Source organism: Lacticaseibacillus styriensis (genome assembly GCF_030770295.1).
Taxonomy (GTDB): domain Bacteria; phylum Bacillota; class Bacilli; order Lactobacillales; family Lactobacillaceae; genus Lacticaseibacillus; species Lacticaseibacillus casei.
In genome coordinates this window covers 115,344-173,014 of sequence record NZ_CP132483.1, presented here as the reverse complement: position 1 = coordinate 173,014, position 57,671 = coordinate 115,344, and the positions used below count along the sequence as shown (strand labels likewise).

Here is a 57,671-nt window from a genome sequence, read left to right as displayed (position 1 = left end):
ATTTCATCCCCATTTTCGCCGATACCGGCAGTGAAAATAAGTGCGTCTACGCCGTTCATCAAGGCTGCATAAGAGCCAACATACTTCACAACCCGATTGACAAAAATATCCAAGGCGAGTTTCGCCCGCGGATTCGTATCTTCGGCCGCTTCCAAGTCCCGCATATCGTTGCTTAAACCGGAGATGCCCAGTAACCCGGAATCGTTATTGAGAATATGGATCATCTGGCCAACATCCGGAATATCCAGTTTCTTCATCAGGTAAGCGACCAGTGATGGATCAATGTCCCCAGAACGCGTGCCCATGGTTACCCCAGCCAGAGGCGTAAAGCCCATGGAGGTATCAATGGACTGGCCATCTTTAACCGCGGTGATACTGGAACCAGAACCCAAGTGCATGACAATCATCCGTAAATCTTCCAATGGTTTGTTCAGCATTTCGGCAGCGCGCGCGCTCACGTAACGCACACTGGTTCCGTGCGCACCATACTTACGCGCGCCATACTTTTTGTAATAGTCGTAAGGAATGCTGTACAGGAAGTTCTCAGGCTGCATCGTTTGATGAAAAGCCGTATCAAAAACCGCCACTTCAGTCGCCCATGGCATCATTTTCATGAAAACCGCGATATAATCAGCTTCAACTGGATTATGCAATGGCGCATAGTCACGCAGGTTTTGAATCTGCAGCAACGTCTCATCGTCAACGACAACGGATTCAGCAAAAACTTCGCCACCGGCAACAACGCGGTGACCAACACCGATAATTTCATGCAAATGCTCGACTAAGCCCAAAGACTTGATATTGCCCATCAAACTGGCAACCGCTTCTTGGTAGTTGGCAATCGGCGTATCACTTTCGTATTTTTGACCGTCACCATATTTAATTTTAACTTTCGATTGCGGCTGGCCCAAACGATCAACCAAGCCCTCGGCCAATTGAACCTCAGCCGGCATATCAAAAAGTTTCCACTTCAGGGTAGAACTGCCTGCGTTGACTGCGAGAATCTTCGCCATTTTGTATTCCTCCTATAGGTAAGTGAGCGTGAGCCAGCCCGGTTAGAAACCGGAGTGTAAGCGGCCTTGGGCGTGATGGCCCGGACTTAGGCCATTGCGACCAAGGTCCTTACACGTAGGTTTCTGGGCTGGCGAACGCGTTATAGTGAGCGCGAACTGGCGCGATTAGAAGCCAGTGAGCGCGTTATGATGAGCGCGAACCAGAGCGCGCCAGTGTCGTCCCAATCACGACTTTTTCTTGGTATCCGGTGGTGTAGGGGTAGGGTGTTGCGCGTGCCATGCCTTAATCTGTTCGAGTCGTTCTTTGACTTTCTCTTCGCTACCTTGATCAGTAGGATGATAGTAAGTTCGCCCCACCAGATTATCCGGCATGGTTTGCATCGTTGTCAGCTTGTCTTTGGCATTGTGGGCATATTGGTAATCTTTCCCATAACCGAGATCCTGCATCAAGTCAGTTACCCCATTACGAATTTGAAGCGGGACCGGTTCAGCCAATGTTTCGGTTGCATCTTTTTTGGCGGCACCATAAGCCGTATAAAGCGCATTGGATTTGGGTGCCAGTGACAAATAAGTAACGGCATGGGTTAGGTGCACCGTGCACTCCGGCATACCGATAAACTGACATGCCTGATACACGGTGACGGCGATTTCCAAAGCTCGGGAATCGGCCATGCCAATGTCTTCACTGGCAAACCGAACTAGGCGGCGGGCAATGTACAATGGATCTTCGCCTGCCTCTAGCATGCGGGCCAACCAATAAATAGCCGCATCCACATCAGAATTGCGCATCGACTTGTGTAATGCCGATATCAGATTATAGTGCTCTTCCCCGTTCTTGTCATACAATAAGGCCTTTTTGGTCAATAATTGTGCGACATCGGCTTGCGTAACCGAGACAACATCCCCTTTGGTCTCGGCGTTCGTGACCGCCATTTCCAGCGTATTCAACGCGATCCTCGCATCGCCATTGGCAAAATCGGCAATTTGCCCCAACAGCTTTTTGCTGATCTTCACCTTCTGCAAGCCATAACCGCGTGGATCCTTCAGCGCCCGTTGCAACAAGTCAACCAGTTCTGCACTGGTCAGGCCATGCAAAACGAACACGCGCGTCCGCGACAGTAACGCAGCGTTCACTTCAAACGACGGATTCTCGGTGGTGGCACCAATCAGGATAATGCTGCCTCGTTCGACATACGGTAAAAAGGCGTCCTGTTGGGCTTTATTAAACCGGTGAATTTCGTCAACGAACACAATCGTTTTTTGACCCAGTTCGCGATTCTGCTCAGCCTCTTTCATCACCTGCTTAATCTCCTTGATCCCGCTGGTGACGGCAGAAAATGTCACAAACTGTGCTTTGGTTCTCCTGGCAATAATCCGCGCCAAGGTTGTTTTACCAACCCCCGGCGGACCCCAGAAGATCATCGAACTAATCTCATCATGTTCAATGAGATTGCTCAATACCTTATTCTTGCCTAACAGGTGGGTCTGGCCGACAAACTCATCGAGCGTTTGTGGCCGCATCCGACTCGCCAACGGCTGAAAGTTACCATTTTGAAACAGACTTTGATCCATATGCTCACCCCCGATCAACGTCCAGCCCTAATTTTAAGCGTTTTCAAGCTGCGACGCAATCATTCCATTGTTCTATTATTGTGTTAACATAATGATAAGTAAATTCATAACCACCCGACGTTGTCACAACAACGTACGCAGGCCTCAGGAGGGTTACAATGGCACAATCACCTTCATCGCTAGAAGGATTTCCAAAAGGCGAATTTGCGGCTTTTTCAACCGCTAAAATGACCCACTTCCTACCTTACTCGCAGGACACAACTACGAAAGATCTAAAGGGATTCTTCGGCACCAACTTCCAGTACCTCACCAAAACACCAATCGGTCGGCTCAAAATCGAAATTCCGAATACGGAACCGCTCATCGTTCAATATGGCGAAATCATCGCCCGTTTCACCAACGGCAAGTTCAAAGTCATCGACAGCACCTACTTCCACAAGAACTTCAACGATCCATTGGTTGATGAGGATTCAAAGGGTATTTATTGAGCCAGTCAATCTGTTGTGAAACAAATTAAAAAAGTGCCGCCATCTCAAATGAAGGTGAGCACTTTTTTGGTGCAAAATACGTTACTGTTGGTCTCCTAAGTTTTTAGGTGGTAAAGCAAGGATGACGATCTGCACAATGGCGAGAATCAATGGAATCAAGGTTAAGACAAAGTTTGGATTGCTTGCTTGAAGTGCCGAAACGAAATTTGAAACGACATAAAACGCAATAAACCACCATGGACTAACGCCTGCATCTCTGAACCGGCGCCAGATCACCGTCAACATTGGCAAAGCTAGCATGGACCATGCATAAACAATCGCCATAATAAGCATCACCAAAATGATCGCACCGGAACCTAACGAATTAAAAATGCGTACGGCATCTTGTGGCTCAAATTTTCCTAAAGTGGCTGCACCAATAAACGCAGCGACTAGCGAAAAAATAACAAATAAAAATGTCGGCACGATAATCAAACCGTCAAACAAAACGCTCCACCAGTACTGACTCCGACTAGATGTCCCGGTAAAATCGCCACCCCGAAGGAAGAGATCTTTAACAGCTGCCCCGAAACTCACACCGATTGTGCTGGGTGAGTGCGGCTGAACCGGAAAAGGCTTTACTTCCTGCTCTCGGCTAGGTAACACTAAGACAATAAGATCGGCCAATCCTGCAACAAGCGGTAAAACAATTATAGGCCAAATTCCCATGCCGCTAACCGTCAGTACTGGTCCCGCTAAAGCAACAATCACTAAGACCAGGTACCACCACGGGCTAACCTTGGCATCGCGAAACCGCCGAATCGTTAAACTTAATTGCGGATAACTTAAATATACAAAAATAAGCGGTAATGATGTCATAATTGTTGATATAAGGCTACCGCCAAATGATTTCGTTGCTTGGCCAATTGCCGGATCAGTAACCCGGAACAAACCGACAATCACGACGCCCAGCAAAAATTCGACTAAGAACACCCACCAATACTGTGCCCGTGAACTAACACCTTTGAAGTCGCCAGCACGAAAGAAGAAGTCCTTAATCGCTGGCCAAAAACCATTTTCTTGTTTCATAGTGCCTCGCCTCCTGTTGTGAATATCGTGAGTATAACATAAGAAATCTATAGATCAAAAAAAGATACGCTTGGATAAAAAAATAGTTGTGTGAAACACTCACGTTTAATCACTCTAGGTGCAGACTGCTACAGTAGTCGTTCAAACACCATTCGGCACTAAGCGAAACGCCAAAAGCTCGCTTATCAAATGCTCCCAATCTTCCGCTCGCGGTGGCGAAAGCCAGATCACTTTAGGAATATCGGTATGCCGGTACGCGTTAACCAAATCAGTAATGATCAGGCGCGTCTTCGGCTGCACCTCATTAGTGACTTTGACATTTAACATCGAGAATCGCTTGATCCCCCGTTCAATAATGGTGTTGTAAGCTTCCCCCAAAGTGAAATCAACGCAAACATACAGTGGTTCAAGCACACTACTCAGCGGCACATTCGCCACCAGTGTCAGTAAGCAACGATAAAAAATGAATTGGGCCTGCTGATCATCTAACGCAGCCTCTTGTTGCCGCACATAGGTCTGACAATATTCAAAAAACTCCGGAAACGTTCTGGCAAAATAAGCAATTTCGGTATGATATTCAAAGAAACCACTTCTAAGCGGAAAGGCAACAACATCGATCCAACATTTATCAACTTCGTAAGTGATATTTTGCTTCGCTTCCAACGTTAATGTAACACCAAACTGTTCTTCAAATCCACGAATAAAGTCGCTGCTTCTTTGCGTCACTTCATCCGGAAAAATTACTGCCGGAGCGGAAATGATTCCCACAATGGCAAGAAACGTACCTAAATAATCGCACTCATTGCTGATAGCTTGCTCATCCGCGGGAAAATGAGTCTGAAAAATCGCAATCACTTTGCTCCGTTCTTCAAGCGCCTGCTGCCGGATTTTGCTGATCAGTTTGGCAACTTCCGGTGAAGTCGCAACGAAATAGCCTTGTTGAAATCGCAATAGGCTAGCGAGCAAATAGGCTTTGGTTTCAATCAGCTGACTCATTGATGGCGCAATGACCGGGGTGTCAATCAGCTCAAGTAGTTCATGCAAGGCTGTCCGAATCTCGTCATCAAACGTTTCTTCACCAACATGGGTAATGATGATAAGTTCCGCCAATAATAAGCGAATGGCTAACTCATCACCGGTCAACTCGCTGTTATTGTTAAGGTTAATCCCCCATTTTTTCAGCGTTTGGCGCAGCGCCGTGAAACGTTTATACATAAATGTATAACTGACATAATGTGCTTCCGCAAAATCATAGAGATCAAAATTCTGTCGTTGCGTCACCAGTAACATCAGGATTTTGATTTGGTAGGAACGCTCAAGATAATGATTCAAAAAGACGAAAATGTTGGTGTTGTGATTTTTATGCAAAGTTGTCGTCGTGTCGGTCACTTCAATATCAAATAAACCGGACAGTTGAAACGTATCAATGTCATCGGCAATCTCTTTAGTCCGCCGTTTAAAGAGATAATACGAAATATCCAGTTTGTGTTGTAATTCACTATTCCTCAGTCTCTGGTTTGGATGTTGATCAAGATAATGCAGCAGCTGGAGTTTCTTTTGATCATTTTTTTCCATTAATTCAGATAATCTCATGAATACCACCCTCACCTTAAGACTAAAACCAACCCGCTTACCTGATGCCGTGCCTTCACCTAATGATCAAATACCCACATCATCAATGAAATCAAGCCTTCAATTTTGCTTTTACACAATTCAAATCACATACATGACTAAAAATTCGCACAATTAGGCTGTCAGCGTCCTCAGACGTTGGCAGCCTAATGTGCGGATTTTAAATCTGTTGTTCAAGTTGGGCGCCGCTTGAAAATGCTCATTTTTTAATAAGCGCGTTCATCATGAAACAAATAGATAGTTGGGTTGCAACTACTTTTAACCTAAGCCAATTCATTCATATCCTTAGGTACTGCCCGTTGAGCGCCGCGTGATCCGAAGTCAAAAGAAGTATCAATGTTTACCCTAAATTGTAACATGTTTAATCTACTCATTCACGTTCCGCGCTTTTTTGTGCTTGCGTTTTAGCAGCACAATCAACAATAGCACAATGACGATGAGCAAGATCGCGACCACCGCCAGCAATGCATAGACCCACCAATGATTAGTTGACTTCAAGGTCACATCTTTTTGATTCAGATTCTTGGCAGTATGGTCGGTAATGGTAAATTCTTTGGTCAATGTCCAGTGATTTTGATAGCGTTGTTTGGCACTGTTGGTTTGCCGCGTCACCTTGCCATCCGAACTTTGGTTACCATAGACCTCTAGTTGGGCAATGTAAGTGCCTGGTTCCAAGGCTTTCCCTGCCAAGGCGATCGGAAAATCGAAAGTCGTGTTAGGGGCTAACTGCATGCCTTCTTTTTTAACACGATAAAGCACCTTTTTGGCCCCTTTGGCATGCACATTCGCGTCAATGGCAACTTTGTTGATGAACGTCGGCGTGATGTTTTCCAAAGACGCGGAAATGACGTTGCGATAGTTCACCTGGCTCGGTTTAACAGTATTCAATTTCAGGTCGGGCGTAACCGGCTGGGTCGTCTGTTGAAGCACAAGGCCAATGACGTAGGAAAACCGGTTGTTGATCGACAATCCCTTGCCTTTTTCTTTGTTGGCCTGATCCTCCGTTTGATGCTCTTTGAGCGTGATCCCACCGGCCATCTGCCCTTTCAAGGCGGCATCAGGCATGGTGACATCTAAATTCAAAACCGTACTACCTTTAGCCGGAATCTTGATTTGACTAGGCGCTTTGACATGATCCTTGAGATTAAACGCAAGGCTTTTGGCCGGTTTAATGTCGTTAGGGCTATATTCGACCACGCCATTAATGTTGGTTGTCGCGCTGGCAATGCCGACATCGACTTCGACCTCATTTTCGGTATCATTACGTAGATCAACGTGAAGGGTTTGCTTAGCGCCGCGGTCCATTTTGATGTCAAAATAGCTAACATCTGTATGAACCTGATTGTCTGGCAGCTGAGCCTTTGCGGCAAAATTCAATTCTGAACCAAAAACATGCACGGCAGGGGTCAACAACATGGCAACAAACGCTGCTAAACAGAAAAGTATTTTCTTCACGGAAATCTCCTTTTTAAAAATGGTGTCTCGAGGCTATCGGCAAAATCATCCTAACGCTGGCTAAAATCCGGTTATTTTTGACTAAGGCTTAGGCGTTACGTTGGCTGGGGTTGATTCTAAGGTCCAAGTTAACGCGGTAACGTAAGCCTTGGCCATCTTCGGTGTCTTACCCGGAACTGACAATTCAACGGAACGGCCCATTTGCTTGTCGTCACCAAAGCGGTAGATCCATGTGCCCATCCCTTGGTCCTTGACCGCTTCAACCGGGGCAATTTGGGCGGTGCCCGGAATCAATTCAAATGATGCCAAACCGGTTGGGGCGTACTTCGAATCGGTGGCTGAAACCAGACTCGCATTCTTGAACTTCAGTTGCGCGCCGATCAATTCGCGGGTAGCATCATCTTTCACGGCGAACTGTTTGTCTTGTTTCACTTTCAAGGTCCAACCTTCAAAAGTTCCACGCTTATCGGAAACCTGCACATAATTAGGCCGGTCAACCGTCGTGCCATCTTGTTGGGTGAATACTTGTGGCTTCGCATAGTATTTGGCATCATCGCTACTGATCGCTGCTTCGCCGAACGTAAAGCTAGAAGCAAAGTCCAGTGACAGCGGGCCGCTTGTCCCCGGTGTCGGGTTGCCGCCTGGATTACTTGGATCGATCGGCTTGATTGGATTAGGATTGGTAGGATCAAGCGGATCTTTCGGACCGGTACTTGAGTTGTCGGCTTTAAACGTCACCTCACCGTTTGAAATCATGTCGTTTGCTGAGGCTGCATTGACTGCTGCCGGTGCTACAAGTCCTACCAAAGTTAATCCCAATAACGGTGCTGTCCAGATACTCTTCTTCATTTTTATTTTCCTTCTTCCTTATCTTCTTTAGGTTGTTTGATGATGAAAAACAGGAGCATGGTGACGATCAACAAGCTGCCGATTAAGCCGTATAGTAGTTCCGGCCGCTCCCCAAGTCGCGGAACGAGTCCGGACCTGGACGGCGGGGCTTGTGACGTCGCTGAGGGCTGTTGTTGCTGGTTATTCGACTCGTGAGTTGATGAGGCTGTCGATGTTTCTTCGGCAGTAGATGAGGCCGGCTCAACAAAAACAACCTCACCTGTCGACGTGTACTGACTATCTGCAATGGCAACGAGTCGTGGGTGGCAGGCGAGTCCCAGCAAAAGAACAGCCAGTGGCAACCATTTTTTCATTTGGCCTATCCTTTCTTAATTTCCCGGCACGTCTTGCAGTGACCAGTCCAGTTCTCCCGAAAAGCTGCCGATTTTTTGTTTTTCAATCGGCAGGGTTAATTTGAACCCGCGAGCTGAGCTGTCGATGGCAGTATTCCATTCACTGCTAACATCGCGTTCGGTGATACCCACATTGACTTCAGCAAGAATCGCCTGACTGGACAGAGTTTGTTCCTGCCCGGCCTGATTCGTATAGGTTAGGCACCGGGTCGCATCCACATTGCCGTTTTTAAACGGGCGCGCCATCCTAAGATAGAGCCGCGACTTTTGGGAGCCATTCGTGCGCGAATCTTCAATTTTCAAGCTGCCTTGAACGCGTGGTCGTAAGATTTGTGTCAATCCGGTAACCGTTTGATTCCCAAAATCCAAATCCGGCACACTGATGACGGCTAGCTTGCCCGCTGGTTTCGGAACCACTTGCCGCTTTAATTTAAAAACCGACGCATTGCCCACCCGGTTTGCAACGTCATTGGGAAGTGCTGTTGGTTGCCGACTTACATACTTACCGTTAAAAATCCAATCATCGTCACCGGTTTGCGTTGTCAGTAATTGACCGTCAGCATGCACCCCGTACCCTTTTGTTTCTTGGTTAAAAGGTTCAAGCCGCACATTGGCCTTACTGGAAACCAAACCGGTGGGACTCGTTCCCCCGCATTTTCCGGTTTCAAGTGTTAATTCATCGGCGTTATCAAGCGTAATGGTGCCTTTCCCTTTCTTGAAGAAATCACCATTGACGTTTTTTAAATTTGCTTTCGCCCCAGGCCCTAGATTGATACTGGAGTTACTATTGAAGTTAGTTGCACTAACCGTTTCAGCCAACAACTGGCCATTTTTTTGAACATCAATGGTCAGATCATGGTTATAGAACATTAAATTGCCAGCGTCCGTTCTATTCGTCTTGACATCCAGAACCGCCTCTTCGCCAATGACGATACGGTTGTTGTGGATTGCGCCGATGCCAGTGTAGACAAGCGCATTGGTGGTATCGACTTTCAACCGCGCTCGCTTCTTTAGTTCCAGATTCAACGGCCCGGTTGACGGCCAAAAGGTTCCCAGAACCTCGCCTTTGGCTAAGGTGATAGTGGTGTCCGAATCTTCTTCAAATAAAAAATTAGTGGCTTCGGCGAATTCCTGGATGAGGATTGACCCCGGGTTCTTCGTCGTATAAAAATTGTTTTTGCCTTTGAAAATAATCTGGTTACTTTTATCGCGAATATGAATCGGTTGCGCCCCATAATCTGAGTAATAGTCGACATTTTCAATGATGATCTGACTGTTTCTGATACTATTGTCTGCTGGTGCAATCCCGTAGTAGTTATTGGCAGAATGTTTAACGGACGCCTTGCCGATTTTAATATTTTTAAACGTAATCTGGATGCCACTGGCCGCGAAATAAATGCCGCGGTGCCAGTTTAGGCCGCCATTGTACATATAGGTGTATTTGTGATCGCCATCAATGGTGACCGACTGGCGAACCGGGATAGCGGCGGCGCCAATATTGATATCAGCCGTTAAGCGGATATGCGTTTCACCACGTTTAATGGCGGCTGCCAATTCTTGAGCAGTTCCTACTAGAAAAGGTGAGGATTGGCTGGAGCTTGTCGCGGGCGCTGCTCTTTTTTGCCGCCGCTTCGAGGTCGCTGCGTCGTCGGCTTGATCAGTTAGCGCTTCGTGAGTTGTATCGCTCGCGATCGGCTGACTGGCAGACGCCGCGCTGGTGCTGCTCGCGATCGCTTGATTCGAACTCGTCGATGCTTCGCTACTTGTCTCAAGCTTGCTTTCGGCGCTAGTAGATGGTGCCTGTTGATCCGGTTGTGAAACCGACGCTTCATTTAAGACTGGGCTAGGTGCTGATGAAGCTGCCTGTGAACCGACATTTAATGTAAGTGGTTGCAACAGCATGACACCTGACAAAAGCCAAAAAAAAACTGTTTCATTTGTTTCACCCCTTTCTCAATGTTATTGATTATATAAGGCGATTCTGACGTTTGTCATTTTCAGTTTTTATTTATAGGCTTAAAAAATAAAAAAATAACGGCTAATCCCGTTAATTTCCTTGGTATACAAGATTTTAAAAATCAGCTTGAAAACGGCGTCAATTTAATTCGGTTAGTCCGGTCAGCTGCGATCAATTTGTGAAATTGTTCTTTAATGGTTGCTAAAGAACATTTTCACAAATTACTCATAATCGTTAAAAACAAACCGCAAACCATTTCTTTTATAACGGTAGATAGGTGCGGTTCGTAAATCGGTTGGTAATGGTTCATGCCATTTACAATAAGCCCGTGTTGGGAGTGACGGCAAGGTGCCGGGGAGTTCTTTCTCCATAACGCGTTCGCCGGCGCAGGAGTCTGCGTGTAAGGACCTTGGGCGCAATGGTCAAAACCGGGCCATTGCGCCTGAGGACACTTACACTCCGGTTTCTAACTAAGCGTGTCTTGCCTCTCTCCATAACGCGTTCGCCAGCGCAGGGATCTGCGTGTAAGGACCTCAGGGACAATGGCCTAAGCCCGGGCCATTGTCCCTGAGGCCGCTTACACTCCGATCCCTAAACGCGCTGGCTCACGCTCACCCTCTTTTATGGTAAGCTTACGTCATCACCATGATCATGGAGGAAAGCTATGCAGAGTTTTGAAAAGTACCATCCGATTATGTCGGTTCATTACACGATGGACTGGCTGACGACCTTTAAGATTAAAGATGTTTTTCAGTTGCGAGCTGATCAGCAGATTGCTGCAGAGTCCGGGCGGCAGTTTGACCAGAAAATTACCGACACCGCGCGCTATGTTAACCGCTCGATGCGGCTGGTGATGAGTAATAATGCCTTGCTTTATGGCATTAAAGACCGGAGCACGAATGATTTTCTTGGCAGCTTCTGCATCTGGAACTTTAGCGAGAAGAAGACCGTTGCGCAGATTCGTTTTGAAACTTTAGCTGCTTATCAAGGGCAAGGCATTATGAGTGAAGTACTTAAGCGCATGATTGGGTTTGCCTTTTTCGAACTTGGCCTTAAGCGGGTGTATGTCATTTTGCCAGCAAGTAATGACCGCGCTGCGAAGTTGTTAACCGAAAACTTCTTCACGCAGGTTGGCGATTATCGCCATGAACGAACCTTACCCGATGGCAGTAAGGTGCCACTGGTTCGTTATGAACTCACTGCCGAAGCGGTGGCGGATAAAGAGGCCTTCCATTTTTAAGTGGCGCAGTAGGGGTTAGATCATACAAAGAACACTCAAAAAGCGATCCCCCATGGCGGAGATCGCTTTTTGAGTAGTCTTGTGCTTGATCAGTTGCAAGTCGTTGATACTTTCAATCCCGTTACGCTATGCCAATTGGGAAGCGGGCGATCATCACCGCCAAGTAGCCTGCCAATGCCGGGATCGCGACGGCTGTACCGATGAAGCGGCTGAATCCGCGCGATGCCCCTAACAGCCGCAACCCTTCGACAATCGCATCCATCAAGAAGAATGCGGCGGCGATGGTCGCAAACAAGGCCCCAGTCAGCACGCCAAAGTTGAAGAGCACGACACTGGCAGCCACGGCAACGACCGTGATCAATATTTCCATTTTCATCAACCGTTTATATTCATCTGGATTATCTAAAAAGTTAAACATGTTCGCCTCGGGCTCCTTTACCTGGATTTACGTTAATGAGGTGAGCATATCATGTCGTTAGGGCCAGATCGCGACCGAGTACAACATTTTGAAAAGAGCTTAATCAACTTAAGGAAAACGCAAGCCCTTGCAATATGTTGGGCAGCATGGTACCTTTCACTTACTAAATATAAGTAAAAGGAAGTGCCCATCATGCCTAATCAATTAACCGGTTTACATCATCTAACCGCTATTACGTCAAGCGCACCACGGATTTTTCACTTTATGAGTGGTATTCTAGGTCTCCATCTCATTAAGAAAACCGTTAATCAAGACGATGTGCGCACCTACCACCTGTATTTCACGGATGACATGGGCACCCCGGGAACGGACATCACGTTCTTCGACTTCCCCGGCATCCAAAAAGCCCAGCATGGCAACAACGAAATTGCCCGCACCAGTTTTCGCGTGCCATCCGATGATGCCCTCAATTATTGGGTCAAACGGTTTGACGAGCAACGTGTGCGCCATGACGCGATCACCGAACTATTCGGTGCCAAAATATTGCCGTTTCACGATTTTGATGGCCAACAATATCAGCTGATTAGCGATGAACATCACCACGGCATCCCGGCAGGTACCCCGTGGCGGCATTCACCCGTGCCGCCGGAGTTTGCGATCGGCGGCCTCGGTCCGGAGTACATCACCACCGATCACTATGACGAACTTGTCGGCATCATGACCAATCTGCTCGGCTTTGAAAAAGTTGCCACAGATGGCCAATATACCTTACTTGAGCTAAATCATGGCGGTCATGGCGCACAGGTGATTATTGATTATCAGCGTCTGATCCCCGCTGCCTACCAAGGCTTTGGCGGTGTTCACCACCTTGCATTTCGGACGGATGATCGCGACAGCTTGCAATACTGGATCAAAAAAATCGGCGGAGCCGGCTTGGATGCTTCCGGCTTCGTCGATCGATTCTACTTTGCGTCTGAATATTTCCGCCCGATTCCTGAGCTGCTTTTTGAAATTGCCACCGATGGCCCAGGCTTCTTGCTTGATGAAACCTACGAACAAGCTGGCGTTCACCTTGAATTGCCGCCGTTTTTGGAAGATCAGCGCGCCGCCATCGAACGCAATCTAGTCCCATTCAACACGGAACCACAATCAATGGAGAAACTTTAGGCTACTTTTACGGCTTAATATATGCATAGCCGGCTGCTTCCGCTTGCGCCAGCTTAACCACGCCAACCGGGACGATTGCTACGGTCGCCGGCAACTGCTTTTCATCCAAGTGGCGTTGCGCCAGCGAGTTGTGGCAGGCAAAAAACTTCACCTGCGGATGGGCAGCAATGAAATCGACAACCTCCTGATCAAAATAAACGGTAATGCCATCGCCGTTGACCAGTACTTCCAAATCGGCATCCGGCTCAGCCATCAGAAAATTAGTCAGATTCGAAGCCAGATGGGGCCAGCGCTCAGTTGTATCTAAATGAAAAATTGCTTTTAGAGCCATTGTCAATCACCTCGAGATGAGCATAGCATAGATTCGGCATTTCGCCGAGCGTTCAAAATAGCCCACGCTTTGGAACGCATTCACGCAAAAACCACTGCCGCCTGACAGTGGTTTTTGCATACTTTTATAATGCTGCGAGAATGACAAAGTTCAAGATAAAGCCGACGGTGACTACGGCCAGAACCGGATGGATTTCCTTGGCTTTACCGGTGATCAGTTTGATCAGGCAGTAGAAGATAAAGCCAGCCGCAATGCCGTATGAAATGTTATAAACAAAGCCCATGACAATTGATGCCATGAATGCCGGAATGGCTTGGGACAGGTCTTCCCATTCGATTTCCTTGAAGGTACTCATCATCATAATCCCGACCAGAATCAAAGCCGGTGCCAACGCCTGTGTCGGCACAATGGCGATAAATGGCGCAAAAATCGAGCTAATCAGGAACATCCCTGCAACAACGACCGAGGTCAAACCGGTTCGACCACCGGCACCGATACCAGCCGCACTTTCGACATAAGTGGTCACGTTGCTGGTTCCGAAAATGGAGCCCACACCCGTCGCAATTGAATCGGCGAACAATGCCCGATCCATTTTCGATGAAAAGCCCGAACCTTCTTCCAGAGCTTGTTCGTCTGCATCGGAGAAAATCCCGGTACGCCGGCCGGTTCCGATGAAGGTACCTAATGTGTCGAAAATATCCGAGAAACTAAACGCAAAAATCGTCATAATGGATAGCACAATTTTATCCGGACTTGTAAACAGTGACCCCATGCCCTTAGCCGAGAACGCAGCGCCAAAGGTTGTTTGAAGCGATGCAAAGGTACTACCAAAAGAATTTGCGGTGCTGAGATGCAAATCGGTCACGCCCATTGGAATCCCAATAATCGTTGTTAACAGAATCCCGATTAAAATAGCGCCTGGCACCTTTTTGACATTCAGGATGACCATGATGACCAACCCGATCAAAGCCAGCACAGCACCAGCCTGAGTGAAGTTAACCAGCGCCGGCACAATCCCGCCATTCGAAACAACCGATTCAACCCCGTGTTTGAGGGTCAATGCACCGGCCTTCAGCGGCTGGCCGTTAATCGTATTAATGCTTGATGCTTCAGAAGTGAACTGCAAGAAGCCGGCATTTTTAATCCCGATATAGGCAACGAAGACCCCGATACCACCACCAATCGCATGCTGAATGGATTCGGGAATCGCCACAATAATCAATTTTCGAATCTTGGTGACGGTGATCAAAATATTAATCACGCCGCAGATGAAAACAAGTGCTAAGCCTTCCTGCCAGCTGAAACCAAGGGCAAAGACAACGGTGTAAGTGAAGAAAGCGTTCAGGCCCATGCCCGGTGCCAAAGCATAAGGCACATTAGCGAACAGCCCCATAACCAACGTACCAACCGCACTCGCGATGATCGTCGCTAGGAAAACTGCCTGCGCTGGCATACCGGTTTGCGACAGCACTTGAGGGTTAACGAATAAAATATATGACATTGCAAAAAATGTAGTCAACCCCGCCATGACCTCGGTCATCGGCGTGGTTTTATTTTGCTTCAAATGAAAAAAGTTTTCCATGACACGCTCCCCTAAACTTTGAATATGAAAAGTTTACCGAAGAACACTGCAACTTGCAATAGAAAATACGTTTATTTTTCAAAAAGTTACCGTTAATGTTCGCGTTTTACTGGTAACGCCCAAATATCGTCCGTTTTTTCAGAAAAAGCGGTATAGTGTAACTAATACTTTTGCTGGTTTAAGGGGGGTTTTCGTTATGTGGCTTTGGCTACATCTTATTTCGTGGGCAGTGCTGGCAGTCGCAGCCGGAATCGCTATTTTCAGTCACACGCGGCAGTTTGTCATGTGGACGATGATCGCGCGCGTTTGTTACCTAGTTTCGATCGTAAGTGGTGTGGTGTTGATGCGTTTCGCATTCGCTCGCAACCCTTTGCTGACAGTCGTTAAGATTTTGTTGGCTATTGGTTTAATCGGGTTAATCGAAGTTGCTTTTGCAGGTAAAAAGCAACAGCACCTAAGTAAAGCCATCCTGTGGAGCGCGCTTGCTGCATTCGCACTGGTGACCGTTACGGGCTTTGTGTTGGCGCAGTTCCGCCCATTTGTCTGATCTAATGGTTGCTGCGATACCTAAGAAAGGAGTGACACAGTGTCACTTATCAGTGTTCTATTAGTCGGATTACTCGGGCTATTACATCTGACCATCATGGCATTAGAGATGTTCGGCAGTCCAGAGAGTCAAGCAAGGAATTTTGAGATGCCACTTGAATTTGTTAAGCAATCAAATGCTCAGATTGCCTTGAAAAACCAAGGCATCTATAACGGGGCGTTGGCCATTGTGATGTTATTAAGCTTGGTCGTTTTGACTGGCTCGAACCAGCTCATCACGCTGCGACTATTAACCGGTTTCGTGACAGTTGTCGGTTTATACGGTGGCGCGACGGTCAGCAAGAGAATCTACTTTATCCAGGCCATTCCCGGGGCAATCACGTGTCTGACACTGTTTTTCCCGAAGTAATGGCTGCTCGGCCTTTATCCATCATTCGATCGTGTCAGCTTTCGAGTCTCATGACGTCGGTACATTAAAACGCGCCGCTTCTTAATACACAGGAGGCAGCGCGTTTTGTCATACTTGAGAGTTGGAATTCTTCTTTTTGTCAAAGTGGTGACCGAGTATAGAGGCGATCAATGCTGCAACGGCAATGGCACTGATTTTGATCATCCATGCTAATGCAGAATTATCAACCAAGTTGGCTAACTGTTCCGCGAGCCAACCAATAAGAGAGCCAATGATCACACAAATCCAAATAAGTTTTGTTGTTGTCATCTTACATCTTATCTTAACCACTCTTTTCGTTTGGCTAGTATGACCTTTTGATCCTTACTTCGCCGAAACCGTTACTTTCGTATTCATCTCATCCTTCGTCAAAATGTTTGGCTGTTAGACCCGCAAACACTGAGCCGATAATAATGGTCACAATTGATAAACTAATCATCATTGTGTGATTAGAGATAATCTCCCTTATAATCATATTTATAGCTACGATTATGCCACTCGTGATGCCCGCTATCCATCCCACACGATGAGCTTTTTTCAACTTAAAGCCCCCTTACATGTATGCATGACGGCAATGCCCGTTAAAAGTATCTTTAAAAAATTGATGTTTAGTGTTCTCTTAACTTAGAGGGAGCATGCTCACAAAATTTCTTAAATTTATACACGCTTTGGCCATCCACCAAATAACTCAACAAAAAGTTATACCCTACCCACTTTTCCTGCTTTTATTTGATCAGGTATTTAATTTATTGCTGTCCCCAGCTGCTCAACAAAAGATTCCCTGCCCCTGAGCCAGAGTCATAGTTAGTAAAATGGAACCATACACCATGATCATTTGGAAGTAACGCCACTATACCTAATATTGCTGTTGAAATTGTTGCAGCAGGACCCGCACTAAGGCCAGCAGTCGCGAGGGCAGAGGCAGCTGCTCCCGCAATCGCTGCTGTTCCAAGAATTTTTGCCGCTTTTACAATTGCAGAATTGAGATAGATGGTAATACCATCGCTCGTTGTTTTAGCGTATGTCCCTCCCTGTCGAAGTAAATCATCATTTTGCATACTTTGAATAGTCGACTGAGGAAGCTTGTTATATGCCGCAGGATTAGTCTTTTTCAAAGCCTGAAGAAATTGATCGTTGTCAATATACACCGTCTTAGACTAATCTGGCAGTACCGGATTATTCGGATCAATTCCGGAATCACTTGTTGAGTTAGACGCCACGCTTGACTTGCCCGGCGTTGTCGCCGCTGCAACGTGATTCACCTCAATCTGACTGAAAGAAAAGCCTGCGATTGATGTAAGAGCAACGACAGCTGCTATTAATTATTTTGGTTTTGTCATAATATCCTCCTATATTTGCCCGACATTAACATGGTGTACAAAAGGTATATGCCGCTTTCGATGTTTCTTTTCTATTTGCATTTCAAAGCATTAATACGTTTTCATTCGAGTACTCTTGTTCTAGTCCTCATTCATTAACGAAAAGTCGCATACCCTCTTGACAAGAACCAAGTTATCACAAAAAGTTCACAGTTTTTATATATTTTCGTATTATAAAAGTATATATAAGATTACTGGAATATTTGCATATATGAAATTGGAGGCGCTTGCGCCATGACCGAATACACCAAAGGACAGCTTATCAAAAGCATTCGTGTTTCTAGAGGCTTGCGAATCTCAGACGTTGCTGACAATTTAAGCATCAGTACAATCTCAAAGTTTGAAAATGGTCAATCTGACATTTCCTTAGAGAACTTTTCCCAATTGCTTAAAAACCTGAAAGTAGACCCGGCAGAATTTTGCGAACTCCTAAGTGATTTACGGGAAAAGCAATTGCCGATGACTGACATTTCAAATGATTCTTTTGAAGACCGAATTTCCCGATTATCGTTAGAGCAAGATGTTGAGACATTGCGCTCATATCAGCTTCAGCTTGAAAGACAGTATGCAAAAACGGACGCACCTTTCTATAAATTAAGAGCAATCGTTGTGACCGCAACAATTATTAGAATTCAGCATCCCCATTCATTTCTTTCAAAACCGGATGCAGAATTCGTCAAAGCTTACCTTCTCCAGCAGGATACCTGGTATCGATTAGAATACATGGTCTACAATCACTGTGTGCCATTTATCCAGACAACCATTTTCGAGCAACTTTATCCCCGACTACTTTTAATGCACTTTTCGACTAAAAACATCAGAACAAACAAAATCTTTTTTCCGAGGCTCTTTATAAAACAGCCTCGTCGCTCTACCACCGACACAAGTATGCCGATGCGGTAACCGCGCTTGACCGGTTAAATGAACAACATTTGCCAGAAGCCTACTTCCTGATTCGTCTACAATCAAATCTTCTGAAGAAGCTTTGTCAGTTCAAGATAATGGGTTCTAAATTTGCCGAGGAAGATGTGAATTCGTTGTTAAAAGCAACGTCAAAAATCAGTCCGGCAATCGGTCAAAAGTGGCGAACCGCCTTTAATACAACACTCGAAATGAATATTGAAGAGCCTTAAAAATCAAAAAACGTGCACGACTGACTGGCAAATCCGCCAATGAGTCGTGCACGTTTTAACTTTGATCCTTACTTCGCCGGCGCCGTTACTTCCGTATTCGTCTCACCCTTGGTCAAAAAGTCAACCAGATTCTGCAGTGAGAAGTAAACCATGTTGTGCACCGCGGTTTCCGTGTAGTACGCGATATGTGGGCTGAGGACAACGTTTGGCATGCCGAGCAGTTCATCCCACAACGGATCCTCGAAGCTGCCGTGCTTGGCTAGGTTCAGCAGATCTTCGGTTTCATATTCATAAGTATCAATGCCAACACCGGCTAGCTTGCCGGATTTAAGGTTACTGAGCATAGCCTGCGTGTCGATCAGGTTTGGCCGAGCCGTGTTGATCACGATGGCGCCCGGTTTCATCAGATCAAACGCCGCTTCATCGATGATGTGGGTATTTTGCTCGATTCCGGGAACGTGAAGATCGATGATATCGCTTTGTTTGAAGAGCTCTTCCAAGCTGACATACTCGAAGTCCGGATGTTCGCCTTTCATCGGGTATGGGTCGTAGGCAATGACTTTGGCGCCAAAACCTTTAAAGAGTTTGATCGCAACCCGGCCAATGTGTCCGGTGCCCATCACGCCGACCGTTTGCTGGCCAAGTTCCTTACCGATAAAGGTGCCGGCCTTTTCATAATCGCCTGCGTGCAGCTGTGCCTGGACCTTGCCCATGTTACGCAACAGGTACAACGTATCGGTCAAGGCAAACTCGGCAATGGCCGCTGGTGAATAGGCCGGAACGTTACTTAACCGGATACCATATTGCTTCATGGCCGCCATGTCAATGTTATCGGTGCCGACGTTACGGATCGTCAGAAACTTGATGCCGTATTCATGCATTTTTTCAAAAACACCGGCTGCATAAGGTGTCGTTTGCAGCGAGTTGATCCCGTCAAAGCCTTTTGCCCATTCGACGGTGTTCTCATCTAAGAACTCGGTATGATACTCAAGCGTGTTGCCGGTTTCCTTGGCCCACTGCTTGAAATATTGGATCTCGTCCACCCGCGCACCGTAAGCGATAATCTTCATGTCTCACTATCCCCTTGTTTTTAGTTTGTCTAACCACCAGTATACAAGATCCTGAGATAAAAATAGAACCTTTCGCATCGCCTTTAAAAAATTATGGAAATTCCCGCTATGGTCAAAAGAGTGGCCGTTCCCCTTGTTCCAGCGTCAGCAGCTTGCGTTTCAACGCTAAGCCCCCGCGAAAACCGCCTAACCCGCCGTCTTTGCGCAAAATTCGATGACAAGGAATCGCCATCATAAGCGGATTCTGGCCAACCGCATGCCCGACTGCCTGAAATGCGCGGTCGTGCCCGACTGCTGCTGCGACCTGCGCATAGGTTCTGGTCGCGCCATAAGGAATCGTTAGCAAGTACTGCCAAACCGCTGTCTGCAAAGCGGTGCCATGAAAGGTTACCGGCACCGTCACTGTCTTCGTTTTTCCTGTGAGGTAAGCAGTCAGGGCGGTTTGAAATGGCTTCATCGCCTCGTCATTAAACTCAAACGGCCCGTCTACATAGTGCTTTGCTTCTTGCAAGTCAGCATCAGGCGACCCGACAAAAACAAGTTTTTCTTGATCAGCTACCAATAAGTAACGATGATGGGGCATTGTTAACCACGAATATTGCATGGCGACCTCCTTAGACTGCGCTCGTTAACATTGCTGCAGTCTTTTGCTCAAATTTAAGGCGATTCGAATTTTAGTAATCCCTTTCATTTCGGTTAATTTTACCGCAAATCCAAGCGCCGTTCTCGCCGGTTAGACCGGATTGTGCTAAACTGTAGTTTCTATCAAACTCGGATAATACGTGGAGGTACTATCAAATGAAAATTGTCGTTTTAGCAGGCGGCCGGAGCACGGAACGCAATGTGTCGATTTCAAGCGGCTACCGGATCACAAACGCCTTGCGACAAAAAGGGCAGCAGGCCACCTTTATTGACCTGTTTCTAGGCTACGACCTCGAAGGGAAGACGGTCGACCAGGTTTTTGACGACGCCAACACCAGTAAGGATCTGAAGATTTCGGATGCCATCCTGACTGACGCTGACATCAATAAGTTACGGACCGATGGCAGCACGCAGCTGTTTGGGCCGAATGTTTTGGCGATCTGCAAAGCCGCAGACATTGTCTTTTTGGCCTTGCACGGCGGGGACGGTGAGAACGGAAAGGTTCAGGCAACGCTGGATCTGAACAATGTCAAATATACCGGCTCCGGTCCGCTGGCTTCAGGGATGACCATGAACAAGGTCTTCAGTAAGGAGATCATGTTGTACCACGGTATCCAGACCGCTGCATTTAAGGAATTCAAACGGAATCAACCTGGCGAACATAAGGTGCCGTTTGATTTTCCGGTCGTTGTTAAGCCAACGTCTGGCGGTTCCAGCGTTGGCACGCACATCGCCCACAATCAGGAAGAATTGGAAAGTGGCATCGCCGACGTTTTCCGCTTCGATAACAGTGCGATTGTTGAAGAATTCACGCCTGGTCGCGAATTCTCGTTAGGCGTTGTCAACGGGCGCGCCTTCTCGGCCATCGAGATTAAAGTCCATTCTGGCTGGTATGACTTCAAGCACAAGTTCCAAGCCGGTTACACCGACTTCATCACCCCGCCAAAGGATTTAGATGAAGACGTCCATCAGGCGATGAAAGATGTGTCGCTGCAAACCATGGATGTTTTAGGCTTACAAAACTATGGCCGCATCGATTTCTTTGCTAACGATAAAGGCGTATGGGTCATCGAAGCCAATAACCTGCCTGGCATGACGCCGCTATCGCTTTTGCCACAAGAAGCCGAAGCAGACGGTGTTGAATATGGCGATCTTGTCATGGACATTATTAATGGCAAGCTGAAACTATACGCAGACGGGATGACTGAGGCTGGCATTATGACGGCCGCGTCAGCTGACTAGTTCATCTGCATTAAAAAATCGGTCTTAACCACAACAACTCGCCTAACGAGTCCTTGTGGGTTAAGACCGATTTTTTGCGTTGCGATTACTTTAAATGAATGTGGATGCCTGTTCACATTCATCAAATAATCGCGCCGCCCGCCAATCTGCTGGCGTCATGACTTGCGTGGTGATTGCGGAAACTCAATGGTGTCACCGGGTTTGACCGGAATCGTGATCACTAATCCGGTGCACGGCTTGTCGTTAACATGGTGCGGATGATTGGCTTTCTCAATCGCGCGCACTCTGCCAATCCTTTTGCCATTAAGCCGAATCGGATCACCTGGTCGAATCCGTTCAATCGGCGGTGCAATCGTGATCACCGTGCCCCTTGCCCCAACCGTTGCGGCAGTTTGAATGGTATACATGATTTATCCCCTCGTTCACGCATTCACTAGCTACCCTTCGATCTTACCAGCATGCCGGGTAGAAACACAACTTTAACGAATCGCGAAAATCAATCCTGCTTGCATGTGCCTAACCTATCATGAATAATAGACTCAATCATTGCCAAAGGAGGCATGTTAAATGATCAAACCACCGAAGTTGCATCAACATGATCAAGTTGCCATTGTCAGTCTGAGCGCGGGGACACTAGGGGAGGCCTTTGCCGCGCACCAACGGGAACTGGGAACCAAACGCCTTGAAGCAATGGGGCTGGTGCCGCGTTTTATGCCCAACGCTTTACGCGGACAGGCGTATTTAAAAGCCCATCCCGAAGCTCGGGCCGCGGATTTAAAAACGGCCATGACCGATCCGGATATCAAGGGCATTATTTGTGCGATCGGCGGCGATGATACTTATCGAATCGTGCCGTATCTACTTGATGACCCGGAATTTATTGAAGCGGTCAAAAATCACCCGAAAATTTTCACGGGATTTTCTGACACAACCATCGATCATCTCATGTTCTACCAACTGGGGATGACCACCTTTTATGGGCCAAACTTCCTGAACGATCTGGCCGAATTGGATAAGCAGTTATTGCCTTACACAGCAGCCAGTTTTCACCATTTCTTTGAAAACCCGGCGACCACGGCGATCACATCCAGTCCGACATGGTATGAAGAGCGCACCGATTTTTCTGCCGATCAGCTAGGGGTGCCGCGCAAGGCCCATCCGGAGCAGCACGGCTACTTAACCTTACGCGGTCAGGGCCGCATCACCGGTACCTTGCTCGGCGGGTGTCTTGATAGCCTTCACGATTTGCTATATCCTGTCCGCTACTCCGATGAGCCGCAAGTTGCCGAGAAGTATCACCTTTTCCCGCAATCCTGGGCAGACAAAATTCTCTTCATCGAAACCTCTGAGGAAAAAATCGATCCAACGACGTATCGTCAATTTCTACGGCATCTCGATGATCACGGTGTCCTGCAGCAAGTACGCGCCATTTTGGCTGGCAAGCCACAAAATGAAACTTATTTTACCGAGTACCAACAAGTGCTTTTGGACGTAACGGCTTCTTATCAAACGCCGATTCTATACAACCTCAACTTCGGTCACGCTTACCCGCGCACCATTTTACCTTACGGCTTACAGGCAACCGTCGACTTCGACCAACGGCAATTAACGATTGACGAACCCTACTTTGCCTGAGCCTCTGTAAATTTCGTATCGGTGACTTAAATGTTGCGTACAGGTCGCGTAAATCCCCCCATTTTCTGCAAACTCTGTGCTATTTTCAAAGTACAAGGGAGGTATAAAAATGGACCAAACGCAAAAGTTAAACGCTCCGATCCGTCAACATATTTTTCTGATTGTTGCTGGTATTTTACTTTTATTGTTAGCTGCAGCGGCCGGTTTTGACTGGCAGATTTCACAAACCCTTGGCGATATGAACGATCCGTTCGCCACGCTTTTTCAAGATGTCGGTCTGTGGACGGCACCGCTGATTATTATGATCAGCTGCAGTATTGTTTGTCACTATGCGCTGCGCTCCTCGCAACTTGCGTGGTACATTCGCACGCTGATGGTTATTGGTAGTGTTATTTACGCCGGTTGGGAATTATGGGCCGGTTATCTGAAATATGCGATGACGATGGTAATCACATCGCTCAACGACATCAACGCAGGCAAGCCGATGGGAATGGCCAATTCCGATGGCAGCAAGCTTGCCTTGCCTGGTGCGACCAGTCTCATTCTGTTCATTGTGCTTTACGTTGCGGTTTTTGCCGGCAGTCAATATTGGCTCTCGCACAAAAGCGACGAACAGCTGCGTTACTTATTGAAGGTCGCACTTGTGGCCACCTTAGTCTGCATCATGTCCGATCAGATTGTAAACGCGATGAAAACCTTCTGGGGCCGCTTCCGTCCGTACGAATTAAATGGCAACCCGGCGCACTTCACCAGTTGGTTCCATCCAAACGGGGCAAACGGCCACATGAGTTTCCCATCTGGTCATACGCAAACCGCCGCAACGATCCTCACCCTGACTTGGTTCGTAGACCGCGACAAGCCTAAGCGCCAACGTCTGGTTTTCTGGCTCACCTTTGCTTACGGCGCCATCATGGCCTACACCCGCGTCCGGATTCTTGCCCACTTTACCGGCGACGTCACCATGAGTCTGATCCTCACTTGGTCACTGATCTTAATCCTGGGTGCCGTGGCCCAACTGCCGCTGGTTAATTGGGAAGCATTAACGGCACACGCTAAGTCCAAAAAGTTAGACACTGAGACGGCATCCTGAAACTTGGGGTATCAGCGACGTCTTGCTCAGTTGAATTGTTTGTTTGGCCGCAGCCGATAGTGTGGGCTGCGGTTTTTGTTTTGGGGTGGTTGATGGAGACGGGGCACATTGGGGGTTGGTTCTATTTAGGGCAATTGTGGGGATCGTCTTTCGCGTTCTATAACGCGCTCGCCAGCCCAGAAACCTGCGTGTAAGGACCTTGGGCGCAATGGCAGATCCGCGTGACTGGGAAGGTTTTCTATTGGGGGCAAATACTCAGTGAGCTTTCGCGTTCTATAACGCGCTCGCAGTCGCAGAAATCTACGTGTAAGGACCTTGAAGCCTAAATGGCCAAAGCCCAGCCATTTAGGCTTCAAGGCCACTTACACTCCGATTTCTAAGCGCTCCTGCTCGCGCTCAAAAAAAATGGCGAGTCGCTTCGACCTTCTGAACGCTGACGCGCCGATCGTTACGAACTCACCTTGGTTTGGCACCGTGTTGGAGTATAGCACGGTTTTGGTTGTAAAAACAAGAGGTGCTGCGGACCGATACGCTATTCATCATAGTTCTACTCAGTAATTCGCAAATCTTTTTTTAAAAACATTTCCGTTACTTGAGCAGTTGGATACTCCAATCGGCCAAATTCAGTATAATGATTAGCTTTATAAAATTCAGGCCCTTGGAAATCAAATGTTTCCAAATGGACGATCTCACACCCAAAGGTTCGCAAATCTTCCTCAACTTTTTTTAGAAGCTGCGTTCCTATGGATTTGTGACGATACTTTTCATTTACCCACAAAGTATCAATGTAACCAATCTTATACAAGGAAGCGTAACCTATGATGCCACCGATTACATCCTGTCCCTCCAGCGCTGTATAACTAAAGACCACTGCAGGCCTTTCTTGGGTTAACGGGTGCCTTTTTTCGTTATACGCTTCCAATCTGTCCTCAATATAAGTCTCTTGCTCATCTGTTGATTTTAGAATTTTCATACCCTGTCTCCTTTATAAGTGGAATTTTACAAATATTTTGAATCTACATTTTGTCGTCAATAACTGTGAATAAGGTCCAGTCTCCTTGTACTTTGCCATCTAAAACAGATCTTATTCGATTAGTTTTTGCGTTATCACGTAATTCTACCAGAATCCCTATGTTTTCGGAATCCAAACTGCCGATCAATGCATAAGGCTTCCCCGACTGAAGTCTCAATTTGTTGACAGTTGATTAAGAGCGCTTTTACAATATCCGTGTCTTTAAAAGGAAAAATCTTTTAGGTAACGTCATGGTCATTAGAAAAGTAGATGGTGGCAATCATGGATCAAAGGACGAAGTAGTTCAAGCAATGGAACGTCTCAACAACGCGTTGGCAGAATCTCATCCCAATTCCGAAACGGCGCGGTATGTGCGACAAGCGTTGAATGATTTGAAGAAAAGCGAAGGCGTTGCTTTTACCGGTACACTTCAAACATTTTTCAACATGGCACCTAGCGTCAAAGTGTCCGACAGCTTTGCATTTAGCAAAACAGAAAGGGAACTGTGGGACAAAGTCTTTTCTTTCAAACAACTTGGCAATAACCTCTGGGGCGCGCATCTTTAAACAGAAACTTGTCATACGGCTGATCGGCTCACAAGATTGTGGCATCTATAATCTTGTGAGCCGTTTTTGTGTTGGTTAAGCCAGCATTTCCCGGGCAATAATTACTTGTCTCGAATGACGAGCTCGTGCGGATGCTTATCTTCCTTGTGATTTCCGATGGCGTCTGCCACAATCAGACCAAGCGAGGTGAACAATTTGAATTTTTCAAAGCAGCTTCAACAAATCCGCACTGCCCATCATATGACTCAAGCCGAACTGGCACATGATCTTAATGTCTCACGTCACACTATCTCTAACTGGGAAAACGAGCGCAATTTGCCTGACTTAGAGATGGTCACCCGCATTGCCCGGATATTTGACGTCTCCCTTGATCATCTTATTCTGGATAATCCACAGTTGAAGAAGAAATTAATCAAAGATAGTACGGTCAATCATTGGCAGACTGTGATGGCCGTTTTAACCACAGTTGTTGCCATTCTGATTGGCATGGCAACAACGACGCTTTTTGGATTCTATCCACACTGGCTAACGCAAGCCATCTGGTGGCTACTTACTGGCACCACTTTAGTTTGGGGACATTTTATCGCCCCAAAAACAGTCGACATCTTCGCCGACTGGTCAGCTTTATCCCGCCGGCTCACTGCACTTGGCTTCAGCTTACTTGGTCTCACACTTTTAATCACGGGATTGGCCATTGTCTGGTATCGCGGTATTAGCCTTGACATCATTTTGGTTATTGTCGGGAGCCTGTTCATGCTGATCCTGACAAAGCCAATTTGGCCGCAACATCAGCCTGCCAAGTAAATCAGGATCCCCGATATACCTTCTCAGTCGTCCAATCGCCATCCATACTCTCAAGCGTGACCACAATCTGCTTGACCGGATGATAGATGCGCTTGGCCTGCCCCTTAGGAATCATTAAAGCCGCAGTGAACGTTTTAGATGGATTGACAAAGCCCAGTCGCGTGTAGTTCCGGTCTTTTAACCAAAAACGATAACCGATTAAAGCAGCGTGATCACCCGAGCGCGTTGTCCCTGTGTAGCGATAAATCATACCCTGCCATTTAAAATAAACGCTGTTGGCATTCCGCCCCAAATAAGTCACAGGGGCGGTGACTTGCCGGTGTGCATACATGGGCAATGTTTTAAAAGCCGGATACTCATTTAGTCCTTGGTACGCTTCAATGGCGCTATCAGGAACTGGCACAAGTCGGAAAAAAGAGGCTTTTTTGACTCGTATTTGGGGCGTAATCTGCTTGGCCCACTGATTGAACTGGACATTCGCGGCGCTGGTTGTCCGAACCCAGCTGTACCTGGCCAACCCAAGACAGATGAAAATAAACGGTACAATAACTGCCCATTTCCATTTCAACCGATTCGGGACATAAACGCCAATGATTACAATAATATTCACAATGAGCAAAATGACAACGATAGCGAAAAATAGCCAACCATTGTTCCATTGCTCGGCTGACTGCCACTGACTGGCGGTAAATGCATTGGCAACCATGCTGCACCCCCCGAATCGTTTGTCTTCTTCAAAACAGCGCTTCAATCTAACAATTAATTGCTTTGCATTTTACACGCAGTCAAATAAAATAAAAAGTCGCAGGTCTCATTTCAGCCAACACAAAACGGCGATCGCAGGAAACTTCTCGCGATCGCCGTTTTACTATGCTGTTACTATTTCATCTTACTTGTCACGCCGGTTAGCCACCTGATTCAGGCTGAACGTGATATGTTTCTTTCGGTGGATAATTTCTTCCTGACGACCGTGAACCATCGGCCGCTTGTTTGGATTGCCGAGGTAGCCGCAGAGGCGCTTGACCACATCGCAGGTTGCCGGGTCGTGGTTGCCGCATTCCGGGCATTCATAACCTTTCGCTGTCGCCGTGAATTCACCCTTGAAGCCGCACTTGAAGCATTGATCAATCGGCGTGTTCGTGCCGAGATAACCAATCTTATCGTAGGCATAGTCCCAAACTGCCTCAAGTGCTTTCGGATTCTGTTTCAGGTTCGGATACTCACAGTAGTGGATGAAGCCACCGGCACTATACTGCGGATAATCCTTTTCAAAATCGAGTTTCTCAAACGGGGTCGGTGATTTGCGGACATCATAATGGAAGCTGTTGGTGTAATATTCCTTGTCCGTAATGTCTTTGACGATCCCGAATTTCTTGGTATCGTCGCGGCAGAAGGTATCGGTGAGCGACTCACTCGGTGTGCCGTAAACCGAAAAATGATAGCCGTACTGCTTTTCCCAGGCTTTGCAATGATCGTCCAACGCCTTGACGATTGAAACGGAAAACGCCTTGGCTTCGGGATTCTTTTCCCATGCTGAACCATAGAAAACCGTGCCGACTTCGTATAAGCCGATGTAACCAAGCGATACCGTGGCGCGGCCGTTTTTGAATAGGTCATCGACGCTGTCTGTGTCAGCCAAACGCTTGCCAAATGCGCCGTACTTGTAAAGAATCGGGGCACTTTCCGGCGTCGCCTGTTTGGTGCGCTCGATCTTATACAGCAGGCCTTCCTTACAGATGCGCATCCGTTCTTCAAAAATCTTCCAGAACTTGTCCTTGTCGCCTTTGGACTCCATGGCAATCCTTGGCAGATTAACCGTGATCACCCCAAGGTTCATCCGGCCGGCGTTGACTTCCTTGCCGGTCTTAGGATCGGTCCAGCCTTGCAAGAAGCTGCGGCAACCCATGGGCGCTTTGAATGAGCCGGTCAGCCGCTTGATGGTATCGTATGACACGACATCCGGGTACATCCGTTTGGTGGCACATTCGATGGCCAGCTGCTTGATGTCATAGTTGGGGTCTTCCGGGTTGAGGTTCAGTCCGCGCTTCAACGTGAAGACCAGCTTCGGGAAAATCGCGGTACGGCGCTCTTTGCCTAAGCCAAGAATCCGAATCTTCAGAATATCCTTTTGAATTTCCCGTTCGATCCAGCTGGTGCCCAAACCAAAGCCAACGGTGACAAAAGGCGTCTGCCCCTGCGTCGAATAAAGGGTGTTGACCTGATATTCCAGTGTTTGCAAGGCATCATAAATATCCTTCTTGGTCTGCTTCACAGCCAACGCTTTCAATTGGGCCGGATCATCAATCACATCGCCGAATTCCTTTAGATGTTTCTGATAATTTTTCTCGGCAAACGGGGCCAGCACCTGATCCGTGCGATCACTGGAGCAGCCGCCATATTGGCTGGAAGCCACATTCGCGATAATCTGGGTCATCTGGGTCACAGCCACCTGAATCGAGTGGGCCGGCTCCACTTCGGCGTTACCGATGCAAAAGCCATGATTCAACATGTAGTCAAAATCAATTAAGCAGCAGTTGGTTTCTGCCATAAACGGGGTGTAATCAAGGTCATGCCAATGAATATCGCCACGCAGATGGGCATTGGCCACAGCTGGCGGCAACATTTTCAGCCCGACCGCCTTAGCCACAGCACCGGCAGTGAGATCGCGCTGGGTCGAGAACACGCGGCTATCCTTATTGGCATTCTCGTTCACCACGCTCTTGTCGCGATTGACAAGCTTCGCCACATTGTAATTGACATCTTGCTTCTGCTTACGCGCCAAATCCCGCTTCAGCCGATATTGCGTATACGCCTCGGCCCAGTCATACTTCTCGGCCGCAATCAGCGTCTGCTCAACCACCGTCTGAACCTCGGCGATTTCAACGTCATCATGATAGCGATCGCGAATTTTGGCCGTCACCGTATCCGTCAAGTGATCAATCGTCAGCACATCACTGGGTGACAGCTCTGCCACGCTCTCCGCCGCCTTTGTAATCGCGGTGCTGATCTTGCTCGCATCAAAATCAACGATGCGCCCGTCTCGTTTCTTGATTTGTGTATAAAATTCAATCATGGCTAATCCCCCAGTACACTGACTTGTTCCGTTTGCACCAATATATATAGTATACAGGATTTTTCTTCAAAAGAAAGCACTAAACTACTAAATTTGGTAGGTAATGACATAATACTATACATGATATAGTGGTTTTGCATCATTTGATTGTTGACGATTGATTTTAAAAATAACTGACCTGTCACCTCAGAACATAACAAGCTTGCATAGTTGCGTCGTTAACGTGTCAGCAAAAAAAGCGGCCGTTCCGCAAGACGATTGTCCACCATCCTGCAAATCGGTCGCATCTCTTATTAAAGTTTCTTTTGATCCAATACCTTAATTGACGCCCCGAACAACCCGAGCGCAATGACAACTGCTATCACCATTGCCGGCCACAGTTTGGTCAAGGCATCAGCATTCACCAGAATTTTCATATTCTCACTTATGAGACTGATCGGATTAAAATGCTGCCATCCCTTGACCATCTGCGCCAGATACAACAACGCCACGATGACAACCGTAAAAAGCAACCCGCCATAGTTATTCGATGCGAGAGTTGAGCCAAACACAAGCAGACTCAAGAAGAAGATGCCAAAAATTGCCAATGGCACGAACGCTAACACCACATGCGGACTGTGAGTATCATGAAAATAATAAGCCGTGTATGCCCAAGTGACCAAAAACGCACTACCAACGCACCAGAGCCACAGCAGCAAACCCACGAATGCCTTGCCGATGATCACTGACCAGCGCGGCAAGCCTTTGGTGACAAGGTTGACTAAGGTACCTTGTTGAATTTCCTGACTCACACAACCGCCAAGCATGAGCGCAAAGACGTAAATGCCGATTTGGGTCATGTTTTTATAGTATTGCGTCCACGAATCTAATGAAGTCGGCGTCGGCATGGCAATCTTCACACCGCCGAGGCCGCCTTTTAATAGCTCGGGCAACAATTTTGCCATCAGCGGGCTTAAAATGCCGAAAATCAAAAATACGACGGTCAAAATCAGGAAGCGGTGGGTGCGCCAACTTTCAAGCAATTCCTTTTTGGTAAAAATCGCTGCGGCTGTCATTGAACCACCTCCATGAAAATCTGTTCAAGATTGGCTTCCTGTTGGCTGAAAGTTAGCGGGATCAGCCGCGCTGCCAGCAATTTGGTCAAAATCTGGTCAGCAGCAGCGGCATAGGCACCTGTGTAGGCAACGGTCACTTCACTGGCACTTTGCGTCACCTGCTGCACATGGTCACGATGTTGTTGCGGCGCTAGTATGGCGGCCGCCTCTTGTGCTTGTGCCGAAGTCTCAAAAGTCAGCTGCACTCTGGGCTTTGCATACTGCTGTTTCAAGTCAGCCAGCGAGGCAGTGACTTGCAAGCGACCATGATGCAGAATCCCGACATGATCGCAAATGCGTTCCACATCACTCAATATATGCGTCGAAAACAAGATGGTGGTCTGTCCACGCAAACTCGCCAGCAACTCTAAAAAATCGGTTCGCCCTTGGGGATCAAGAGCACTAGTCGGTTCGTCACAGATCAACAGCTTGGGCATCGTTAACAGCGCCTGCGCGATCCCAAGCCGCTGCCGCATCCCCCGGGAAAAGCCGCCGATGCGATGCGAAGCTTTTGCCAACCCAACGCGTTTCAGCATCGCAGTAACCCGTGAATCCAACGCTATCCCCCGCAAACCCGTCAATTGCCCACACATCCGTAAATATTCGGTGGCAGTCATGTATCCGTAAAATGCAGGCACATCTGGCAAGTAGCCAGTCTGACGATTCGTGGAAGTTTGCCCAAAATGTACCCGTTCCCCGGCAACGTCAATGTCGCCACCATCCGCCCGATCCAAACCCAGAATCAGTTTCATGGTGGTGGTCTTGCCGGCACCATTTTCTCCGACAAAGCCGTAAATCGATCCGGTCGGCACCGTTAAATTAAGATCTTGAAGCACCTGCTTATCGCCAAAATGCTTGCTGACGTGTTGCAATGTCAAAATACTCACTGCTGATCCTCCCGTCCAAAGACAAAGTACGCAATGGGGCCGATAATTTGGATGAAAATGACAATCACCAACCAAAACGCACGGTTGCCTATGCGATAGTGCGGGTGGCGTAATACCTGAATCACCGCAGCAATCATTAACCCAAACTCTAAAATGATCAATGGCACTAAAAATGGCCAGTATGTCGTGAAAACTTCCCAATTAGCATTCATGTTGTTCAACCCCTCAAAAAATTCGTGATGGCCGTTAGTTTTAGCCTTCACTCTTTTTGCATTCCCAAAACTCACTCAGACTCAGCCAGCTGCCTATTTCCGCGCTTTGATCTGTTCCAATTCCTTTAGCAATGGCTCAATAGCAGGCTGCTGCCGTAAAGGCTTCAGCGCAGGGTTATTCAAAACGGCATTGATCAAAACCTGTTTTGCCTGACCCGATACGCGTGGCGTTTGCGGGCCTAGATCCAATTGATTCAGCCACGGATCAATCGCATCAAAGTATTGATCGCCGTGCAGTTGCCAGGTCATTTTCGTTGTCGCCATCGCCCGCACAAACAGCCGCAATGTTATCGCGACGGCCTCGATTTGGTGCTGCTGGGCAAAGCCATTTAACGCTGCCAATTGAAAGTTGGCCCACACTGCTGGATTCAGGGTCACAAGCTCAAAGGCTTCGGCAATCGCCTGTCCCCGCTGATAGGTAGCTTTTAGTCGCTCAGGGTCATCCCCTAGCAACGTCATGTAGTTCGTTAATTGACTCATGATAATGCTCAGATCCTGCATCAGCCCACTTTGGCTGGTAGCAATCGCCCGCTGCAGATCGCCTTTTTGCTGAAACGCCCCGGCAATTAAACTGTCAGCCGGTAACTGTTCTGGCACATACTCGCCTAACAACGCCAACACGTCATCCGGTCGGTTAAGTATCAGCAGGCTATAGCCTTCCAGATCAACCGCTTTGGCCGTCAATGATAAATCACCGCCACTTTGCCGTACCCGAACGAACAGTTGCAGTGCCTCGGTCACGTAGGTTTTCTTTTTGTCTTCCAGCGAGTCGCCGGGTAAAAGATCATAATGATTCAGTAACAGCAACCCCATCTGTAGCAGAAATGGATAACACGCATAATATCGGCGAATCAAATTCCGAATCGACGTCAATACCGTTTCCGCGGGCTGGGTCTCAAACGCACGCTTCATTGATGTATAAAGTCGCCGAATTTCCGCCGCACTCAACTGCGCGTTGTAAGCCATCAATTTATCAATACTGACATCAAAATAAGCTGCTAAAATCGGCAACAACGTAATATCGGGATAACTTTGCCCAGTCTCCCACTTTGAAACCGACGCCTTCGAGACACCAACAAAATCTGCCAAGGCCTGTTGCGTAATGCCCTTCTGTTTACGATAAATGCTGATCACAGTACCCACATTGATTTCCATTCGGCTTCCTCTTTTCTGTTTCTATCCTCATTGTAAGGGCGCACATCACCGATGTATATCGAGACTCTGTAAACTTAGGCATATTAAAATCAACTATTAGGATACTTTTGGGAAACGAAATAGCCCCAGACAAACGACCTTCATTTGAAGTCATTTGTCTGAGGCCAGTCACGCAACACCCAAGCTAAGCTATTTAAACAAGCATCATGACACAGTTGCTGCACTGAATACACTTCACTTATCAACGTCAATTCTTTTAATCTCGTTTTCCCTTACTTGTCCTAAAAATCAGAAAATAAGAAATTGCGATCATGACTACCGTGAAGGCCGAAAATAGCGTCAACATTAAAACCGTACCCCATTGTTGGATGGCAATGCCAATAAGAGGATTGACGATCATGGTGACCAAGCTAACGGCAAATGAAAGCCCTGATATCAAAGTAGCTCGTGCTGAATCCTTAACCCATAAATTCAGCATCTCCATAACAATCGGATCCAAAATGTCGACGGTGACATACAATAAACAGGCACCAATTAAAAAAACGTAGGCATTAGGTTGGACTTGAAGGATCATCCCCATACTAAGCAAACCAATGATGATCAGCGATAGCGTCCGATAGCTTACTTTTGTGAGTCGATAAGCTTGCGTGGCGACAAATCCCCCGACAAAACTGAAAATCATAAAAATCGTCCCATTTGCAGAAGAAGTGAACCCGAGGTCTGAAACATAAGACGGCAGCAAGGAAAAAATGGCATTAACCATCGCAACGACGAGTGTTGTGAAAACAACAAGAAAAAGAACGTTCGCCGACTTCCTCACCTCATCAAAGACCAGCAGGACGTTCTTAACCTTTTCATACTGTGAAGAAACCCGAACCGATTCAACGGTAGACTTTTCTTCCTTCATCGATACAATAATCCCACCGGCTCCCAGCAACATAAAAGCCTGAAAAAAATAGGGCAACATCTCATTTAACGAATATAAATATCCGCCAATAAAAGTTGCGATACCGGTCACAATGGCACTAATCAGCTGAATTCTGCCACGAATTTTTGCATATACTTTCTCCAACCCATCGCGCCGGAGTGCTTCAAAAAACAGAGCATCATCTGCGCCACTAAGAAGTGCATTACCTACACCTTCCAAAATAAACGCAAACACAATAACGGCAAATCCCAGAGAATGATTCGTCAGATTCACGCTGGTCATGAGTAATGGCGAGAGAATCAGCAAAAACAGTCCAATCGCAATAACCGATTTCTTCTTGAAAAGGTCACTTAAAACACCGCTCGGGATTTCGAATGCAAATTGAGAGAATAAAAACAGCGATTGCAACGCAGCAAACTGCACCAAACTGAATTTCAAAAAATGAACCAGAAAGATGACGTTGACAATTCTCGTAAATCTCAGCTGTGTGAACAGGGTGTACAGGTAGTATTTTTGTATGCTCTGCGACGGTTGACGATTCATCCCACACTCCTGTTAAGCGCTTCTTAAATTCTACAAATATACAGACCTTATCCGGGTTTCTCACAAGAATTTTGGCCTGCACACTTTCAGTAGACGCTCACGTTAATTTAATGACATTATCATTAAATAAATAAAGTGTAAAGAACTTTTTATTTCTCTCAACGAGTTCCGAGTATAAAAAAGCCCAAGCAAGCTCGTCACAATCGAGTCTGCTTGGTCATTCCTTTTCAGCAATAATATACGCCGATTTTCCGGCATGACAATTCTACTGCCCATGCTGCTTCTCTTCTATATGTGCCTTAGTCAGCTCATAAATCTCCAAAACATGGTCATCGACCAGATGGTAATAAATCTGCTTGCCCGAGCGATCGCCCACAACGAGGCGCGTCTGTTTCAAAATTCGCAGCTGGTGCGACACGGTGGATTGGCCAAGATCTAACATAGCCGCAAGCTCGTTGACCGTGATGGGACCTTTGGCAATGGCCAAAATAATCCGCATCCGGGTAGGGTCACTCATAGTTTTAAAGACTTCGAGGATATCACGTAAGCCCTCATCGTCGGGAATGTCACTGTTGCTGGCGGCAGTTGTATGAACATCATTGGTTGTCATCTGCATGGCTCCTTACGATACTTAAGGCCATTTTAGCAGACTTTTGCATCGAAGGCGGTTTTTGCCTTAAGGTTTCTGCGGCAACAATAAACGCAACCCGTTTAAAATCACAACCAAGGTACTGCCTTCATGGAAAACAACGCCCCAGGCAATGTTAGTGAGTTGCAACACGTTCAAAGTGACCAACATCACCACGACTGCCATTGAGAATAGCAGGTTTTCAATCACAATCCGGTTCATTTTGGCGGACAAGCGGTGGGCAAAGGCCAAGCGGGACAGATCATTTTTTACCAACACCACATCGGCTACGTCAATGGCCACGTCCGTACCGGAGCCCATGGCGATGCCCACTTCGGCATTGGCCAACGCCGGGGCATCATTCACGCCATCGCCGACCATCGCAACTGGCCGCATCTTTTCCTGCAACTGTTTGACGATGGAGACTTTTTGCGCTGGCATCACATCGGTCACAACTTGTTCGATGCCCAAATCGGCTGCCACTGCCTCGCCGGTTTGCTTGCCATCCCCGGTAATCATCACTGGCTGAATATCATGGTGTTTCAAGTAAGCAATTGCAGCTTTAGCGCTGCTTTTAGCTTGATCCATTAAAGCGATTAAGCCAACGACTTGCTGATCAATGGCCACCAATACCACGGTTTTTCCTTGCTGTCCTAGCACCTTGGCACGCTGTCGAAAAATCGGATCGACATGCGTGAACCGCTGCGGCTTGCCGATCGTGTAAGTGTGCCCTTGATACTCGGCGGTCAGCCCTTTGCCGACTTCATTGTGCACGGATTCAAGCACCAAACTACTTGCCGGAAAATGCGTTACAATCGCCGTCGCCAGCGGGTGGTTGCTTTGTTTCTCCATCGCGGTGATAATCGCCGTCAACGCTGTCTGATCCACATGAGGCGCAAACTCACTGTTAGTCACCACCGGCCGGCCTTCTGTTAACGTCCCGGTTTTATCAAACGCAATTGCTTTAAGCTGGGTTAAATTCGCCAGATAACTGCCACCTTTGAAAAGTACCCCATGACGAGCCAAGTTCGAGATGCCCGATAGCGTTGCCGGGACGGCACTAGCTGCCAAAGCACAAGGCGACACCGCCACCAAGAAGACGATGGTTCGATAAACACTGGTCATCCACGACCAATGCAGCAAGAATGGCCCTGCTAAGAAAACAATCGGCAGCGCCACCAAGACTGCTTTGACGTAAATCGGCTCGAACCGCTGAATGACACTCGCCATTTTGGTCGGCGACTGTTGCGCCGCCTGAACCATCTGGATAATTTTGGCGAAGACTGTTTCGTCGCTTTTCTTCGTCACGCGCATGTCAAACGTTGATTGGCCGTTAATCGTCCCACCAAACACCTCATCGCCGACCTGTTTCTCGCGCGGAATACTTTCGCCGCTAATCGCCGATTCATCCAGACTCGCCGTTCCGGCAACAATCACGCCATCTGTCGGCACCTGGGCCCCGTTAAGGATCTGCAGGCGATCGCCAATTTCAAGTTCAGCAACTGGCACAACCTCAAACTCGCCATCATGTCCATAGCGTCGGGCCTCAAGTGGTGCCATTGCCAAAAGTGCGGTAATCTCTTTACGGCTTTTATTCTCCACATATTCCTCAAGAAAATGGGCGCCGGCAAAAATCAAAATCAGCATCGCCGCTTCCTCAAAACTGCCAATCGCAATCGCCCCGATCGCAGCCAATGCCATGAGAATATGGATATTCGGCGAAAAGCGATGCTGCGCTTTTGACGCCTGAATCGTTTCAACCACGCCTTCCGCAATGACGTGATAACCGGCAACCACAGCCGCCAAAATAAGCAACGTTGCCCGCGGCAGCGGCTGACTGATCCATAAACCGCCGATAAAAGCAATAACACCAAATAAATACAAGCCAATCGCTTTCGTCATATCGAACCATAACCACCTTTATATTTTATGTTCATATGAGCATTCGTTCATATGTTACTTTGAATATACCGGCTTCTGGCATTGATGTCAATTGGAATTTTTAGGGGATTTGAAAGATTACGCAGGAGTATATAAAAAAGGCGAATGAACTTTCATCTGCACGACAGATGGCATTCATTCGCCCTTCGTTTTCGTATAGGTAATTTGTCATCGCGTTGAAACCCTAGTGCCAAGGCGGAGCAATCGGAGGCCAGAGGGGGCTCAGCTGTGCCCTCCGCTCTAGCTTCGCGTCGCCAGCCCCAAACCGCCGGAGATTGCGCAGTTTGGCACAGCAAGCAACTCTTAGCCTACCAACATTCCGAAGTACTTCGTTTACTCAACCTTATCCCAAACATTCGCAATCACATTTGTCTGATCACGATCCGGGCCAACGGAGAAAGTCAACAGATCAACGCCAAGCAATTCGGTAATCCGCTCAACGTAATGCCGCGCATTTTCCGGCAGATCCGCTAACGTTTTGGCGTGGGTAATGTCTTCCTTCCAGCCAGGCAACTCTTCATAAACCGGCTTGCATTCACTCAGGAACTTCAGCGACGCCGGATAGTTCTCGATCCGTTCACCATCGCGTTCGTAAGCCACACAAATTTTGACCGTGTCCAAACCCGTCAGAACATCAATCGAATTCAGGCACAAATCAGTAATGCCCGCAACCCGGCGTGAGTGGCGCACCACAACAGCGTCAAACCAGCCAATCCGCCGCGGCCGGCCGGTAACCGTACCGAACTCATGACCGGCATTGCGAATAAAGTCGCCAGTGTCATCAAGTAATTCAGTCGGGAATGGCCCATCGCCAACCCGTGATGTGTACGCCTTGGCAACGCCGACCACCCGATCGATCTTGGAGGCCCCGACACCGGCACCCACGGTCACGCCGCCAGCAGGGTTCGATGACGTCACAAACGGATACGTCCCTTGGTCAATGTCCAGCATGATGCCTTGTGCACCTTCAAAAAGAACATGCTCACCCTTGTCAATCGCATCGTTCAAGACAATTGACGTGTCGCAAACATATTGCTTGAGTTGCTGGCCGTAGTTGTAATATTCCTCAAAAATATCATCAAATGCCATTGGTGTGCTGTCATAGACTTTGACGAATTCTTCATTTTTGGCCTTCAGGTTAGCCTTCAATCGTTCTTCAAAAATTTCTTTATCAAGCAGATCCGCCATCCGAATCCCGACACGGGCCGCTTTGTCCATATAGGCCGGTCCGATGCCGCGATTGGTGGTGCCAATTTTGTCGGCACCCTTGGCAGCTTCTTGTAATTTATCAAGTTTGATATGGTAAGGCAAAATAACATGGGCGCGATCCGAGATCCGTAAGTTCTCACCTGTCACCCCTTGCTCAGCAAGACGGGCCAGTTCGCCGACCAGACTCTTAGGGTTGACGACAACACCGTTACCGATCACAGATAGTTGATGCGGATAAAGAACCCCAGACGGAATCAAGCGCAGTTTGTAAACCTGGCCGTTAGCATGAATCGTGTGGCCAGCGTTGTCGCCACCTTGGTAACGGCTTACCACCTTGGCGCCTTGGCTCAGGAAATCGGTAATCTTCCCCTTACCTTCGTCGCCCCACTGTGTGCCGACAATAACTACAGTTCCCATTTATCGATCGCTCCTCACGGATTAGTGCGGGATTCGCCCGCCATTTCGTAGTCTAACAGGATCGGCAAGGGAAGACAAGGAAAATACGAACTTTATCCTTTTATTTCCTTTCTTATCTTTAAAAATACGAACAATTATATCAAATGGCAGCATTTATTCAGCTGAATCCGAAAATAAAATTTCGTCAGACTTGACACCCGGCAAAAATCTGCCATCCTGTATTTCTGATCAAAACATTGGCAATCTTGGTCATTCATGGCATGATGACTTGAGGATAGCAAAATCTGTACGAACCTGTACGTTTTTTCGTCTCGCACGAACATGAGCATGGCTCTCAACCTTTGTAGTCTATCGATTATATGTATCGGTATTTCCTTTTTAGACTGCATTGCACCGTGCTCAGAAGGAGGACCAGATTATGAGTGTTGAAGGTAATTACCAAAGTACGCGCGGTGAACTTTCAGAAGCCGAAAAGAAAATCGTGGACTACGTGTTAACCCACGCGCAAGACGTCCTGACGATGAGTGTTTATGAACTTGCCAAAGCTGCCGGTGCCAGTCCCGCCACAGTCAGCCGAGCTGCCCAACGATTGCAATTTACCGGTTATAACGAATTAAAAATGCAGCTGGCCGCTGATTTAAATGGTGAGGCTAATGAGCTGGATTATCAGGAAATTCAAAAGGATGAAAGTCTGACTACCATTAAAACCAAATTGCGCACCAATGCCGAGCGCTCTTTAAGCGAAACGGTTGATCAAGTTGACGAAGCTACAGTGCAAACGATCACCGATCTGATTCACCATAGTCGGCAGATGTTGCTATTCGGCGTTGGGGCTTCGTATCTTTCCGCGCAAAATATTGCGCAAAAATGGGGACGCCTCGGTTACGCCTGCCATTTCAGCGATGACTTGAACCTGTTTCTACCGGTCGCTGCCACAGCCGATCCTAAGCGTACCCTTACCTGGTTTATTTCAAACTCCGGTGAATCACCGGAAGCGGTCTTAGGCGCTAAACTGGCTAAAAAAGCCGGACTGCCGGTGATTGCCACGACCAAACTCGGCAACAACTCACTCGCGCATTATGCCGATATCGTGATTCAAACGTCACAACCGATGGAGGCGCCTAATCGATTTGCGGCAACGCAGTCGTTACACGCACAGTTTATGTTAATTGATATTTTATATTACGCCTACGTCAGCCGCTTTTACGACACTTCCAAAAAACAAACCGATGATTCAAAGGCGCTGGTAACAACTTACAAAGAATTTATGCGCCATGGCTTCAAATAACAAGCGAGTTTCACCCTGAACGCATCGGCCAGCGATGCGTTATTTTTTAGTCATCTTTGAAACTTTATTTCAAAAAAATACGAAATATGTTGAAATTTTCAGATAAATCGGTTATCTTTAATCTCGAAAGGGCTTTCACCTTTCGTTGTTGGTTGTCACTTCATCACCAGTATCAGGCGATGACACAACTTATGGAGGAATAAGGATGATCGGGTTTTCATGCTATCTCAGTGAACCGGCTGATGAACAACAAACAGCTTATCTCAAACAGATGCAGCAAGCAGGCTTCACCGGGGTATTCACATCTTTGCAGTTACCGGAAGATGATCCAAAAACTTTACGACAACGTTTAAACCACTTAATCACGAGCTGTCACCAATTAGGTTTGGCAGTTGTGGCCGACATTTCCCTGGCTAGTTTGAAGCGACTGGGGATTGCGCCGCGGGACTGTTCTGGCATCGAAGCCTTACAACTAGACGGCGTGCGCATTGACGACGGCATTGACATGACCACGGTCGCAGCACTGTCGCACACGATGGGGGTTGCGCTCAATGCCAGCACCCTTTCGTCCGAAACCATTGATCAGTTGGCCAATGCCAAAGCCAACCTCAGGCACATCGAGGCGTGGCACAATTTCTATCCCCGACCGGAAACCGGCTTAGATCCATGTTGGTTCCAGCAAAAAAATCACTGGCTGCACACACTCGGTTTTAAAACCATGGCCTTTATTCCAGGCGATGCACAGCAACGAGGTCCCCTTTTTGCCGGCTTGCCAACACTTGAGCCTCATCGCGGTTTACTACCACTAGCCGCTTATCTGGACCTCAAGCAATTGGCAACTGACCATGTTTACATCGGCGACCCGCAACTCAGCCCACGTAGCATCGCTGCTTTTCAGGCCTATACGAGCGACCAGGTACTTTTGATTCAAACCGAAGCCGCTGATGAGCGCTTATATCATTTAACCTGGCATAATCGCCCGGATGTCGCCCAGCAAGTCGTCCGGCTGGCAGAAGCCCGTCTCGAGCATATTTTCGCCGCCCCGGAGCCGCATCACACCGTTGAACGCCCGCGCGGCAGCATTACCCTTGATAACACCCGCTATGGCAGATACGCTGGCGAACTCCAAATAACCCGCTGCGATTTACCGGCCGATCCGAAAGTCAATGTGATCGGTCACGTCGCACCGGCAGCGCTGCCCTTGCTTGATCATATCGGTCCGCACCAGGCGCTCCGCTTCAAGCAGTAACTGACAAAACGAAAAATGAAAGAGGAAAAACGATGACTTTATCAATCAATTTAGACCAGATGACCACCGAAACCCGTAATCAACGCACCATGCACCTGGACACCATGAGCGTCCATGAATTCGCAACTGTCATGAACGCCGAAGACCAAACCGTTGCGCCAAGCGTTCATCAGGCGTTGCCAGCTATTGAAGCGGCGATTCAAACGATCACCGCCGCTTTCAAACAAAATGGCCGCTTATTTTACATCGGCGCCGGCACCAGTGGCCGACTAGGCGTTTTGGATGCTGCCGAATGTGTACCAACCTTTGGCGTATCACCGGAAATGGTGCAAGGGCTGATTGCCGGCGGGATGAAAGCCATGACCGTTGCTGTTGAAGGAGCCGAAGACTCACCGGCGCTTGGCAAAACGGATCTGGAAGACCGCAAGTTGACCGCCAACGATGTCGTTGTCGGCATCGCGGCAAGCGGGCGGACGCCATACGTGATCGGCGGACTCGACTATGCCCGAACTGTCGGCGCCGCAACGATTAGTCTGGCTTGCAATGCCGGCGCCGAGATCAGTCGCCATGCGCAGATCGCCATTGAAGTCCCCGCCGGTCCGGAAGTACTCACCGGTTCGACCCGACTCAAGGCCGGCACCGCGCAAAAACTCGTTTTAAATATGCTCTCAACCGGTGCCATGGTCGGAATTGGCAAAGTTTACAAGAATCTCATGGTCGATGTCCAGCCAACGAACGAAAAGTTGGTTGTCCGCAGCCAGCGCATCATTCAACAAGCGACCGGTTGTGATGCGGCAACTGCAGCAAAGGCCTTTGAGGCAGCCAATCGGCACGTTAAATTAGCAATTGTTATGATTTTGACCGACCAACCTAGCACCATCGCGCAAACGTTACTCAATCGTGCAAACGGCTTCATCAGCAAAGCCGTTGCACTAAGTCAGGAGGAGGAAGTATAAAATGGGGCAAGATAAATATCAAATCATGGGGGACGGCATCTACGCACAAGTCGGCGGCCCACAAAACGTTGCGAAACTGATTCACTGTATGACGCGCGTGCGGATGACCATCAAAGATAATGCCAAAGTCAACGTAGCTGGCCTGAAAAAGGTGCCCGGCGTTCTCGGCGTCGTTGAAGAAGAAACACTGCAAGTCATCGTTGGTCCCGGAACCGTCAACAAAGTCGCCCAAGCGATGGTCAATAAAGTCGGTGTCGGCTTAGGTGATCCGTTCCCGGACAGCACTGCTACCGGAAATGCTCATCTAGACAACAAATCCGCTGTCGAGGCCAAGGCAGCCGAGGTTCACGCTGCCCACAAAGCGTCATTGAAACAAACCTGGTGGCGCACCGCTTTGAAACACATTTCGGCAATTTTCATCCCATTAATCCCGGCGTTTGTCGGCGCTGGGTTGATTTCCGGGATTGCCGGCATTTTAGCAAACATGTTAGCTGCCGGACAACTGCCAAAAGACTGGACCCAATTCATTACCGTGTTAAAAGTTATCAACGGCGGTCTGTTCACCTTCCTGAACATCTATGTCGGCATTAATGCTGCGACTGAATTCCGGGCAACTCCTGGTCTTGGCGGCATTATCGGTGGTTTGATCTACCTGCCAGGCGTTGTCGCACCGGTGACGATTACCAATATTTTCACCCATCAACCGTTATTGGCCGGGCAAGGCGGGATCATCGGCGTCATCTTCGCTGTTTGGCTGCTTGCGCTCGTTGAAAACCAACTGCACCGCGTGATTCCCGACTCTATCGATATCATTTTCACACCAATGTTGAGCTTACTATCCATCGGTGTGCTAACGATCTTCTTCATCATGCCGCTTGCCGGATGGGTGTCTAATTCACTCGTCGGCTCCATCAACTGGATTCTCCAAGTCGGCGGTGCCTTCTCTGGCTTTGTTTTGGGACTGGCATTCCTGCCAATGGTCATGTTGGGATTGCATCAGATTCTCACACCGATTCATTTGGAAATGATCAAAAATACCGGCTTTACGGCGTTGCTACCGATCCTTGCCATGGCTGGCGGCGGCCAGGTCGGTGCCGCTTTGGCCTTGTGGATTAAGTGCCGCAAGAACAAGCAATTGACTCGCCTCATCAAAGGCGCGTTACCGGTCGGTATTCTCGGTGTTGGCGAACCGTTGATTTACGGCGTGAGCTTGCCACTTGGCCGGCCGTTCATCACCGCTTGTATCGGTGGCGGCATTGGCGGCGCAGTTGTCGGTGCTTTTGGCCACGTCGGCGCCATCACCATCGGTCCTTCCGGTGCAGCGCTCATCCCGCTGATTGCTAACCACCAATGGATGGCGTATGTCTTTGGTTTACTCGCTTCTTACGCTGGCGGATTTGTGGCCACCTACTTCTTTGGGGTTCCAAAAAGTGCTATGGTCGCAACGGCAGCTGACGGCACGGTCATTGACGAAGCGGCCCCGCAAGAAGAGGCTCCTAGCCCAGAACAACCAACTACTGACCCTAAAGCCGAAACAGCAACCGTTCAAACCGGCGCCATCAACTTTGTCGCCCCAGCTACAGGGCAGCTGAAGGATTTATCCGAAGTTGCAGATGACGTTTTCTCTCAAAAAATGGTGGGCGACGGTTTTGCCGTCGAACCTACCAGTGGGACAATTGTTGCCCCAGTGGATGGCACCATTGTCAGTGTCATGCCAACCAAACATGCCTGGACGATGACCACAGCTACCGGTCTGGAAATTCTGGTACACATGGGCTTAGACACCGTCGAGCTTAACGGCGCACCGTTCTCAATTGAGGTCAACGACCAGGATACCGTCAAGGCCGGTCAGCCAATTGCCACCATGGACTTAGCGGCAGTCAAAGCAGCCGGCAAAGGAACCACCGTGATGACCATCATCACCAACATGGATCACGTCGCCTCCCTGACAGCCTTCACGGATCAGGATGTTGCGGCGGGGGATGAGGTCTTTACAGTTACCAGCAAGTAATCTCGGCTCCCCCAGCGCCAAAATAAAAAGCATGATTTTCACTTTCATCATCGTGAGAATCATGCTTTTTTAGATTTTACCAACCACAAGCGGTAACTTTTCAAAAATCAACCATTAGCGATCCGCGTTTTTCAACTGAGCTTCTTGCAAGTACGCGAAAATGTGGCCAAACGCAATTTCACGAATCTGGCCATAGCGAATGCGCACCGTTTCTCCGCTGTCTTGACCCACCAATTTCAAGTCAAAATCAGTTTCATCAACATGTTCCGGATAGCCGAGGAAATGCTCGTCGCTATCCGCAACCTTGATTCGGACAACCCGTTCAAAACCGGCCGCTTCGGAAATAATCGCCTTAACCAGATTATCGTTCGGATCAAACTCCCGATCGGCATTTAGGACCGGTTGCTGACTGAAATGGTGCGTTTGATCCCACTGCTCGTAAAAACTGATCGTCTGCAGGTAATCCGAAGCAGTCGCCACATTTTGAATACTTGGCAGCGTCATGAGAATATAGCCGCCAAACTGCCCGGCCATGTCCTTCAGACTCAGCACCACGACCCGATCATTGACTGCTTTAACCCGGCCAACAAAGAACTGGTCTTCCGGCCCTTTTGGCACAACCGAAATCAATCGATTCTCCGCCAGTGCATTCTGAAAGACGCCCTCAAGCTGCCCGTCATTTTGAAACAGCTTCGTTGGCACATGCTGTAGTTGATCGCGGTGCCGCACTAGCTCGGTTTCCAGTTTGAGATCCAAGCCATGAAACTCCATCACCAGAATGTCCGAGAAGTCGACTTGCAACGCCCGAACATCTGTGTAATTGAACTTATTGAAAATGGCCATACTGAAGCGATCCTCGGCGACCGCCGTGACCCGACCTTCGAGATAGGCATCGTCATCCGCCACCACGACCATGATCATTTGCTCGCTAGCCTGCGCCTGCTTGGCTAATTGCCAAATCAGGCTCTCAGTCGCATCAAATTGAAACGGCTTTTCTTTACCTTGAAGCGTCAAAAAATGCTCCGACTGCGCCAACCCGATTCGAAAATTCATATTATCCAGATCATCGCCGGCAAATTCCACTTGGTCAATCGCCGAAAAGGCAATCAAAGCGCAGCCATCAGCAATCCCCGAATCATTATAGGTTCCCAGAACAACCGCATCATGACCCAAAACCTGCACATACCCAGTGTAAAAATCATCGGTATCACGCTGGTAAACATTGATCAGCAGGTGTTCATTGAGCGCTGTCATCAAACTCATTAAAATGGCATCCATGCGGCATCCCTCACTTTCTTAATTTGAGCGTGAGCCAGCCCGGTTAGAAACCGGAGTGTAAGCGGCCTTGGGCGTGATGGCCGGTCTTTGGCCATTGCGACCAAGGTCCTTACACGCAGGTTTCTGGGCTGGCGAACGCGTTTTGGTTGAGCGTGAACCGGCGCGCTTAGGAGTCGGAGTGTAAGCGGCCTTGGGCGTGATGGCCCGGTCTTAGGCCATTGCGACCAAAGTCCTTACACGCAGACTCCTGCGCCGGCGAACGCGTTATAGTTGAGCATGAGCCAGCCCGGTTTCTAGACTGACGAACACATTATTTTGCGTCACTCATTTTGGTACGTCATTTTTCAAAAAGCTTACTGATCTGGTCCATTATAGGCAATATTTGTGAATTTATTGTACGATTTGACGAATAACAACTTCACGGTGCCACGGGGGCCGGAACGGTTCTTCTCAATGATGACTTCGACTTCACCGACATTATCATCCCCGTCGTCACTGCCGCCTTGGTCATCATCGTCATCGCCTTCCGCATCGCGATAATAATCGTCTCGATACAAGAAAGCAACAATATCGGCATCCTGTTCAATTGAGCCGGATTCACGAATATCACTCAAAACCGGGCGCTTGTCTTGCCGCTGTTCCACGCCACGACTCAACTGTGACAAAGCGATGACCGGCACGTGTAATTCTTTTGCCAGCTTCTTGAGTTGCCGCGACACGGCGCTGACTTCCTGTTGCCGGTTTTCCTGGCCAGAACCTTCAATTAGCTGGAGATAATCAATGATGATAAGCCCCAGGTCGCCTTGTTCACGCGCCAGTCGCCGGCATTTAGCCCGAATCTCGGCCATCCGGATACCGGGTGTATCATCCATATAAATTTTTGCTTTACTCAAACTGCCCATGGCAATAATCAGATTCTGCCATTCTTCTTCATTCAATTGGCCGGTGCGCAGATGATTGGCATCAATACTGCCTTCCGAACACAACATCCGGTTAACCAGCTGTTCCGCGCCCATTTCCAAACTGAAAATCGCGACACTTTTATCAGTCTTCGTGCCGACATTTTGCGCAATATTCAGTGCAAACGCCGTCTTCCCGACAGCCGGGCGCGCAGCTAAAATAATCATTTCATCTTCATGCAGCCCGGTCGTGATTTTATCGAGGTCGCGGAATCCGGTCGGCAAACCGGTAATCGTCTGATCATTTTGATACAGCTGATCGATTTGCGCCATCGCTTGATTCAAAACATCTTTAATTTGCTTAAATCCGGCTTGGTTACGATTCTCGGAAACATCCATGATCTGGCGTTCGGCATCTTCAACCAGACCTTCAACATCATCCTGCTCAGTATAGCTACGGCTGGCAATGTTTTGTGCCGTGTTAATCAGCTTACGTAAGGTGCTCTTTTGCTGCACAATTTTGGCGTAATAAACCACGTTACTGGCGATCGGCGTCGATGCCACCAAGTCGGTAATATAACCGGATCCCCCGATGTCGTCCAACTGGTTGTGATTGTCCAGATAGTCCGTTACCGTGACCGTATCAATGGCAGTCCCGTTGTCCTGTAAATCCGTCATCGCCTGGAACAAAAGCCGATGCGCCTTTTTATAGAAGTCATCTGCCGTCACGTATTCCTGGGCATCCGGCAATGTGTCGGCATTCAGAAAAATTCCGCCAAGGACGGCACGTTCCGCTTCATCACTATGCGGCGGTTGCTGTTCAATTAACTGATTATCCATGCGCGTCCTCCTTCTGTTCGATCATGGAACTTATGCAACACTTCGACGTTCGTTATTGCAAAGTGATAGCACTTATCCTTAACAGTCTACGTTAAACCGCTGACCAAAACAAGCGTTCCCGCTTAACGTAACATTGCTGATTTTAAGCTGGAAAAGCCCGACCTTATGCGCTTTCCGCCGCCATTGTAAGGCATAACCTCCGAAGCATTCAAAAACGCGCGCTAAAAGTCGGGAGACAGGCTCTCTAAACTTTCAACGCACGATTTTCATATTGATTGTCACTTATTTAATTAGACCCTGATCTACAGGCCCTGTGCTACTTCTGCTCAAGCACGTGAACCCGAATCCGCGCATCGATGCCAGGGAACAGGTTGACCGGAACGTTGGTAAAGCCTAGCGAACGAATCGGCTGCTTCAAATCGATCTTACGCTTATCGACTTTAATCTGATATTGCCGATCCAACGCCGTGGCGATCTGCTTGCTAGGAATCGAACCAAACAACCGGGAATCTTCACCGGCCTTGGCTTGAATTTGCACAACTGTCTTGTCGTCTTCAATCTTGGCTTTAAGCGCTTCAGCCTCAGCCTTCTTCTCGGCTTCTTTTTTCTCTTCAAGCCGTTGTTGCCCACGCAAAGCACTCATGGCTTGCGGAGTGGCCGCTTTAGCCAAACCCTTGCGAATCAAAAAGTTCTCGGCATAGCCGTCAGGTACTTCCTTCACCTGTCCACGATTACCCTTACCACGAACGTCTTGTGTAAAGATGACTTTCATTTAAAATCCCTGCTTTCTATGGTTGAGCGTGAGCCGGCGCGCTTAGGAGTCGGAGTGTAAGCGGCCTTGGGCGTGATGGCCCCGTCTTAGGCCATTGCGACCAAGGTCCTTACACGCAGACCCCTGCGCCGGCGAACGCGTTATGGTTGAGCGTGAGCCAGTCCGGTTAGAAACCGGAGTGTAAGTGGCCTCAGGCATGATGGCCCAACCTTGGCCATTGCGACTGAGGTCCTTACACGCAGGTTTCTGGGCTGGTGAACGCGTTATGACGATTGCGTCACGCGTCTTCGTCTGCTTTTTTGATCTGAGCAAGTAAGTCGGTGCGAACTTCGGCGATTGTTTTGCCCTTGATCTGGGTAGCTGCATTGCTTAAATGACCGCCGCCCCCCATGGCTTCCATGATGACCTGCACATTTACATCCCCAGTCGAACGAGCGGAAATGCCGATATCACCACTGGGCCGTTTGGTAATAACAAAACTGGCATCGACACCATTCAGCGACAGCATGGTGTCAGCCGCTTGGGCAGCAATCACCGGATCATAGCGCTTATCTTCTTCCCCAGTACATAGTGCCATATTTGGGGCAATCATTTCAATTGTGTCAATCAAATGGTTGCGTTGGATGAAGCTGTCGATATTTTCTTTCAGCAGATTCTGCGCCAACATCCCATCAGCACCCATGGAACGCAGATAACTGGCTGCGTCAAACGTCCGCGTGCCGGTCCGCAAGCTGAACGACTTCGTATCCACGGTAATCCCTGCTAACATCGCCGTTGCTTCAAGCTTATCCAGACTCGGAACATTCGTCGGCTGATACTCAAACATTTCGGCAATCAGCTCACACGTCGAGCTGGCATATGGTTCGATGTAAACCAGCATCGGATTGTCCGGGAACTCTTCCCCGCGCCGATGGTGATCGATAATCACGGTTCGTGCCGCCAACCGCTTGTACAACTCAGGCGCGGCTGAAATCGATGGCTTGCTGTGGTCAACCAAAATCAACAGACTTTGATCCGTCGCCTGTGACAACGCCGCTTCCGGGGTCACAATGGCATTGGCCACTTCCGGATCCTGGCCAACCTGCCCCATCAGCCGCTCAACATCGGAATGCAAATGATCAGGATCAATAACAATGTAACATTCCTTACCATTCATCTGAGCAATACGCCGAATCCCCATCGCTGCCCCGACGGCATCCATATCCGGCCGCTTGTGACCAACAACAAAGACTTTATCGGTTTGCTTAAACAACTCTTGCAAGGCTTGCGCGACCATGCGTGCTCGTACCCGAGTCCGCTTCTCCATGGGATTGGTTTTACCGCCATAGAATCGGGCTTCATGACCCTTCGCCCGAACCACAACCTGATCGCCGCCACGACCCAGCGCCAGATCCAGGTTACTCTGCGAGGTGACCGCGAGCTGAGCTAAATCTTCATCACCATAAGCAATCCCGACAGACAGGGTTAATGGATAGTTCTGCTTAGAGGTTTCTTCCCGAATCGCGTCCAGAATCTTGAACTTATCCCGTTCAACATCCTTTAGCGACTTAGCGTAAGCCAGTAAGAAAAAGCGATCGTTGTCGATCCGCTTCAAAAACATGCCAAATTGGTTGGCCCAATCTGTCAACTGGTTGGTGACATAACTATTCAAATTCGTGACGACCTGGTCATCCATTGTCTGGGTAATTTCGTCATAGTTATCAATGAAAATCTGCCCGATAGCAATCTTTTCATCTTCCGCGCGCTCTTCAATTTCAGCATAACGCGTGACATCCATCAGATAGACAACGCCGATGCTCTTTTGCACGATAATCTCAAATTGATGCTGGCCCCAGGTCACCATTTTGGTTTCATTAGTGTCCTCGTGACTGCGAATCAGCTCGGCCAGCTCGGCATCCACTTTTTCCAGAGGCTGCCCCAGCACATCCGTATCGCCAAAATACTTCTGGAGAAACGGATTCGTCCACTCAATATTCAGATCCTCATCATAAATCATGATCCCGATCGGCATTTTAATCAGCGCTTCTTGTTCCCCGCGCTTAATCCGATAACTCAGATCCGAAATATACTGATTCGTATTCTTGGCAATGGTCTCAAGGGCATAAAAAATCGTCGCCACAAGACTGATTAAAATCAACAGCATCAACAAAGCCAGCCACGGGCGGATCAAGGCTCCGATCAAAATGCCGATGACCGCAAGAACCACCATCGCAATTGCTGCATACCGCATCCGCATGTCTTCCAAAAACTCCGGCATACGAATCCGTTCAAACAATTTCTTCATATAGAAAAACTCGCTTTCACTTGGCGCAGATACTTAAGGATTTCTTTAGCTATTCTACCATACTGTGCAAGCGGATTCTGGAAAGAGGGTCAGAGCGTGAACTGGCGCGGTTAGGAACCGGAGTGTAAGTGGCCTTGGGCGTGATGGCCCGGTCTTAGGCCATTGCGACCAAGGTCCTTACACGTAGATTTCTGCGACTGCGAACGCGTTTTCGAGTGCGTCGGTCAGCCGAGGTTTGTCACGAGTTTCTATACAAATATGCTTTTTAGATGAACCCATGTTAGAATAATCTTGTCGAAATTGCTCATGAATCATCACCAATCCGCGTAGACCGTAAGCTGCGCGGGTTTTTTTGTACTCAAAAAAACGACACCCTCGCTAAAAGATGCCGCCTTAATGCCGATGCCGGGCTTCGTCGGAATTCATCAGCTGAAAGTTTAGCCGCAAATGCAGCTCACATAACCCTCACTGCATCACAATCGGCGTACCAACATGAAGCAAATGATCATCATGGGTAATCGCAATGACTAATTTGCTTTTTGCCAGTTCTTTGAGTAACCCAATAACCGCCGCTCGGATCTCCGGATAAATATTGGCAGTCGGTTCATCCAAAATATACATGGACGCATTTTCTTTGCCAAATGCCGCTAAAAGACGCACTAACTGCAACTCGCCGCTCGACAGCACATCGACCTTCTCATCATAAATATTCCGGAGATTAAACACGTCCGAATCATAAACTTTTGCAAAAAGCGGTAACCTTTTGACCATTGATAAAGGGTCGTTTTGCGTCATGCCGGCTAAGTATTCGCGAACCGTCATATGCGGAGACGGGACATCTTGAAAGGAAAAGCCGATCTCCTTTTTCCGCAACGTCCGCATATCGATTTGCTTCATCTTGATGCCATTAATTGAAATGTTGCCCTTCAGCTCTGGCTGGTAAATCCCTGTCATCGTTCGGACAAACGTACTCTTACCAACGCCATTGTCCCCAGAAATGACGTATAACCCCGGTGTCTTAAACGAGCAAGATAGATCACGCGAATAAAAAAGTTCCTGTGCATCGGATTTTTTCTCAAATCGTTTGATATTAAGGGCATCAACATCAATCCGGTGAATCCGCGCAACATCTTGCATTCCGGTTTGATCGTCCGCCATGTTCAGAATTTGCTCCATCCGCGCAAGTGAGGCCCGATATGCTTCAGCGCCAATAGCAATGCTAAAAATCTGATCGACTGAATTGAGTAACTGCCCGAAGTACTGGAGAATAATCGCAAAAAGCCGATGGTGATACTGCCTCTTAAGACTGCCAAGCCGCCGATCACAAAGAAAAGGGTTTGAAACGCCAACTGCATGACGATTTGCCAGGTTGACATCCAATAATGAATCCAAAAACTTTTGGTGAAAGTTTTGAATAGGCTGTGTCCCACCTGATCGAGCAGCGCTACCTCACTAGGCAGATTTTCCGCGCCCTTAATCTCGACATATCTGCCAATAAAATCGTTTCTGGCCGAATAATAGTCATTCTGTTTGCCTTTTATTTCTAGACTCACACGGTAAATTTTTCGATGAAAGACAACATAAATAAGGAAATAAACCGGTAAAAAGACAACCATAATGGTGAAAATTTCAGCATTCGCACTAAGAACATAAGCAGTAATGGTGAGTGTCGACACGATGACACTGCACAACCTGACAACTGTGTCGGAGAAAAATGAAACAATTTCAGTCACATCATCATTGATCCGCGCGCTTAAGGTTGTCGGGCTCCACTTTAAGATGCTGAGCGTATTTTTTGTGAACAGTCGAAAAATAATTTTTCGATTTAACTCAAGTACCGTTTTTTGTTTGGTCAGTATCTGAATATGACTTGTGAAAAAGGAAATAACAAGCCTTAGTATGCTAAAGCCCAGCATTAAGCAAAAAAACAGCGCAAACAAGCGCGGGTCGCGACTATACACCAAACTATCAAGCAACTTGCCTTCGAGATATGTATTACCGGTGATCAGGCTTGTACTCATCATCGTAAAGATCACCAAGATGATAAAGGCTGTGCGATGCTTCTTTAGTGTTTGCCATACGACTGAGTCCATTGAAACTCCTCCTGAGCGTGAGTTGGCACGGATGAACTAAGGTTAGTTATGGTTTTACGCTCGCAAAAGTTTTTGTCAATGAGAATGCAATCGCTGTTTAATTTTATAATTATTTTATAATTTCTTATTATTAGCCTTTTCTCTGTCTGAATCCACTACTGACCTTGAATGCATGTCACCTCCACAAAAAAGTAACTTGAATATATGCAAATCACCAATCTTCAAAACAGACCTATTTGAATAGTTAAGAGATGTCAAAGTCTATCGGTATACATACATATCATATGCACGAGTATGATATAAAGAATCCATAGATCTCTGAAAGGAACGGCATTCAACCCATGAAAATTGATGAATTATTGAAAAAAGAAATGCAGAACCCAGAATTTACCAGTGCTTATACACTAAACAAGGAACGCTCGGCGGCAGCCTTGGCACTTTATCACGCACGGGAAGCGGCAGGCCTCACACAAGCTGACCTAACGTGCCGGTGTACCACAGACAACGATTGCTCGAATTGAACGGGGCGATAACGTCTCATTTAATAAATTAGCAGAAATTGCTCATGCTATGGGTAAAAAGGTCTATGTTAAGATCGCTTGATAACTTTACTGGAATCCGATATACGGATTCCAGCCTACATAAAATGACCTGCAGTTGCCGAACTTTCCGGGAATTGCAGGTCTTTTATATAAGGCAAAGATTTCCATTTGCTACATTTAGTTCGATGAACCTCACTGCGATCCTGATAAAATAAACGCAAGATGCGTACAAACGTTTTGGCCGTTTAATGATCTTGGATTTAGGACTGAACAGATTATGCTCACTATGAATGAACATTTTAATCAATTTGCGACTTCTTAACCGGCAGCGACATCCAAACAATCGAAAGCACAATTAGGGCACCGCCGAGCAGAAACGCTGGAGTTATTTGAATCGTGAAAAATGGCAACGAGTAGATCAGAACAAAAATCGGGTTAAGGGCCCGGATTAAATTGGCGTCGCGAAACGAGATAAACTTTAGCCCGCGATAAAACAGTAATAACCCGAGAAAGCCTGAACAAAACGCTGAGATGGCAACGGCACCCATGCCCATGTTGGGTGAAAAAGAGAGCTTGCCGCTTCCGGCGAGTATCAGTCCGAGAATAACGACGGCAGTGCCTTGGTTGTATAAGAGTAATATTTTCTCATCAACCTGGGTCAGTGCCTTTTTGGCCAACGTATTCGTTAAAGCGAAGCTGAAGGTGTACCCAAATGCACAGGCAAGTCCGATGATGTTGTTCACATTTCCCGAGAAATCAGAGACCAGTGCGGTACCGGCAATGCAAAGCAGAATCGGCACCAGTTCGCGGCGGTCGAATTTTTCATGCAGCATGATCACCGACAGCAGAATGGCGAAGACAATGTAAAACCTTCCGATCAACCCGACACTCACCGGATCAAGGAAAAAGAGGCTTAGGTATTGCAAAAAGATGCCCAAGCAATTCGTCAGTCCTAAAATCCAGACAACCGGCTGCTTAATCCACACCATTTTTGTTTTGGTCATCGCAATCGTGATCAGCGTCAACACCAATGAAATAAGTGCATTATAAAAACTCGCAGCCAGTGGCGATAACGTGATCATCGACCATTTGTTCATCACCGGCGTCAGCGCCATCACCGCCACCGACAAGCCATTCAGCAGTAAGCCATAGCGGCGGCTACTCATTTGGCCACCCGATATGACGAAAAATCTGGCAGTAAACATCGTCATGAAACGATCTGTCAGCATCCGGCAACGGTTCAAGTGACAACTTTCGATCGTCGGTTTCGGAAGATGCCGGAATCGTCTCCAGCCGATCAACCTCGGCGCGGACAACCGCTGTGACGTGTCCGGTCGGTAACACATAATAACCCAACGGCACGATTGAATCCGGCTTAATCACAGCGCCGGATTCTTCAAACGACTCACGCACCGCCGCTTGGGCAAGGGTTTCACCGGCTTCCAACTTGCCACCGGTCAGCTCCCACTGGCGTTTGGAATTATGTACCCAGATAATGCCGCCATTAAAAAATTGAACAACCAGCACCGAATCCGGCCTTTGCGGAACCGTTTCAAAATGAACCTCGACCATATCGAATCACCTCTTCATTTATTTGGTTAAAAGCGCGGAGGTTGATTGTATAACGGGCATTGTGGGGGTGTCAATCATATTTTTTACTGCTGCGAAGTTTCGTTTCCCGCACAATACAATTTGATCGGCGAGCTGTCCGGCTCCGATCACCATTTGGGCATTTATCTTGATGTTTCTCTGACAATCACTTTCCGTGAGTTTGACGCATCATTATTAGATAAAAGCCAAAAATAAATCGTAAAAATGCGGCAAAAAAGCCCATGCGCGCTGCATGGACCAATTTGTAGTCTAGTCATCTACCAAAGTCACATCAAGTGTTTTACCCAGCGCCACTGCAATTTTGCTCAAAATGTCAAGACTTGTCCGCTCGCCTAGCTCAACTCGGGCAATCTCTCTTTCGGGTACACCAGCTGCCGTTGCAAGATCTCTTTGCGACAGTCCGGCCTCGCGTGCTTTCATAAATTGATAAGCGGTCATTAAACGAACCTTACCCTGATCAAACTGCGCTTTTGCCTCAGGGTGAACCGTATATTTAGCTATCAGATCTTCAATCTTTAACGTCTTCGGTGTCATCCTCAGCTCCACTTTGCTTAGATCAAATAACGGATCCAAGTGTGACTACCTTATAAAGAGCGTTGAAAAGCGAAGCCAACATTGTACCAGCACGCACGTGATACGGCAGTCGCTTCATCTTAGTGGACGGCCACAAAGACAGTAACGTTTGTATCCCAGCAACGATCAACGCTAAAACAATAACCAACGCCAGAACTGCCAACAGCACTATCAGAATCGTCCCAATCACTGCCATGGCTGCTACCTTCTTTCTTGTAAAGCTGTGCGTCTGCCAATAGTAGCCATATTATTCCATAACAACTCAATCTACGTCAATCATTTGTTTAGACCTTAAAGCTTCCTCTGTATTTAAGTCACTAATTACTGTTGCGTCCTCTTAGCAAAAGTCTCTTTTGACACATAAGTCACACGCTTCACATACTGTCCCTTGTGCCTCACCGTTACATACTTCCCATCTGGATCATAGCCGGTCATTTCTTTCAGTACCAGCGTCGGCTTTGTCTGCGTTGCGGTATACAACTCGACATTGCGATAACGCTGTTTTCCTTGTGGGACTTTTGCGTAACTTGTTTGTTCAGGTACGAATGGATTGACACGATCCGTCCACCGGTTGTGAATCAGCAATATGCCGGCAACCGCAACCATGACCAGTGCTGCCACTGTAACACTCAAAATTTTGGCCTTTTTCATGCAAGCTTCTCTCCCTTAGCGATATTTTCAGTAATGGTGACGCGATAATTTTCGACTCGAATCAAGTAATCGCAGTGCCGCCAGACCTCAGCTGTATGCGTGGCGACGATGATCGTTGCTTGATCGCCGAAGTCATGAAGTAGATGCTGTGTCACTTCATCGGCATTGGCTGCATCCAGTGAGCCGGTGGGTTCGTCGGCGAAAATAATCGTCGGTTTCTTCAGCAATAAGCGCGCCAAGGCCAGTCGCTGCTGCTCGCCGCCGCTAAGTGTAAAGATGCGTTGCTTCAGGTCAACGTTTGCCAACCCCAACTGCTGCAAAACTTCTTTCATAGCGACGGTTTGTTCTTGACGTGAAAGCCGCTGATTGGCTAAGCCGATTTTCAGATTATAGGCAACAATCTCCTTATCGACTAATCCAAAATTCTGAAAAATGAAGCCGAATTTATCCCGCCGCAGTTGCGGTAGATTTTTGGTTGAAACCGGCTGATCATCCACCATGACAGTGCCTGCCGTGGCGGTTTCCAAACCACCGAGAATATTCAGAAAGGTCGTTTTACCGGTGCCGCTTTTACCGATAATGGCATAGCTTTTACCTTCTGCTAGTTGACAATTGACATTTTCAAAAATCATTCGCTGAGCAAATTTTTTCGTGAGTCCTTTCACTTCAATCATGTGCTTTTTTCCTCTCTTGTCAGTCACTAAATGTACGTCAGCTCTTAAAGTCCACGATTCAGTGTTGCTAAGACTCGACGTTGCCCCCGCCATGCCACGAGTAGAATAATTACTGCCTCGATGAAAAGATAAGGCGTCAATGCGAATGCGAATTGCCACTTCCCGCGTAAAATCATCACACCACCAATGAGACAGGCATCGATGAAAATATTGGCTAGCAAAAAAGTGCGAATAAATTGATAGTTGAAATTAATGAAGATCATTTCAACAAACTGGCATGTTGTTGAGCAACTGCTATGTTAAAGAAACATTTTGAGCTATGCCTAACCAGTCTCTTATAAGTCCGCCAGGGTACCTCGACCTCTCAGAGTTAACGGGTTTAGGCCCGTATACTATTTTAAAACCGGCATTCTCCAATAAATGGCATATGTCTTGAAAGGACAAATATAGCTTATTAGGTACGTCTGCCCTATATTTTAATTTTAAGCTGCCATTTTTTGACATAGACAAACTTTTCCAATTAGGCCATATATCCGTGCCTATCGCAGGAAGCTCAAAAATCAAGAAACCCTCTTTGGTGAGCCTGTCTTTTAAAAGTCGAAATCTTTCTACGACATTTGGAAAGTTCCCATTGACCAGGACCTCACTACAAATCGTATAATCAAATGCTTTTATATGGGGAAAGGCTTCAGTGTAGCTTCCATAGTCAAAATGAGTAGCATATTGTGGATAATTTTCTTTGGCATTCTTTATACTGGTGTGAGCAATATCACAGGCATACACATTCCAGCCTTCTTTCAATAAAGGAAAAACATTTCTGCCCGTACCAAGTCCAACATAAAGCCCTGCATTTTGTTTAGGAACAGCCTTCTTTATGATCTTCTCTATAGGCAATGGCTTACGTTTATCATTCCATTCTCTTTTGTAGTATTCGTCCCATCTCTTATCTTCACCATCAAAGTTCATCTTTTAGCTCCTCTTTATTTAACCCTCGATACATATACGCATGTGCTGATACCGCTGCGGTTAGAGTAAACATAAGAAAGGATATGAGGCCGTTAGATGACACTGC

At 47.7% G+C, this 57,671-nt stretch carries 56 protein-coding genes and 1 pseudogene (2 of these 57 cut by a window edge); 16 read left to right on the top strand and 41 right to left on the bottom strand.

Annotated elements, in window-relative coordinates; all coding sequences use genetic code 11:
- Positions 1–1,013: the 5' portion of an acetate kinase gene (locus tag LACSTY_RS00785; RefSeq protein WP_070652291.1), read on the bottom strand. It extends 178 nt beyond the left edge of the window; 1,013 of the gene's 1,191 nt are visible here — the first part of the coding sequence; it begins with the start codon at positions 1,011–1,013; its stop codon lies beyond the left edge, outside the window.
- 225 nt (positions 1,014–1,238) lie between these two features.
- Positions 1,239–2,585, bottom strand: coding sequence for a replication-associated recombination protein A (locus tag LACSTY_RS00780; RefSeq protein ID WP_087911336.1), 1,347 nt, complete (start codon positions 2,583–2,585; stop codon positions 1,239–1,241).
- A gap of 158 nt (positions 2,586–2,743) precedes the next feature.
- On the opposite strand from LACSTY_RS00780, the gene LACSTY_RS00775 reads away from it, so the two are divergent.
- Positions 2,744–3,073 carry a hypothetical protein gene (locus LACSTY_RS00775; protein WP_087911335.1) on the top strand — a complete coding sequence of 110 codons (330 nt, stop codon included), beginning with the start codon at positions 2,744–2,746 and terminating at the stop codon, positions 3,071–3,073.
- An 81-nt stretch (positions 3,074–3,154) separates the two neighbouring features.
- Here LACSTY_RS00775 and LACSTY_RS00770 read toward each other — a convergent pair whose 3' ends face one another.
- The 6 genes from LACSTY_RS00770 to LACSTY_RS00745 form a co-directional block, all read right to left on the bottom strand.
- Positions 3,155–4,141: a DUF805 domain-containing protein gene (locus LACSTY_RS00770; RefSeq protein WP_087911334.1), complete on the bottom strand. Its 987-nt coding sequence runs from the start codon at positions 4,139–4,141 to the stop codon at positions 3,155–3,157.
- 141 nt (positions 4,142–4,282) lie between these two features.
- Positions 4,283–5,734, bottom strand: coding sequence for a helix-turn-helix domain-containing protein (locus LACSTY_RS00765; RefSeq protein ID WP_162494847.1), 1,452 nt, complete (start codon positions 5,732–5,734; stop codon positions 4,283–4,285).
- Positions 5,735–6,139: 405 nt separating this feature from the next.
- Positions 6,140–7,228 carry a WxLIP family cell surface protein gene (locus tag LACSTY_RS00760; protein ID WP_087911332.1) on the bottom strand — a complete coding sequence of 363 codons (1,089 nt, stop codon included), beginning with the start codon at positions 7,226–7,228 and terminating at the stop codon, positions 6,140–6,142.
- Positions 7,229–7,309: 81 nt separating this feature from the next.
- Positions 7,310–8,077, bottom strand: a complete 768-nt coding sequence (locus tag LACSTY_RS00755) for a WxL domain-containing protein (RefSeq protein WP_087911331.1) — start codon at positions 8,075–8,077, stop codon at positions 7,310–7,312.
- Between the two features lie 2 nt (positions 8,078–8,079).
- The gene (locus tag LACSTY_RS00750; protein WP_025013576.1) at positions 8,080–8,430 is read right to left on the bottom strand and encodes an EF2685/EF0750 family sortase-dependent surface protein; all 351 of its coding nucleotides are present in this window, start codon (positions 8,428–8,430) and stop codon (positions 8,080–8,082) included.
- Between the two features lie 15 nt (positions 8,431–8,445).
- Positions 8,446–10,383 carry a pectate lyase-like adhesive domain-containing protein gene (locus LACSTY_RS00745; protein ID WP_410055330.1) on the bottom strand — a complete coding sequence of 646 codons (1,938 nt, stop codon included), beginning with the start codon at positions 10,381–10,383 and terminating at the stop codon, positions 8,446–8,448.
- A gap of 707 nt (positions 10,384–11,090) precedes the next feature.
- On the opposite strand from LACSTY_RS00745, the gene LACSTY_RS00740 reads away from it, so the two are divergent.
- A complete protein-coding gene (locus tag LACSTY_RS00740; RefSeq protein WP_087911330.1) occupies positions 11,091–11,666 on the top strand; it encodes a GNAT family N-acetyltransferase in 576 nt (191 codons plus the stop codon).
- A 121-nt stretch (positions 11,667–11,787) separates the two neighbouring features.
- Here LACSTY_RS00740 and LACSTY_RS00735 read toward each other — a convergent pair whose 3' ends face one another.
- Positions 11,788–12,084, bottom strand: coding sequence for a hypothetical protein (locus LACSTY_RS00735; RefSeq protein WP_087911329.1), 297 nt, complete (start codon positions 12,082–12,084; stop codon positions 11,788–11,790).
- Positions 12,085–12,276: 192 nt separating this feature from the next.
- Here LACSTY_RS00735 and LACSTY_RS00730 point away from each other — a divergent pair, with 192 nt between their 5' ends.
- A complete protein-coding gene (locus LACSTY_RS00730; RefSeq protein ID WP_087911328.1) occupies positions 12,277–13,251 on the top strand; it encodes a ring-cleaving dioxygenase in 975 nt (324 codons plus the stop codon).
- Between the two features lie 7 nt (positions 13,252–13,258).
- Here the strand turns inward: LACSTY_RS00730 and LACSTY_RS00725 are convergent, their stop codons facing one another.
- Positions 13,259–13,582 (bottom strand): DsrE family protein, encoded by a 324-nt coding sequence (locus LACSTY_RS00725; protein WP_087911327.1) that lies wholly within the window; start codon positions 13,580–13,582, stop codon positions 13,259–13,261.
- A gap of 124 nt (positions 13,583–13,706) precedes the next feature.
- Positions 13,707–15,164 carry an NCS2 family permease gene (locus LACSTY_RS00720; protein ID WP_087911326.1) on the bottom strand — a complete coding sequence of 486 codons (1,458 nt, stop codon included), beginning with the start codon at positions 15,162–15,164 and terminating at the stop codon, positions 13,707–13,709.
- 196 nt (positions 15,165–15,360) lie between these two features.
- Between LACSTY_RS00720 and LACSTY_RS00715 the strand changes: the two genes are divergently transcribed.
- On the top strand, positions 15,361–15,711 hold the full coding sequence (locus tag LACSTY_RS00715) for a YisL family protein (protein WP_047106600.1): 351 nt from the start codon (positions 15,361–15,363) through the stop codon (positions 15,709–15,711).
- A 39-nt stretch (positions 15,712–15,750) separates the two neighbouring features.
- A complete protein-coding gene (locus tag LACSTY_RS00710) occupies positions 15,751–16,119 on the top strand; it encodes a DUF1304 domain-containing protein (protein WP_087911325.1) in 369 nt (122 codons plus the stop codon).
- A 108-nt stretch (positions 16,120–16,227) separates the two neighbouring features.
- On the opposite strand, the gene LACSTY_RS00705 is transcribed toward LACSTY_RS00710, so the two are convergent.
- Positions 16,228–16,428 (bottom strand): hypothetical protein, encoded by a 201-nt coding sequence (locus LACSTY_RS00705; protein WP_087911324.1) that lies wholly within the window; start codon positions 16,426–16,428, stop codon positions 16,228–16,230.
- Between the two features lie 476 nt (positions 16,429–16,904).
- Positions 16,905–17,306 (bottom strand): hypothetical protein, encoded by a 402-nt coding sequence (locus LACSTY_RS00700; protein WP_306390940.1) that lies wholly within the window; start codon positions 17,304–17,306, stop codon positions 16,905–16,907.
- A 465-nt stretch (positions 17,307–17,771) separates the two neighbouring features.
- Here LACSTY_RS00700 and LACSTY_RS00695 point away from each other — a divergent pair, with 465 nt between their 5' ends.
- On the top strand, positions 17,772–18,440 hold the full coding sequence (locus tag LACSTY_RS00695) for a helix-turn-helix domain-containing protein (protein WP_087911321.1): 669 nt from the start codon (positions 17,772–17,774) through the stop codon (positions 18,438–18,440).
- A 298-nt stretch (positions 18,441–18,738) separates the two neighbouring features.
- Here LACSTY_RS00695 and LACSTY_RS00690 read toward each other — a convergent pair whose 3' ends face one another.
- Both LACSTY_RS00690 and LACSTY_RS00685 read right to left on the bottom strand, forming a co-directional pair.
- A complete protein-coding gene (locus LACSTY_RS00690; protein WP_025013729.1) occupies positions 18,739–19,740 on the bottom strand; it encodes a D-2-hydroxyisocaproate dehydrogenase in 1,002 nt (333 codons plus the stop codon).
- Positions 19,741–19,852: 112 nt separating this feature from the next.
- On the bottom strand, positions 19,853–20,344 hold the full coding sequence (locus LACSTY_RS00685) for a methylated-DNA--[protein]-cysteine S-methyltransferase (RefSeq protein ID WP_087911320.1): 492 nt from the start codon (positions 20,342–20,344) through the stop codon (positions 19,853–19,855).
- A 194-nt stretch (positions 20,345–20,538) separates the two neighbouring features.
- Between LACSTY_RS00685 and LACSTY_RS00680 the strand changes: the two genes are divergently transcribed.
- A complete protein-coding gene (locus LACSTY_RS00680; RefSeq protein WP_010489984.1) occupies positions 20,539–21,624 on the top strand; it encodes a D-alanine--D-alanine ligase family protein in 1,086 nt (361 codons plus the stop codon).
- Between the two features lie 155 nt (positions 21,625–21,779).
- On the opposite strand, the gene LACSTY_RS00675 is transcribed toward LACSTY_RS00680, so the two are convergent.
- Entirely contained in the window at positions 21,780–22,031 is a 252-nt protein-coding gene (locus tag LACSTY_RS00675) for an MlaD family protein (protein ID WP_010489986.1), read from the bottom strand.
- Positions 22,032–22,191: 160 nt separating this feature from the next.
- Here LACSTY_RS00675 and LACSTY_RS00670 point away from each other — a divergent pair, with 160 nt between their 5' ends.
- Positions 22,192–23,259, top strand: coding sequence for a S66 family peptidase (locus LACSTY_RS00670; RefSeq protein WP_087911319.1), 1,068 nt, complete (start codon positions 22,192–22,194; stop codon positions 23,257–23,259).
- A 109-nt stretch (positions 23,260–23,368) separates the two neighbouring features.
- Positions 23,369–24,349, top strand: a complete 981-nt coding sequence (locus LACSTY_RS00665; RefSeq protein WP_087911318.1) for a phosphatase PAP2 family protein — start codon at positions 23,369–23,371, stop codon at positions 24,347–24,349.
- A gap of 547 nt (positions 24,350–24,896) precedes the next feature.
- Here LACSTY_RS00665 and LACSTY_RS00660 read toward each other — a convergent pair.
- Positions 24,897–25,322, bottom strand: coding sequence for a GNAT family N-acetyltransferase (locus LACSTY_RS00660; protein WP_087911317.1), 426 nt, complete (start codon positions 25,320–25,322; stop codon positions 24,897–24,899).
- Positions 25,323–25,612: 290 nt separating this feature from the next.
- Here LACSTY_RS00660 and LACSTY_RS00655 point away from each other — a divergent pair, with 290 nt between their 5' ends.
- The gene (locus tag LACSTY_RS00655) at positions 25,613–25,927 is read left to right on the top strand and encodes a hypothetical protein (protein WP_087911316.1); all 315 of its coding nucleotides are present in this window, start codon (positions 25,613–25,615) and stop codon (positions 25,925–25,927) included.
- Between the two features lie 195 nt (positions 25,928–26,122).
- A complete protein-coding gene (locus LACSTY_RS00650; protein WP_087911315.1) occupies positions 26,123–26,731 on the top strand; it encodes a helix-turn-helix transcriptional regulator in 609 nt (202 codons plus the stop codon).
- Between the two features lies 1 nt (position 26,732).
- Here the strand turns inward: LACSTY_RS00650 and LACSTY_RS00645 are convergent, their stop codons facing one another.
- From LACSTY_RS00645 to LACSTY_RS00600, 10 genes are all read right to left on the bottom strand, one after another.
- A complete protein-coding gene (locus LACSTY_RS00645; RefSeq protein WP_087911314.1) occupies positions 26,733–27,437 on the bottom strand; it encodes a hypothetical protein in 705 nt (234 codons plus the stop codon).
- Between the two features lie 183 nt (positions 27,438–27,620).
- Positions 27,621–29,804: an anaerobic ribonucleoside-triphosphate reductase gene (gene nrdD / locus LACSTY_RS00640; RefSeq protein WP_025013481.1), complete on the bottom strand. Its 2,184-nt coding sequence runs from the start codon at positions 29,802–29,804 to the stop codon at positions 27,621–27,623.
- A gap of 293 nt (positions 29,805–30,097) precedes the next feature.
- Positions 30,098–30,859, bottom strand: coding sequence for an ABC transporter permease (locus LACSTY_RS00635; RefSeq protein WP_087911313.1), 762 nt, complete (start codon positions 30,857–30,859; stop codon positions 30,098–30,100).
- Positions 30,856–31,785: an ABC transporter ATP-binding protein gene (locus LACSTY_RS00630; RefSeq protein ID WP_087911312.1), complete on the bottom strand. Its 930-nt coding sequence runs from the start codon at positions 31,783–31,785 to the stop codon at positions 30,856–30,858. The genes LACSTY_RS00635 and LACSTY_RS00630 overlap by 4 nt, the downstream gene beginning before the upstream one ends.
- Positions 31,782–31,997 carry a PLD nuclease N-terminal domain-containing protein gene (locus LACSTY_RS00625; RefSeq protein WP_087911311.1) on the bottom strand — a complete coding sequence of 72 codons (216 nt, stop codon included), beginning with the start codon at positions 31,995–31,997 and terminating at the stop codon, positions 31,782–31,784. The genes LACSTY_RS00630 and LACSTY_RS00625 overlap by 4 nt, the downstream gene beginning before the upstream one ends.
- A 93-nt stretch (positions 31,998–32,090) precedes the next feature.
- A complete protein-coding gene (locus LACSTY_RS00620; protein WP_087911310.1) occupies positions 32,091–33,212 on the bottom strand; it encodes a helix-turn-helix transcriptional regulator in 1,122 nt (373 codons plus the stop codon).
- A gap of 256 nt (positions 33,213–33,468) precedes the next feature.
- On the bottom strand, positions 33,469–34,683 hold the full coding sequence (locus tag LACSTY_RS00615; RefSeq protein ID WP_087911309.1) for an MFS transporter: 1,215 nt from the start codon (positions 34,681–34,683) through the stop codon (positions 33,469–33,471).
- A gap of 265 nt (positions 34,684–34,948) precedes the next feature.
- Positions 34,949–35,293 (bottom strand): ArsR/SmtB family transcription factor, encoded by a 345-nt coding sequence (locus LACSTY_RS00610; protein ID WP_087911308.1) that lies wholly within the window; start codon positions 35,291–35,293, stop codon positions 34,949–34,951.
- Positions 35,294–35,359: 66 nt separating this feature from the next.
- Complete coding sequence (locus LACSTY_RS00605) at positions 35,360–37,213, bottom strand: heavy metal translocating P-type ATPase (protein ID WP_087911307.1); 1,854 nt, start codon at positions 37,211–37,213, stop codon at positions 35,360–35,362.
- A gap of 372 nt (positions 37,214–37,585) precedes the next feature.
- Positions 37,586–38,878, bottom strand: coding sequence for an adenylosuccinate synthase (locus LACSTY_RS00600; protein ID WP_047106616.1), 1,293 nt, complete (start codon positions 38,876–38,878; stop codon positions 37,586–37,588).
- Between the two features lie 418 nt (positions 38,879–39,296).
- Here LACSTY_RS00600 and LACSTY_RS00595 point away from each other — a divergent pair, with 418 nt between their 5' ends.
- The 4 genes from LACSTY_RS00595 to LACSTY_RS00580 all read left to right on the top strand — a co-directional run bounded on the left by LACSTY_RS00595 (position 39,297) and on the right by LACSTY_RS00580 (position 44,382).
- Positions 39,297–40,166, top strand: coding sequence for a MurR/RpiR family transcriptional regulator (locus LACSTY_RS00595; RefSeq protein ID WP_087911306.1), 870 nt, complete (start codon positions 39,297–39,299; stop codon positions 40,164–40,166).
- 205 nt (positions 40,167–40,371) lie between these two features.
- The gene (locus LACSTY_RS00590) at positions 40,372–41,415 is read left to right on the top strand and encodes a DUF871 domain-containing protein (RefSeq protein WP_087911305.1); all 1,044 of its coding nucleotides are present in this window, start codon (positions 40,372–40,374) and stop codon (positions 41,413–41,415) included.
- 32 nt (positions 41,416–41,447) lie between these two features.
- A complete protein-coding gene (gene murQ / locus LACSTY_RS00585; protein WP_087911304.1) occupies positions 41,448–42,371 on the top strand; it encodes an N-acetylmuramic acid 6-phosphate etherase in 924 nt (307 codons plus the stop codon).
- A gap of 1 nt (position 42,372) precedes the next feature.
- Entirely contained in the window at positions 42,373–44,382 is a 2,010-nt protein-coding gene (locus LACSTY_RS00580; RefSeq protein ID WP_087911303.1) for a glucose PTS transporter subunit IIA, read from the top strand.
- A gap of 114 nt (positions 44,383–44,496) precedes the next feature.
- Here LACSTY_RS00580 and LACSTY_RS00575 read toward each other — a convergent pair whose 3' ends face one another.
- The 6 genes from LACSTY_RS00575 to LACSTY_RS00550 all read right to left on the bottom strand — a co-directional run bounded on the left by LACSTY_RS00575 (position 44,497) and on the right by LACSTY_RS00550 (position 52,476).
- Positions 44,497–45,660 (bottom strand): hypothetical protein, encoded by a 1,164-nt coding sequence (locus tag LACSTY_RS00575; RefSeq protein ID WP_087911302.1) that lies wholly within the window; start codon positions 45,658–45,660, stop codon positions 44,497–44,499.
- Between the two features lie 353 nt (positions 45,661–46,013).
- Positions 46,014–47,399: a replicative DNA helicase gene (gene dnaB, locus LACSTY_RS00570; RefSeq protein WP_087911301.1), complete on the bottom strand. Its 1,386-nt coding sequence runs from the start codon at positions 47,397–47,399 to the stop codon at positions 46,014–46,016.
- A 316-nt stretch (positions 47,400–47,715) separates the two neighbouring features.
- Complete coding sequence (rplI, locus tag LACSTY_RS00565; protein WP_025013877.1) at positions 47,716–48,171, bottom strand: 50S ribosomal protein L9; 456 nt, start codon at positions 48,169–48,171, stop codon at positions 47,716–47,718.
- Positions 48,172–48,448: 277 nt separating this feature from the next.
- Complete coding sequence (locus tag LACSTY_RS00560; protein ID WP_087911300.1) at positions 48,449–50,455, bottom strand: DHH family phosphoesterase; 2,007 nt, start codon at positions 50,453–50,455, stop codon at positions 48,449–48,451.
- 465 nt (positions 50,456–50,920) lie between these two features.
- The gene (locus LACSTY_RS00555; RefSeq protein ID WP_225362708.1) at positions 50,921–51,613 is read right to left on the bottom strand and encodes an ATP-binding cassette domain-containing protein; all 693 of its coding nucleotides are present in this window, start codon (positions 51,611–51,613) and stop codon (positions 50,921–50,923) included.
- 2 nt (positions 51,614–51,615) lie between these two features.
- Positions 51,616–52,476: an ABC transporter transmembrane domain-containing protein gene (locus LACSTY_RS00550; RefSeq protein ID WP_236944230.1), complete on the bottom strand. Its 861-nt coding sequence runs from the start codon at positions 52,474–52,476 to the stop codon at positions 51,616–51,618.
- Positions 52,477–52,889: 413 nt separating this feature from the next.
- On the opposite strand from LACSTY_RS00550, the pseudogene LACSTY_RS00545 reads away from it, so the two are divergent.
- Positions 52,890–53,151: pseudogene (locus tag LACSTY_RS00545) on the top strand (helix-turn-helix domain-containing protein).
- 238 nt (positions 53,152–53,389) lie between these two features.
- Here the strand turns inward: LACSTY_RS00545 and LACSTY_RS00540 are convergent.
- From LACSTY_RS00540 to LACSTY_RS00505, 8 genes are all read right to left on the bottom strand, one after another.
- Positions 53,390–54,256, bottom strand: coding sequence for a DMT family transporter (locus LACSTY_RS00540; protein ID WP_087911299.1), 867 nt, complete (start codon positions 54,254–54,256; stop codon positions 53,390–53,392).
- Positions 54,249–54,662: an NUDIX domain-containing protein gene (locus LACSTY_RS00535; protein ID WP_087911298.1), complete on the bottom strand. Its 414-nt coding sequence runs from the start codon at positions 54,660–54,662 to the stop codon at positions 54,249–54,251. Before LACSTY_RS00535 ends, LACSTY_RS00540 begins: the two co-directional genes overlap by 8 nt.
- Before the next feature lie 288 nt (positions 54,663–54,950).
- Positions 54,951–55,235 carry a helix-turn-helix domain-containing protein gene (locus tag LACSTY_RS00530; RefSeq protein ID WP_087911297.1) on the bottom strand — a complete coding sequence of 95 codons (285 nt, stop codon included), beginning with the start codon at positions 55,233–55,235 and terminating at the stop codon, positions 54,951–54,953.
- 22 nt (positions 55,236–55,257) lie between these two features.
- Positions 55,258–55,470: a hypothetical protein gene (locus LACSTY_RS00525; protein WP_047106634.1), complete on the bottom strand. Its 213-nt coding sequence runs from the start codon at positions 55,468–55,470 to the stop codon at positions 55,258–55,260.
- Positions 55,471–55,595: 125 nt separating this feature from the next.
- The gene (locus tag LACSTY_RS00520) at positions 55,596–55,925 is read right to left on the bottom strand and encodes a YxeA family protein (RefSeq protein ID WP_087911296.1); all 330 of its coding nucleotides are present in this window, start codon (positions 55,923–55,925) and stop codon (positions 55,596–55,598) included.
- Complete coding sequence (locus LACSTY_RS00515) at positions 55,922–56,599, bottom strand: ATP-binding cassette domain-containing protein (protein ID WP_087911295.1); 678 nt, start codon at positions 56,597–56,599, stop codon at positions 55,922–55,924. Before LACSTY_RS00515 ends, LACSTY_RS00520 begins: the two co-directional genes overlap by 4 nt.
- A 294-nt stretch (positions 56,600–56,893) precedes the next feature.
- Positions 56,894–57,565, bottom strand: a complete 672-nt coding sequence (locus LACSTY_RS00510; protein WP_049172653.1) for a class I SAM-dependent methyltransferase — start codon at positions 57,563–57,565, stop codon at positions 56,894–56,896.
- Positions 57,555–57,671, bottom strand: partial view of an MFS transporter gene (locus LACSTY_RS00505; protein WP_306390938.1) — the 3' end only. 1,110 nt of this gene lie beyond the right edge of the window; only the last 117 of its 1,227 coding nucleotides appear in the window; the start codon falls outside the window, past its right edge; its stop codon occupies positions 57,555–57,557. The genes LACSTY_RS00510 and LACSTY_RS00505 overlap by 11 nt, the downstream gene beginning before the upstream one ends.

What these genes read in the sequence shown, in the direction of transcription:
- LACSTY_RS00715 (WP_047106600.1), top strand. Translation starts at nt 15,361, where the DNA reads ATGTGGCTTTGGCTACATCTTATTTCGTGGGCAGTGCTGGCAGTCGCA.
- LACSTY_RS00705 (WP_087911324.1), bottom strand. Translation starts at nt 16,428, where the DNA reads ATGACAACAACAAAACTTATTTGGATTTGTGTGATCATTGGCTCTCTT.
- LACSTY_RS00535 (WP_087911298.1), bottom strand. Translation starts at nt 54,662, where the DNA reads ATGGTCGAGGTTCATTTTGAAACGGTTCCGCAAAGGCCGGATTCGGTG.
- LACSTY_RS00620 (WP_087911310.1), bottom strand. Translation starts at nt 33,212, where the DNA reads ATGGAAATCAATGTGGGTACTGTGATCAGCATTTATCGTAAACAGAAG.
- LACSTY_RS00655 (WP_087911316.1), top strand. Translation starts at nt 25,613, where the DNA reads ATGGTCATTAGAAAAGTAGATGGTGGCAATCATGGATCAAAGGACGAA.
- LACSTY_RS00695 (WP_087911321.1), top strand. Translation starts at nt 17,772, where the DNA reads ATGACCGAATACACCAAAGGACAGCTTATCAAAAGCATTCGTGTTTCT.
- LACSTY_RS00575 (WP_087911302.1), bottom strand. Translation starts at nt 45,660, where the DNA reads ATGGATGCCATTTTAATGAGTTTGATGACAGCGCTCAATGAACACCTG.
- LACSTY_RS00610 (WP_087911308.1), bottom strand. Translation starts at nt 35,293, where the DNA reads ATGACAACCAATGATGTTCATACAACTGCCGCCAGCAACAGTGACATT.
- LACSTY_RS00735 (WP_087911329.1), bottom strand. Translation starts at nt 12,084, where the DNA reads ATGTTTAACTTTTTAGATAATCCAGATGAATATAAACGGTTGATGAAA.
- LACSTY_RS00680 (WP_010489984.1), top strand. Translation starts at nt 20,539, where the DNA reads ATGAAAATTGTCGTTTTAGCAGGCGGCCGGAGCACGGAACGCAATGTG.
- LACSTY_RS00775 (WP_087911335.1), top strand. Translation starts at nt 2,744, where the DNA reads ATGGCACAATCACCTTCATCGCTAGAAGGATTTCCAAAAGGCGAATTT.
- LACSTY_RS00510 (WP_049172653.1), bottom strand. Translation starts at nt 57,565, where the DNA reads ATGAACTTTGATGGTGAAGATAAGAGATGGGACGAATACTACAAAAGA.
- LACSTY_RS00665 (WP_087911318.1), top strand. Translation starts at nt 23,369, where the DNA reads ATGGACCAAACGCAAAAGTTAAACGCTCCGATCCGTCAACATATTTTT.
- LACSTY_RS00675 (WP_010489986.1), bottom strand. Translation starts at nt 22,031, where the DNA reads ATGTATACCATTCAAACTGCCGCAACGGTTGGGGCAAGGGGCACGGTG.
- LACSTY_RS00660 (WP_087911317.1), bottom strand. Translation starts at nt 25,322, where the DNA reads ATGAAAATTCTAAAATCAACAGATGAGCAAGAGACTTATATTGAGGAC.
- LACSTY_RS00670 (WP_087911319.1), top strand. Translation starts at nt 22,192, where the DNA reads ATGATCAAACCACCGAAGTTGCATCAACATGATCAAGTTGCCATTGTC.
- LACSTY_RS00730 (WP_087911328.1), top strand. Translation starts at nt 12,277, where the DNA reads ATGCCTAATCAATTAACCGGTTTACATCATCTAACCGCTATTACGTCA.
- LACSTY_RS00720 (WP_087911326.1), bottom strand. Translation starts at nt 15,164, where the DNA reads ATGGAAAACTTTTTTCATTTGAAGCAAAATAAAACCACGCCGATGACC.
- LACSTY_RS00605 (WP_087911307.1), bottom strand. Translation starts at nt 37,213, where the DNA reads ATGACGAAAGCGATTGGCTTGTATTTATTTGGTGTTATTGCTTTTATC.
- dnaB (WP_087911301.1), bottom strand. Translation starts at nt 47,399, where the DNA reads ATGGATAATCAGTTAATTGAACAGCAACCGCCGCATAGTGATGAAGCG.
- LACSTY_RS00540 (WP_087911299.1), bottom strand. Translation starts at nt 54,256, where the DNA reads ATGAGTAGCCGCCGCTATGGCTTACTGCTGAATGGCTTGTCGGTGGCG.
- LACSTY_RS00515 (WP_087911295.1), bottom strand. Translation starts at nt 56,599, where the DNA reads ATGATTGAAGTGAAAGGACTCACGAAAAAATTTGCTCAGCGAATGATT.
- LACSTY_RS00560 (WP_087911300.1), bottom strand. Translation starts at nt 50,455, where the DNA reads ATGAAGAAATTGTTTGAACGGATTCGTATGCCGGAGTTTTTGGAAGAC.
- LACSTY_RS00690 (WP_025013729.1), bottom strand. Translation starts at nt 19,740, where the DNA reads ATGAAGATTATCGCTTACGGTGCGCGGGTGGACGAGATCCAATATTTC.
- murQ (WP_087911304.1), top strand. Translation starts at nt 41,448, where the DNA reads ATGACTTTATCAATCAATTTAGACCAGATGACCACCGAAACCCGTAAT.
- LACSTY_RS00590 (WP_087911305.1), top strand. Translation starts at nt 40,372, where the DNA reads ATGATCGGGTTTTCATGCTATCTCAGTGAACCGGCTGATGAACAACAA.
- LACSTY_RS00725 (WP_087911327.1), bottom strand. Translation starts at nt 13,582, where the DNA reads ATGGCTCTAAAAGCAATTTTTCATTTAGATACAACTGAGCGCTGGCCC.
- LACSTY_RS00525 (WP_047106634.1), bottom strand. Translation starts at nt 55,470, where the DNA reads ATGGCAGTGATTGGGACGATTCTGATAGTGCTGTTGGCAGTTCTGGCG.
- LACSTY_RS00750 (WP_025013576.1), bottom strand. Translation starts at nt 8,430, where the DNA reads ATGAAAAAATGGTTGCCACTGGCTGTTCTTTTGCTGGGACTCGCCTGC.
- LACSTY_RS00530 (WP_087911297.1), bottom strand. Translation starts at nt 55,235, where the DNA reads ATGACACCGAAGACGTTAAAGATTGAAGATCTGATAGCTAAATATACG.
- LACSTY_RS00770 (WP_087911334.1), bottom strand. Translation starts at nt 4,141, where the DNA reads ATGAAACAAGAAAATGGTTTTTGGCCAGCGATTAAGGACTTCTTCTTT.
- LACSTY_RS00780 (WP_087911336.1), bottom strand. Translation starts at nt 2,585, where the DNA reads ATGGATCAAAGTCTGTTTCAAAATGGTAACTTTCAGCCGTTGGCGAGT.
- LACSTY_RS00600 (WP_047106616.1), bottom strand. Translation starts at nt 38,878, where the DNA reads ATGGGAACTGTAGTTATTGTCGGCACACAGTGGGGCGACGAAGGTAAG.
- LACSTY_RS00550 (WP_236944230.1), bottom strand. Translation starts at nt 52,476, where the DNA reads ATGAGTACAAGCCTGATCACCGGTAATACATATCTCGAAGGCAAGTTG.
- LACSTY_RS00635 (WP_087911313.1), bottom strand. Translation starts at nt 30,859, where the DNA reads ATGACAGCCGCAGCGATTTTTACCAAAAAGGAATTGCTTGAAAGTTGG.
- LACSTY_RS00765 (WP_162494847.1), bottom strand. Translation starts at nt 5,734, where the DNA reads ATGAGATTATCTGAATTAATGGAAAAAAATGATCAAAAGAAACTCCAG.
- LACSTY_RS00755 (WP_087911331.1), bottom strand. Translation starts at nt 8,077, where the DNA reads ATGAAGAAGAGTATCTGGACAGCACCGTTATTGGGATTAACTTTGGTA.
- nrdD (WP_025013481.1), bottom strand. Translation starts at nt 29,804, where the DNA reads ATGATTGAATTTTATACACAAATCAAGAAACGAGACGGGCGCATCGTT.
- LACSTY_RS00595 (WP_087911306.1), top strand. Translation starts at nt 39,297, where the DNA reads ATGAGTGTTGAAGGTAATTACCAAAGTACGCGCGGTGAACTTTCAGAA.
- LACSTY_RS00555 (WP_225362708.1), bottom strand. Translation starts at nt 51,613, where the DNA reads ATGGCGGACGATCAAACCGGAATGCAAGATGTTGCGCGGATTCACCGG.
- LACSTY_RS00740 (WP_087911330.1), top strand. Translation starts at nt 11,091, where the DNA reads ATGCAGAGTTTTGAAAAGTACCATCCGATTATGTCGGTTCATTACACG.
- LACSTY_RS00645 (WP_087911314.1), bottom strand. Translation starts at nt 27,437, where the DNA reads ATGGTTGCCAATGCATTTACCGCCAGTCAGTGGCAGTCAGCCGAGCAA.
- LACSTY_RS00580 (WP_087911303.1), top strand. Translation starts at nt 42,373, where the DNA reads ATGGGGCAAGATAAATATCAAATCATGGGGGACGGCATCTACGCACAA.
- LACSTY_RS00625 (WP_087911311.1), bottom strand. Translation starts at nt 31,997, where the DNA reads ATGAATGCTAATTGGGAAGTTTTCACGACATACTGGCCATTTTTAGTG.
- rplI (WP_025013877.1), bottom strand. Translation starts at nt 48,171, where the DNA reads ATGAAAGTCATCTTTACACAAGACGTTCGTGGTAAGGGTAATCGTGGA.
- LACSTY_RS00615 (WP_087911309.1), bottom strand. Translation starts at nt 34,683, where the DNA reads ATGAATCGTCAACCGTCGCAGAGCATACAAAAATACTACCTGTACACC.
- LACSTY_RS00520 (WP_087911296.1), bottom strand. Translation starts at nt 55,925, where the DNA reads ATGAAAAAGGCCAAAATTTTGAGTGTTACAGTGGCAGCACTGGTCATG.
- LACSTY_RS00685 (WP_087911320.1), bottom strand. Translation starts at nt 20,344, where the DNA reads ATGCAATATTCGTGGTTAACAATGCCCCATCATCGTTACTTATTGGTA.